The sequence below is a fragment of the Paraburkholderia aspalathi genome (assembly GCF_905220735.1).
GTDB lineage: Bacteria > Pseudomonadota > Gammaproteobacteria > Burkholderiales > Burkholderiaceae > Paraburkholderia > Paraburkholderia aspalathi.
Map to the genome: position 1 here is coordinate 1,093,453 of NZ_CAJNBA010000001.1, position 57,671 is coordinate 1,151,123.

Annotated in this window: 47 protein-coding genes and 2 pseudogenes (2 of these 49 only partly in view); 29 read left to right on the forward strand and 20 right to left on the reverse strand. The window is 60.0% G+C overall.

Annotated elements, in window-relative coordinates; all coding sequences use genetic code 11:
- From KHO30_RS04860 to KHO30_RS04900, 9 genes are all read left to right on the forward strand, one after another.
- Positions 1-442 carry the 3' portion of a helix-turn-helix transcriptional regulator gene (locus tag KHO30_RS04860; RefSeq protein WP_211700203.1) on the forward strand. It extends 362 nt beyond the left edge of the window, so the window shows 442 of its 804 coding nt (coding positions 363-804); the start codon falls outside the window, past its left edge; its stop codon occupies positions 440-442.
- A gap of 201 nt (positions 443-643) precedes the next feature.
- Positions 644-2,569 carry a potassium transporter Kup gene (locus KHO30_RS04865; RefSeq protein WP_425312877.1) on the forward strand — a complete coding sequence of 642 codons (1,926 nt, stop codon included), beginning with the start codon at positions 644-646 and terminating at the stop codon, positions 2,567-2,569.
- 30 nt (positions 2,570-2,599) lie between these two features.
- Positions 2,600-4,156: a DUF2235 domain-containing protein gene (locus KHO30_RS04870; RefSeq protein ID WP_211700204.1), complete on the forward strand. Its 1,557-nt coding sequence runs from the start codon at positions 2,600-2,602 to the stop codon at positions 4,154-4,156.
- A gap of 525 nt (positions 4,157-4,681) precedes the next feature.
- On the forward strand, positions 4,682-6,064 hold the full coding sequence (locus tag KHO30_RS04875) for an NAD-dependent succinate-semialdehyde dehydrogenase (RefSeq protein ID WP_154559352.1): 1,383 nt from the start codon (positions 4,682-4,684) through the stop codon (positions 6,062-6,064).
- A gap of 21 nt (positions 6,065-6,085) precedes the next feature.
- On the forward strand, positions 6,086-7,261 hold the full coding sequence (locus tag KHO30_RS04880) for an NAD(P) transhydrogenase subunit alpha (protein ID WP_244863946.1): 1,176 nt from the start codon (positions 6,086-6,088) through the stop codon (positions 7,259-7,261).
- Between the two features lie 61 nt (positions 7,262-7,322).
- The gene (locus KHO30_RS04885) at positions 7,323-7,694 is read left to right on the forward strand and encodes an NAD(P) transhydrogenase subunit alpha part 2 (protein ID WP_200620958.1); all 372 of its coding nucleotides are present in this window, start codon (positions 7,323-7,325) and stop codon (positions 7,692-7,694) included.
- Positions 7,695-7,704: 10 nt separating this feature from the next.
- Positions 7,705-9,156, forward strand: coding sequence for an NAD(P)(+) transhydrogenase (Re/Si-specific) subunit beta (locus tag KHO30_RS04890; RefSeq protein WP_211700205.1), 1,452 nt, complete (start codon positions 7,705-7,707; stop codon positions 9,154-9,156).
- A 33-nt stretch (positions 9,157-9,189) separates the two neighbouring features.
- Positions 9,190-10,224: a zinc-dependent alcohol dehydrogenase gene (locus tag KHO30_RS04895; protein ID WP_200620960.1), complete on the forward strand. Its 1,035-nt coding sequence runs from the start codon at positions 9,190-9,192 to the stop codon at positions 10,222-10,224.
- Between the two features lie 371 nt (positions 10,225-10,595).
- Entirely contained in the window at positions 10,596-12,365 is a 1,770-nt protein-coding gene (locus KHO30_RS04900; protein WP_211700206.1) for an ABC transporter ATP-binding protein/permease, read from the forward strand.
- Between the two features lie 9 nt (positions 12,366-12,374).
- Here the strand turns inward: KHO30_RS04900 and KHO30_RS04905 are convergent, their stop codons facing one another.
- Together KHO30_RS04905 and KHO30_RS04910 are read right to left on the reverse strand one after the other, a co-directional pair.
- Positions 12,375-13,334, reverse strand: coding sequence for a D-2-hydroxyacid dehydrogenase family protein (locus KHO30_RS04905; protein ID WP_211700207.1), 960 nt, complete (start codon positions 13,332-13,334; stop codon positions 12,375-12,377).
- Between the two features lie 119 nt (positions 13,335-13,453).
- Positions 13,454-14,380 (reverse strand): LysR family transcriptional regulator, encoded by a 927-nt coding sequence (locus KHO30_RS04910; protein ID WP_244179482.1) that lies wholly within the window; start codon positions 14,378-14,380, stop codon positions 13,454-13,456.
- 295 nt (positions 14,381-14,675) lie between these two features.
- Between KHO30_RS04910 and KHO30_RS04915 the strand changes: the two genes are divergently transcribed.
- The 4 genes from KHO30_RS04915 to KHO30_RS04930 all read left to right on the forward strand — a co-directional run bounded on the left by KHO30_RS04915 (position 14,676) and on the right by KHO30_RS04930 (position 20,061).
- Positions 14,676-16,028, forward strand: a complete 1,353-nt coding sequence (locus tag KHO30_RS04915; protein ID WP_211700208.1) for an MFS transporter — start codon at positions 14,676-14,678, stop codon at positions 16,026-16,028.
- Between the two features lie 45 nt (positions 16,029-16,073).
- Positions 16,074-16,823 (forward strand): maleate cis-trans isomerase family protein, encoded by a 750-nt coding sequence (locus tag KHO30_RS04920; RefSeq protein WP_280518893.1) that lies wholly within the window; start codon positions 16,074-16,076, stop codon positions 16,821-16,823.
- A gap of 398 nt (positions 16,824-17,221) precedes the next feature.
- Positions 17,222-19,654, forward strand: coding sequence for a DNA-binding protein (locus tag KHO30_RS04925; protein ID WP_211700209.1), 2,433 nt, complete (start codon positions 17,222-17,224; stop codon positions 19,652-19,654).
- 200 nt (positions 19,655-19,854) lie between these two features.
- A complete protein-coding gene (locus KHO30_RS04930) occupies positions 19,855-20,061 on the forward strand; it encodes a hypothetical protein (protein WP_211700210.1) in 207 nt (68 codons plus the stop codon).
- Between the two features lie 63 nt (positions 20,062-20,124).
- Here the strand turns inward: KHO30_RS04930 and KHO30_RS04935 are convergent, their stop codons facing one another.
- The 3 genes from KHO30_RS04935 to KHO30_RS04945 all read right to left on the reverse strand — a co-directional run bounded on the left by KHO30_RS04935 (position 20,125) and on the right by KHO30_RS04945 (position 25,451).
- A complete protein-coding gene (locus tag KHO30_RS04935; RefSeq protein WP_211700211.1) occupies positions 20,125-20,853 on the reverse strand; it encodes an OmpW/AlkL family protein in 729 nt (242 codons plus the stop codon).
- A gap of 429 nt (positions 20,854-21,282) precedes the next feature.
- Positions 21,283-22,548, reverse strand: coding sequence for a leucine-rich repeat domain-containing protein (locus KHO30_RS04940; protein WP_211700212.1), 1,266 nt, complete (start codon positions 22,546-22,548; stop codon positions 21,283-21,285).
- Positions 22,549-22,697: 149 nt separating this feature from the next.
- Positions 22,698-25,451 (reverse strand): MGH1-like glycoside hydrolase domain-containing protein, encoded by a 2,754-nt coding sequence (locus tag KHO30_RS04945; protein ID WP_211700213.1) that lies wholly within the window; start codon positions 25,449-25,451, stop codon positions 22,698-22,700.
- Positions 25,452-25,664: 213 nt separating this feature from the next.
- On the opposite strand from KHO30_RS04945, the gene KHO30_RS04950 reads away from it, so the two are divergent.
- Positions 25,665-26,627, forward strand: coding sequence for a pseudouridine-5'-phosphate glycosidase (locus KHO30_RS04950; RefSeq protein WP_211700982.1), 963 nt, complete (start codon positions 25,665-25,667; stop codon positions 26,625-26,627).
- A 35-nt stretch (positions 26,628-26,662) separates the two neighbouring features.
- On the opposite strand, the gene KHO30_RS04955 is transcribed toward KHO30_RS04950, so the two are convergent.
- A complete protein-coding gene (locus KHO30_RS04955) occupies positions 26,663-27,691 on the reverse strand; it encodes an NHL repeat-containing protein (protein ID WP_211700214.1) in 1,029 nt (342 codons plus the stop codon).
- A gap of 235 nt (positions 27,692-27,926) precedes the next feature.
- On the opposite strand from KHO30_RS04955, the gene KHO30_RS04960 reads away from it, so the two are divergent.
- From KHO30_RS04960 to KHO30_RS04980, 5 genes and pseudogenes are all read left to right on the forward strand, one after another.
- Positions 27,927-29,597, forward strand: a complete 1,671-nt coding sequence (locus KHO30_RS04960; protein WP_211700215.1) for an MASE1 domain-containing protein — start codon at positions 27,927-27,929, stop codon at positions 29,595-29,597.
- Positions 29,578-30,243 (forward strand): response regulator, encoded by a 666-nt coding sequence (locus tag KHO30_RS04965; protein ID WP_200650852.1) that lies wholly within the window; start codon positions 29,578-29,580, stop codon positions 30,241-30,243. Before KHO30_RS04960 ends, KHO30_RS04965 begins: the two co-directional genes overlap by 20 nt.
- A gap of 402 nt (positions 30,244-30,645) precedes the next feature.
- On the forward strand, positions 30,646-30,909 hold the full coding sequence (locus tag KHO30_RS04970) for a DUF4148 domain-containing protein (protein WP_211700216.1): 264 nt from the start codon (positions 30,646-30,648) through the stop codon (positions 30,907-30,909).
- Positions 30,910-31,058: 149 nt separating this feature from the next.
- Positions 31,059-31,382: pseudogene (locus KHO30_RS04975) on the forward strand (CidA/LrgA family protein); the annotation flags it as partial.
- 122 nt (positions 31,383-31,504) lie between these two features.
- The gene (locus KHO30_RS04980; RefSeq protein WP_093641843.1) at positions 31,505-32,239 is read left to right on the forward strand and encodes an LrgB family protein; all 735 of its coding nucleotides are present in this window, start codon (positions 31,505-31,507) and stop codon (positions 32,237-32,239) included.
- A gap of 163 nt (positions 32,240-32,402) precedes the next feature.
- Here the strand turns inward: KHO30_RS04980 and KHO30_RS04985 are convergent, their stop codons facing one another.
- The gene (locus KHO30_RS04985; protein WP_244863947.1) at positions 32,403-33,107 is read right to left on the reverse strand and encodes an SH3 domain-containing protein; all 705 of its coding nucleotides are present in this window, start codon (positions 33,105-33,107) and stop codon (positions 32,403-32,405) included.
- A gap of 526 nt (positions 33,108-33,633) precedes the next feature.
- On the opposite strand from KHO30_RS04985, the gene KHO30_RS04990 reads away from it, so the two are divergent.
- Positions 33,634-33,981 (forward strand): lysozyme inhibitor LprI family protein, encoded by a 348-nt coding sequence (locus tag KHO30_RS04990; protein ID WP_244863948.1) that lies wholly within the window; start codon positions 33,634-33,636, stop codon positions 33,979-33,981.
- Positions 33,982-34,027: 46 nt separating this feature from the next.
- On the opposite strand, the gene KHO30_RS04995 is transcribed toward KHO30_RS04990, so the two are convergent.
- Entirely contained in the window at positions 34,028-34,279 is a 252-nt protein-coding gene (locus KHO30_RS04995; RefSeq protein ID WP_211700218.1) for a hypothetical protein, read from the reverse strand.
- A gap of 734 nt (positions 34,280-35,013) precedes the next feature.
- Between KHO30_RS04995 and KHO30_RS05000 the strand changes: the two genes are divergently transcribed.
- Together KHO30_RS05000 and KHO30_RS05005 are read left to right on the forward strand one after the other, a co-directional pair.
- Complete coding sequence (locus tag KHO30_RS05000; protein WP_054033873.1) at positions 35,014-35,310, forward strand: TM2 domain-containing protein; 297 nt, start codon at positions 35,014-35,016, stop codon at positions 35,308-35,310.
- Positions 35,311-35,926: 616 nt separating this feature from the next.
- Positions 35,927-36,298 carry a YciI family protein gene (locus tag KHO30_RS05005; RefSeq protein WP_171929655.1) on the forward strand — a complete coding sequence of 124 codons (372 nt, stop codon included), beginning with the start codon at positions 35,927-35,929 and terminating at the stop codon, positions 36,296-36,298.
- A gap of 22 nt (positions 36,299-36,320) precedes the next feature.
- On the opposite strand, the gene KHO30_RS05010 is transcribed toward KHO30_RS05005, so the two are convergent.
- From KHO30_RS05010 to KHO30_RS05020, 3 genes are all read right to left on the reverse strand, one after another.
- Entirely contained in the window at positions 36,321-37,514 is a 1,194-nt protein-coding gene (locus KHO30_RS05010) for a GGDEF domain-containing protein (RefSeq protein ID WP_211700219.1), read from the reverse strand.
- A 273-nt stretch (positions 37,515-37,787) separates the two neighbouring features.
- Positions 37,788-38,498 (reverse strand): hypothetical protein, encoded by a 711-nt coding sequence (locus tag KHO30_RS05015; RefSeq protein ID WP_211700220.1) that lies wholly within the window; start codon positions 38,496-38,498, stop codon positions 37,788-37,790.
- Between the two features lie 343 nt (positions 38,499-38,841).
- Positions 38,842-39,417, reverse strand: coding sequence for a TetR/AcrR family transcriptional regulator (locus KHO30_RS05020; protein WP_211700221.1), 576 nt, complete (start codon positions 39,415-39,417; stop codon positions 38,842-38,844).
- 147 nt (positions 39,418-39,564) lie between these two features.
- Between KHO30_RS05020 and KHO30_RS05025 the strand changes: the two genes are divergently transcribed.
- Positions 39,565-40,254, forward strand: a complete 690-nt coding sequence (locus KHO30_RS05025) for a glutathione S-transferase (protein ID WP_211700222.1) — start codon at positions 39,565-39,567, stop codon at positions 40,252-40,254.
- Positions 40,255-40,320: 66 nt separating this feature from the next.
- Here KHO30_RS05025 and KHO30_RS05030 read toward each other — a convergent pair whose 3' ends face one another.
- Complete coding sequence (locus KHO30_RS05030; protein ID WP_093641877.1) at positions 40,321-40,905, reverse strand: TetR/AcrR family transcriptional regulator; 585 nt, start codon at positions 40,903-40,905, stop codon at positions 40,321-40,323.
- A gap of 232 nt (positions 40,906-41,137) precedes the next feature.
- Between KHO30_RS05030 and KHO30_RS05035 the strand changes: the two genes are divergently transcribed.
- The 3 genes from KHO30_RS05035 (at position 41,138) to KHO30_RS05045 (ending at position 45,665) form a co-directional block, all read left to right on the forward strand.
- Positions 41,138-41,710 (forward strand): hydrolase, encoded by a 573-nt coding sequence (locus KHO30_RS05035; RefSeq protein ID WP_211700223.1) that lies wholly within the window; start codon positions 41,138-41,140, stop codon positions 41,708-41,710.
- Between the two features lie 10 nt (positions 41,711-41,720).
- The gene (locus tag KHO30_RS05040; RefSeq protein ID WP_093641884.1) at positions 41,721-43,130 is read left to right on the forward strand and encodes an MFS transporter; all 1,410 of its coding nucleotides are present in this window, start codon (positions 41,721-41,723) and stop codon (positions 43,128-43,130) included.
- Positions 43,131-43,694: 564 nt separating this feature from the next.
- A complete protein-coding gene (locus KHO30_RS05045; protein ID WP_211700224.1) occupies positions 43,695-45,665 on the forward strand; it encodes an alkaline phosphatase family protein in 1,971 nt (656 codons plus the stop codon).
- A gap of 317 nt (positions 45,666-45,982) precedes the next feature.
- On the opposite strand, the gene KHO30_RS05050 is transcribed toward KHO30_RS05045, so the two are convergent.
- A complete protein-coding gene (locus KHO30_RS05050; protein ID WP_200620985.1) occupies positions 45,983-46,435 on the reverse strand; it encodes a DUF3828 domain-containing protein in 453 nt (150 codons plus the stop codon).
- Positions 46,436-46,462: 27 nt separating this feature from the next.
- Positions 46,463-46,657: pseudogene (locus KHO30_RS05055) on the reverse strand (hypothetical protein); the annotation flags it as partial.
- 357 nt (positions 46,658-47,014) lie between these two features.
- Here KHO30_RS05055 and KHO30_RS05060 point away from each other — a divergent pair.
- Entirely contained in the window at positions 47,015-47,281 is a 267-nt protein-coding gene (locus KHO30_RS05060; RefSeq protein ID WP_211700225.1) for a hypothetical protein, read from the forward strand.
- A gap of 145 nt (positions 47,282-47,426) precedes the next feature.
- Here the strand turns inward: KHO30_RS05060 and KHO30_RS05065 are convergent, their stop codons facing one another.
- Both KHO30_RS05065 and KHO30_RS05070 read right to left on the reverse strand, forming a co-directional pair.
- Entirely contained in the window at positions 47,427-48,854 is a 1,428-nt protein-coding gene (locus KHO30_RS05065; protein WP_211700226.1) for a cytochrome P450, read from the reverse strand.
- A 359-nt stretch (positions 48,855-49,213) separates the two neighbouring features.
- Positions 49,214-50,839, reverse strand: coding sequence for an EAL domain-containing protein (locus KHO30_RS05070; RefSeq protein ID WP_244863949.1), 1,626 nt, complete (start codon positions 50,837-50,839; stop codon positions 49,214-49,216).
- Between the two features lie 178 nt (positions 50,840-51,017).
- Between KHO30_RS05070 and KHO30_RS05075 the strand changes: the two genes are divergently transcribed.
- Positions 51,018-52,469: an aminotransferase-like domain-containing protein gene (locus tag KHO30_RS05075; RefSeq protein ID WP_211700986.1), complete on the forward strand. Its 1,452-nt coding sequence runs from the start codon at positions 51,018-51,020 to the stop codon at positions 52,467-52,469.
- A 133-nt stretch (positions 52,470-52,602) separates the two neighbouring features.
- Entirely contained in the window at positions 52,603-53,664 is a 1,062-nt protein-coding gene (locus tag KHO30_RS05080; RefSeq protein WP_211700227.1) for an MFS transporter, read from the forward strand.
- A gap of 87 nt (positions 53,665-53,751) precedes the next feature.
- On the opposite strand, the gene KHO30_RS05085 is transcribed toward KHO30_RS05080, so the two are convergent.
- From KHO30_RS05085 to KHO30_RS05100, 4 genes are all read right to left on the reverse strand, one after another.
- Positions 53,752-54,000, reverse strand: a complete 249-nt coding sequence (locus KHO30_RS05085; RefSeq protein WP_211700228.1) for a hypothetical protein — start codon at positions 53,998-54,000, stop codon at positions 53,752-53,754.
- A gap of 408 nt (positions 54,001-54,408) precedes the next feature.
- Positions 54,409-55,713 carry an MFS transporter gene (locus KHO30_RS05090; RefSeq protein ID WP_211700229.1) on the reverse strand — a complete coding sequence of 435 codons (1,305 nt, stop codon included), beginning with the start codon at positions 55,711-55,713 and terminating at the stop codon, positions 54,409-54,411.
- Positions 55,714-55,797: 84 nt separating this feature from the next.
- A complete protein-coding gene (locus tag KHO30_RS05095; protein ID WP_244863950.1) occupies positions 55,798-56,667 on the reverse strand; it encodes a class II aldolase/adducin family protein in 870 nt (289 codons plus the stop codon).
- Between the two features lie 115 nt (positions 56,668-56,782).
- Positions 56,783-57,671, reverse strand: partial view of a LysR family transcriptional regulator gene (locus tag KHO30_RS05100; protein ID WP_211700230.1) — the 3' portion only. It continues 20 nt past the right edge of the window; only the last 889 of its 909 coding nucleotides appear in the window; the start codon falls outside the window, past its right edge; it ends in the stop codon at positions 56,783-56,785.

The window sequence follows — 57,671 nt, forward strand, 5'->3', positions numbered from 1 at the left end:
GGAAGATGAGGTGCAGTTGCTGGCCCCGCTGCCTGCGGGCGGAACGCTGTCCGTATCGATGGGCAGTGAACGCCGCTTTAGCTCGACTGAAATCGGAACCCTCTGTCTTTACGGCGCATGGTTGCTTCCGTTGATGTGCCACGCCTTGGTAGCACAAACAGCCGTGCTCCCGCCGCCGGTAAGTTCACCCGCCGGAGGTGATCGACGCCTTCACTTCGAACAGGCGTTGCGCAAGCGCTCCAACACATCGTTGACCAACCGCGAAATTGAAATCGCGCTGATGATTCTTGCCGGTCATTCGACCAAGAATATGGCAAGGCTGCTCGGCGTGTCACCCGCTACCGCCAAAGTTCACCGACGCAATCTTTACAGGAAGCTGAACATCTCCTCTCAAGCGACACTCTTTCTGCTCATCATGGATGAAGACCTGGAGACCAACTGAGGCGAACCGGTTCTGCTGGGTGATCCTAAGGAGATGCCTGGCTTTGAACCGCGCCCTTTCTTCTGTAGGCTGTCACCGACAGGCCGTCCGCTGATCAGTCCATTGCAGCAAAATCAGCGTGACCAGACGGGCCGCCAGGCGCTTGAGCGCCGGCGCACCGTTCGTTGGCCGGGGGCCCCACCCACTGAGAAGGAGCCATTCATGGAATCGTCTTCAGGCCAACAACCGGGCGCCCCTGCCGGCCACGTCGAGGAAACCCACCACGGGTCGATGCCCAAGCTGGCGCTGGCCGCCATCGGCATCGTGTTCGGCGACATCGGCACCAGTCCGCTCTACACCATGAGCACGGTATTCGACTCGGGTCACGGGCTGGTGCTCGATCGCTTCAATGTGCTGGGCGTGGTGTCGCTCATCATCTGGTCGCTGATCATTGTGGTGACGCTGAAGTACGTGACGCTGATCATGCGCGCCCACAACCACGGTGAGGGCGGCATCATGGCGCTGCTGGCGCTGGCTTCCAGTTCTGTAATGGACCGGCCCCGCCTGCGCAACGGGCTGCTACTCGCCGGTGTGTTCGGCGCGGCGCTGTTCTATGGCGACGGCGTCATCACGCCGGCCATCTCAGTGCTCAGCGCGGTGGAAGGACTGGAAGTGGCGGAACCGCAGCTCAAGCCCTTCGTGGTGTCGATCGCACTCGTCGTGCTGATCGCCTTGTTCCTCGTGCAGCGGCGCGGCACGGCCGGCATCGGCGCGGTGTTCGGGCCGGTGATGGTGCTCTGGTTCGGCGTGATTGCGGTGTCAGGGCTGCTCAGTATCGGCCGCGCGCCGGCCATCCTGAACGCTTTCAACCCGTTCGTGGGCCTCGAATTCCTGATGCGCAACGGCTGGCGGGCTTTCGTCTCGCTCGGCGCGGTGGTGCTGGCGCTGACCGGCGCCGAGGCGCTGTATGCCGACATGGGCCACTTCGGCGCGCCGCCGATCCGCCTGTCGTGGTTCGCACTCGTGCTACCCGCGCTGGCGCTCAACTACCTGGGCCAGGGCGCGCTGCTATTGTCGGATCCCAAGGCCGTGGATAACCCCTTCTTCCACCTCTTCCCGTCGGTGGCGTTGTTCCCGATGGTGGTGCTGGCCACGGTGGCGACTGTGATCGCGTCGCAGGCAGTGATCAGTGGCGCGTTTTCCATGACCAAGCAGGCCATGCAACTCGGCTTCATGCCGCGCATGGGCATCGTCTACACCTCCGAACGCGAGGTCGGCCAGATCTATGTGCCTGCCATCAACTGGCTGCTGCTGATCGCGGTGGTGGGGGCGGTGCTGGGCTTCGGTTCCTCTACGGCGCTGGGTTCGGCCTACGGTATAGCGGTAACGGGCACGATGATGATCACCACCTTCCTCACGTTCTACGTGGTGCGCTACGCCTGGCACTACAACTGGTTGCTGTGCGTGCTGGCCACCGGGTTCTTCTTCGTCATCGATCTGGCGTTCTTCTCGGCGAACCTGCTCAAGTTCGTGGATGGCGGATGGTTCCCGCTGCTCTTGGGCGCCATCATGTTCACCGTGATGTCCACCTGGCACCGCGGCCGTGCGCTGATGATCGAAGAGGCCAGCATCCATGCCGGCGCGCTGCCGCTGGCCAGGTACCTCGACAGCCTGTTCGCGCAGGAAACGATCCGCGTGCCCGGCACGGCGGCGTTCCTGACCATCGACCCCAGCACCGTGCCGCACGCGCTGGTCAACAACCTGGCGCATAACCACGTGCTGCACGAGCGTGTGCTGTTCGTGCACGTGACCAACCTGGATGTGCCCTATGTACCGCGCGAGCAGCGCGTGGCGATCACGCCGCTGGGCCACAATTGCCACAGCATCCTGGTGACATACGGCTTCAAGGACGTGGCCAGCCTTCCGCAAGCGCTGCGCGACTGCGAGCCGAAGGGTTTGGTGGTCGATCCGGCGAAGGTCTCCTACTTCCTCAGTCATGCCACTGTGGTGGCGACCGGAGGCAAGGGCATGCCAGTGTGGCGCGAACGATTGTTCAGCGTGATGGCGCACAATATCGGCAACCCCGCCGCTTATTTCAAACTGAGCTCAAACCGGGTGATCGAGCTGGGCTCGCGCGTCGAAATATGAGGTAGAACCTATAAGGTAGAACCCGCAAACATGAAGAGACTTTTCGTTTGCTGCGACGGCACATGGAACTCGGATAGCGACGAGTTTCAGGGGGTGCCCGTTCCGACCAATGTCGTTCGCTTTTTCAACGCGTTGAGTGAACACGGTGAAGATGGCGTCGAGCAACTCCGCTACTACCACGTCGGCATTGGCGCTAACGAAGGCCGGGTTCGTCGCCTCGTAGACGGTGCGTTGGGATTGGGTCTCTCGCGAGACATTCGAACTGCGTACAAGTGGCTGTCCGACCACTACGAGGAGGGTTCTGAAATCTTCATCATTGGCTTTTCGCGTGGTGCGTTCACGGCGCGAAGTCTGGTGGGCATGCTTCATCGTTGTGGACTTCCTGGCGAGGCAAGCTGGGCGCTAGTCAAGCAGGCATGGAACCTGTACCGGCTCGATCCAGCAACACCGGAAAACATCAGCCTGCAGGAACGGTTCTGCATCGAGAATGGCAAACCGCCTCCCATTCGCTTCCTGGGCGTGTGGGAGACGGTGGGCGCTCTCGGTATTCCTGAAATTGCGAACTTATTCGGCTTAGGGAGACAGCGCCTCGAATTCCATGACACGAGGCTTTCGCCAGAAGTTGAACGCGCGGTACAAGCCCTTGCCATTGATGAGCAGCGGAACACTTTCTTTCCAACGTTGTGGACAGATGCCGATGGTTGCGACCCGGCACGCGTGACGCAAGTGTGGTTCCCTGGCGTGCACGCGGACGTTGGGGGCGGCTACAAGGAGACCGGGCTTTCTGATGCCACGCTCAAATGGATGATTGCCGAGGCCGCGCAATGCGGTGCGGTGTTTGAACCGAAAATGTTGGACCAAATAGCGGATGCGGGCCAGCTGTCTCCGTCCGCGATACATGGCGTCCTGCACAACTCGCTCACAGGCTTTTACAGGAGGATCGGATTTCGTCCCCGGTCCTTTCCCTATCTGGCGAAGGATTCACGCATATGCTCCGAATCGATATCGGACCTGGCATTGGCACGGCAGGCCAGTCCGCCAATCTTTCAGGCTCCCTATCGACCGAACATCGATCCAGGGAAGGGGGTCCAGGTGCGGGTCTTCGCCAGCACGTTGTGGAACTGGACCGGTATTTTCATGAAGGAGGGGGTGAGCTACCGGTTCAAGGTGCTTGAAGGTCAAACGTGGCTGGATGGGGACAGCGTATCGGGTGCGGAGGGCACGCCTGGTAACTGGATGCAGCGCCTGTTTGCATGGTCCAAGCGGGTCAGGGGAGCGAACTGGTTCGAGCTCTGCGGTGCGATCTCATACCCAGGGGAACCGAGCGAAGCAGGCGTGTCACCTCAACCCTTCTACTTCAGAATCGGCAGAGAGATGGAGATCAAGGCGCCTTACTCGGGTTACCTGTATTGCTTCGCCAACGACGCCACCTGGGCGTATTGGAACAATCAAGGCAGTCTGCGGGTTGAAATCGCCGAATCAAGCGGGCTGCCGGGCGGCAAGGGGACGGCATACCGGCACTCAGACGAAGACCTCACTGCGCCGGCAACAGCACCCGGAGGGTCTGGAGCAGGCGAACCGTCCTGAACGGTGCCGCGACGGACATCGAGACTTCTTTTCGTGCTCATTGGGGCCGGGTCCGCACTTGTACGGCACCGTACCGACCTCCACCGAGGTTAAGCGCACCGTGGTTACACGTGCCTTGTGTCTTTCATCCAAAGGCGCTCGAAACACCCTCGCGCAGTATGATTTTCTTCAATCGCTCGCCCGGGCCGCCCCCTCCAGCAAGGAGTGGCCATCATGCTCACAATCCGAAAACACTATTTCTTTCCGCCGCGCTCATGGCGGAGGCAGTCGCTGCTATGCAATGGCGCGGCAAGACAGATCATTTTGCGTGATTTTGGTCCAAGGACTGAGCAGGACGTGAAAGAGTCGAAGGCCGCGATGAAGAAGCAAGGCGCCTGAGGTCAGGCACGCAAGTGGCGTCCGAATTGGGATCATTCGAAAACTAATATTTAGGATGTCGAACACAAGACGTACTGGTGTTCGACACCTGCTTGACGTTCCGCTCCGGGGACTCAAGCCAACCTCCATTTAGAGAGAACACAAATCATGGCTTATCAAAGTGTCAACCCTAACACCGGCAAGGTCCTGAAGAGCTTCGAAAAACTGACCGACGAGCAACTCGAAAAGTCGATCGCTGCCGCCGAGACCTGTTTCCAGACGTGGAAGCACACGACCTACGCCCAACGTGCCGAAATCGTGGATAAGGCCGCAACACTGATGCGTAAGAACGTCGATGAATTTGCCAAACTGGCGACCCTTGAAATGGGCAAGCGCATCGACGAAGCGCGTGGCGAAGTCAGGTTCAGCGCCGACATTCTTGCTTATTACGCCGAGCACGCGAAAACTTTCCTGGCACCGACCAAACTGAATCCGAAAGTCGGTGAGGCGCATATGGAAAATAGTCCATTCGGTGTGCTCTTCTGCGTGGAGCCGTGGAATTTCCCGTACTACCAACTTGCACGCGTCGCGGGCCCGCAACTGATGGCGGGTAACGTACTGGTGGTCAAGCATGCAGGCTGCGTACCGCAATGCGCGATTGCCTTCGAGAAACTCCTGCTCGACGCCGGCGCACCTAAGGGCGCCTACACCAATCTGTTGATCTCGCACGAGCAGTCCGAGCGAATCATCGACGACCCGCGCATCAAGGGCGTGGCATTGACGGGCAGCGTCGAGGCAGGCAGAAGTATTGCGGCGCGAGCGGGGCAGAACCTCAAGAAGACTTCGATGGAGCTGGGTGGCAGCGATGCGTTCATCGTGCTCGACGACGCCGACCTGGAAAAGACCGTTCCGTGGGCAGTATGGGGGCGCATGTATAACGCCGGCCAGACCTGCTGCGCGGCGAAGCGATTCATCGTTCTCGATTCGATTGCCGACAAATTTCTTGCGAAGTTCAAGACCGCGCTCTCCGAATTGAAGGCAGGCGATCCGATGGACGAGAAGACCACGCACGGCCCCTTGTCCACCGAGGCGGCGCTGGTTCAACTGCTCAAGCAGGTCGACGATGCTGTAGCACATGGCGCCACGCTCGTGATGGGCGGAAAACGCATCGACCGACCCGGCTCGTTCATGGAAACGACGATCCTCACGGATATCAAACCGGACAATCCGGCTTTCCGCGACGAATTCTTCGGTCCGGTGGTGTCGTTCTTCCGCGTCAAGGACGAAGCCGCGGCCATCGCGCTAGCCAACGATTCGGACTTCGGCCTCGGTGGTTCGGTCTTCACGAAAGACGAAGCGCGCGGCAAGCGCGTGGCGAGCGGGGTCGAGACCGGGATGATGTTCATCAACAACATCGACTGGTCCGATGCGGAACTGCCGTTTGGCGGCATCAAGGATTCCGGCTACGGCCGTGAGCTCGGCAACATGGGCATCCAGGAGTTCGTCAATACGAAGCTGGTCCGTACCGCCCGCCTCGATGCACCGGCCTGATCTCCACAAGGAAAGCCCGCCATGTATGTCAACGTTGCCGTTCTGACGGAGACCCGGGCCCATGAACGCCGTGTGGCGCTCGTGCCGTCCGTGGTCCAGAAACTGGTCAAACTGGGTGCCCGGCTGCATATGCAGCCGGGGGCGGGCGCGGCGATTCATCTGGATGACGCCGCGTTCGAGAACGTCGCCTTTATAGCGGATCGCACGGCGCTGGTGAAAGACGCCGATGTCGTGCTTGCCGTTCAGCCTCCCGCGCTCGAGGTGGTCAACGCGATGAAGGAGGGCGCGATCCTCGTTTCGTTCATCTATGCGCACAACGAGCCCGCGCTGGTGAAGCGTCTGCTCGACAAGAAGATCACCTGCTTCGCAATGGAGCGGGTGCCACGCATTACGCGTGCCCAGTCCATGGACGCGTTATCGAGCCAGTCCGCGCTTGCAGGCTACTACGCGGTGCAACTCGGCTCTACCCATCTCGCTCGCGTGGTGCCCAAGATTACCAGTGCGGCAGGTTCGATCGGACCGGCTCACGTTCTGGTGATGGGGCTCGGTGTGGCAGGGCTGGAGGCGATCGCGACGGCGCACCGCCTTGGGGCCGTCGTCGAGGGCTATGACGTGCGGCCGGAAACACAGGAGCAGGCGCTCTCGCTGGGCGCCACCTTCGTCGATACCGGTATCGATGCGCGTGGTAAAGGCGGCTATGCCCGTGAGCTGAGTGCCGAGGAGAAGACCCGGGTCGCGGACGTGCTGACGAAGCACATTCAGAGCGCCGATCTGATCATCACAACCGCCGCGATTCCCGGTAAGGCCTCGCCCAAGCTCATCAGCCACGCACAGGTGGCCGGCATGAAAGCGGGCTCGGTGATCGTCGATCTGTCGGCGGAGGGCGGCGGCAACTGCGAAGACACGCGGCCTGGCGAGACCACGCGGATCGGCAACGTGACGATCGTCGCGCCGCTGAATGTGCCCTCGCTGCTCGGCGAGGACGCGAGCGAACTGTACGCGAAGAATCAGTACAACCTGCTCGCGTTGATCATGAAAAACAACGTCATCGAGATCGACTGGAGCGACGAAGTGCTCGCCAAAACGGTGCTCACCCACGCGGGCGAGAACAAGGCTGAGGCGAGCGACGCGGCGGCCAAGCCTGTTGCCGCCGCGAAGAAGCCCCCCGCGAAAGCCGAACCTGTTACGCCGGCATGAGCGCGGGTATCAGCGCCTGTATCAACACCGGCACAAACACGCTCTGACCAAGGACCAAGTGATGGACTTCCAGATCAGCATTTCCGGCTTCGTCGCGATTTACATCTTCATGCTGGCCGCTTTCGCTGGCTGGGTGATCATCGGACACGTGCCGGCCATTCTGCATACCCCGTTGATGTCGGGCTCGAATTTCGTACACGGCATTGTCGTGGTGGGCGGCATCTATGCGCTCCTGAACGCGAGTACGGTCCAGGAGCAAGTCATCGGCTTCGTGGCTGTGTTGCTCGGCGCGGGCAATGCCGCAGGGGGTTATGCCGTCACCGATCGCATGCTCGCCATGTTCAAGACCACCGTTCATCCCGCGGCGCACGGCACGCACGGTGCGCACAGCAAGTCCGGCACCGTGAAGTCCATCCACGCAAAGAAGCATTGAGGACGCCGCCATGTTGACCCTGATCCCCCAACTCGGCATCGGCGTGGTCGATCTCGCCGCTGCTTTTCTCTTTCTCTACGGCCTGCACCGAATGTCGTCGCCTGTTACGGCGCCTTCGGGCATTTTCGTCGCTGGTATCGGCATGGCCGTGGCCGTGCTCGCGAGCTTCCTGTACGCCTTCGACGTCGGCGCGGCGGCCCGGCCCAACCTGCCGGTCAACCTGGGGCTTGCCGTCGTTGCTTTGGCGCTGGGCGGCGGGTTGGCCTGGTGGGGCGGCCGCAAGGTGGCGATGACCGCCATGCCGCAGATGGTGGCGATTTACAACGGCATGGGTGGCGGAGCGGCCGGTGCGATTGCCGCGGTGGAACTGTTCGGCAACAAGGCGCAGGGCGCGACCGCGCTCATCATGACCTTGCTGGGCGCGCTGATCGGCGCGGTGTCGCTGTCGGGTTCGCTGATCGCCTGGGCCAAGCTCGATGGGGTCATCAATAGGCCCGTACGAGTGAAAGGGCAGCAGGTGTTCAATGGACTGGTGCTGCTGGCTACCTTCGTGGTTGGCGGCTACATCGTCGTCGCAAGCGCGGATAACGCTGCGCTGATATTGACGATACCGACCTGGATCTATCTGTTCTTCGGTTGTGCGCTGGCGCTCGGCATCCTGATGACGCTGCCGATCGGTGGCGCCGATATGCCGGTGGTGATTTCGATCTTTAATGCCTTTACCGGCCTCGCGGTCGGCATTGAAGGCTACGTGTTGCAGAACCCCGCACTGATGATCGCCGGCATGGTGGTCGGTGCAGCCGGCATGTTGCTGACGCTGCTGATGGCCAAGGCCATGAACCGTTCCGTGAGCAATGTGATCTTCACCAACTTTGGTGAGGTCGCCACGCGCAAGCAGGGGAAGATCAAGGGCAGCCTGAAGCCGACGCAGCCAGGCGACGCCGGCATCGCGATGCGCTATGCGGCCTCGGTGATTATCGTCCCGGGATACGGTCTCGCGGTCTCGCAGGGGCAAGGCAAGCTGTACGAATTCGTCAAGCTGCTTCAGGCGGGCGGCGTGTCGGTGAAGTTTGCGGTGCACCCGGTGGCTGGCCGCATGCCGGGCCAGATGGACGTGCTGCTGGCCGAGGCTGGCGTGCCCTACGACGTGATCTTCCAACTCGAGGACATCAACGACCAGTTCGCCACGACGGATGTTGCGCTGGTGATCGGCGCCAACGACGTGGTCAACCCGGCCGCGCGCACCGACAAATCGTCGGCCATTTACGGCATGCCGATTCTCAACGCCGATCACGCCAAGCAGGTGTTTGTGATCAAGCGCGGGGAAGGCAAGGGCTACGCCGGCATCGTCAATGAACTCTTTTACGCAGACAACTGCAACATGGTCTATGGCGACGCCCAGACCGTGCTCATCAAGATGAGTGAAGCGGTCAGAGGGCTTGGATTGCCCGCTGTTGCCTAGCGCGCTGAATTCATCGCAACCGAGGAACAAGCCATGACATCGAAAATGCAAGCTGCCGTCGTCGAACAGTTCGGCAAGCCACTGGTGCTAAAGGAACTGGATATTCCCGAGCCCGGTCCAGGCCAGATTCTGGTGAAGACCGAAGCGTGCGGCGTATGCCACACTGATTTGCATGCCGCGAGCGGGGACTGGCCGTTAAAGCCCACGTTGCCATTCATACCGGGCCATGAAGGCATCGGTATCGTCGCCGCCCTTGGTGCGGGTGTAACGGCCGTGAAGGAAGGCGACCGGGTCGGCGTACCGTGGCTCTACTCCGCTTGCGGACACTGCGAGTTTTGCCTCGCGGCGCGCGAGCCCGTATGTGCCGAAGCGCAGTTCGGCGGTTATACGAAGAACGGTGGGTTCGCCGAATACATCGTCGCCGATCCGAACTATGTGGCCCATATCCCAGCCCATCTGGCGGCCCGCGACGCGGCGCCCCTCATCTGTGCCGGGATCACCTCGTACAAAGGCATCAAGGAGACCCAGGCACGCCCGGGTGAATGGGTCGTGGTCTCTGGCGTCGGTGGCCTCGGACACCTTGGCATTCAGTATGCCAAGGCGATGGGCTTGCATGTGTGCGCGGTCGATATCGATGACGGCAAGCTCGCGCATGCCAAACGCCTTGGCGCCGATGCCATGGTCAACGCAAAGGACGGCGATGCGGTTGCTGCCGTCAGAAAGGCTACTGGGGGCGGTGCGCATGGCGTGCTGATTACAGCGCCGTCGTTGGGCGCATTCAAGCAAGGTGTGGGCATGACGCGCAAATGCGGTACCTGTGTGCTGGTTGGGCTGCCGCCGGGCGAGTTTCCGACCCCCCTGTTCGACGTCGTGGCTAACTGCATCACGATTCGCGGCTCGTTTGTCGGCAATCGCCGGGACATGGCCGAAGCGCTTGCCTTCGCCGCTGACGGCAAGGTCAAGGCCGATATCGAGTTGCAGCCGCTCTCGGCGATCAACAGCGTGTTCCATCGCCTCGCGCACGGCGATGTCCCATCGCGCGTGGTGCTCGAGTTCGCCAAGGGTTGAGAGGAGGGCGTTATCGTGGCTGCCGGACCCCGGTCCGGTTCCTATGGCCATATAACGCAACCGAACCAAACGGAGCTGACGCCGAACACTCCAGTCGCCAAATCATGCTCGAAAGCGGCGTGCCACGCCGTGCCTTGGCCAGCAGCATAAACACCGGACTTATCATTGCTCCGTCGAGTAATCATGACTTGTCGGCGAACCGGGCCCGCACTAGCGCCCGCCGGGTACTGGTCTTCGTCACGGATGTCGAAATCGATCATATCGAAGCCATGACTGGCGAAGATTAAAGTCGCATCGACGGCAGGATAGGTCACACCCTACAATCACCCCCGTGCACTCGGTCCGTATTCACTGCGCGTTAAGGGGTGTTCATGAGCGACCAATCTTCCGGCCCTGCGTCCGGGCAAGCGGACCGTGTCTCAGCCTGGAGCCTGATCAGACCGTACTGGGTCTCTGAGGAACGCAAGACCGCGTGGGGTTTGCTGATCACGATCATCGTCATGGACCTGGTTCTGGTCGGCATCAACGCTCGCTTGAATACGTGGAACCGTGATTTCTACAACGCACTGGAAGGCAGGAAGGTCCATGAATTCCCGCAGCTGATGCTGCTTTTCAGCGCGCTTGCGTTCGCGTTCGTCGGGATCTCCGTCTATAACCGCTATCTGCGCCAGATGCTTGGCTTCCGATGGCGCCAGTGGCTGACCACACGCTATCTGCAGGAATGGCTGGGCGACGGCACCTTCTATCGTATCGAGCGCGACCGCCTCGCCGACAACCCTGACCAGCGGGTCGCCGTCGATCTTGCATCATTCGCCAACACCACACTTTCGCTCACGCTCGATCTGCTCTCGACACTCGAAACACTCGTGTGGTTCTCGACCGTTCTATGGAGCACGGCGGGCGTGCTGGCAATCGAGATTGGCGGCACGCCCATCCAGATTCCGGGCTACATGCTGTGGGCGGCCATTGTCTATGCGATTGTCGGCTCACTCCTGACCAACAAGGTCGGTCATCCGCTGGTGTCGATCAACTACCAGATGCAGCGCGTCGAAGCGGATTTTCGGTTTGGCCTGATCCGTCTGCGCGAAAACGCCGAGCAGATTGCGTTCTATGATGGGATGCGTGTCGAGGAGTCGACGGCCCAAGACCTGTTCGGCCGGATTCGCGAAAACTGGTGGCGCGTGATGAAGTACACGCGGCGCTATAGCTTCGTGCTCAATTTCTACGCTCAGATTGCCGAGATATTCCCGATCGTCGTAGCGTCGCCGCGTTACTTCGCAGGGTTGATGAGCTTCGGGACACTGATGCAAATCGGCGACGCATTCAGTTCGGTTAGCGATTCGCTTTCGTGGTTCATCAACAATTACGACACGCTCGTCCAATGGCGCGCAACCGTTAACCGTCTGCGCGAGTTCAAACGCGTCATGCATCTACCTCATCTGAAGGAGTCGGTGTCGCCCGCCACCGAGCATGGCGGCATCAATCTGCACTACGTCGACGAGAACCAGCTCACCACGCACAAGCTCACGCTTGCGCTGCCCAACGGCGAGACGCTCGCGAGTGTGCGCGACATTGCCGTCAAGCCAGGTTCGCGCTGGCTCGTGCGTGGACCTTCCGGCTCGGGAAAAAGCACGCTGTTGCGCGCGCTGGCGGGTCTCTGGCCGTTCGGAAACGGCTCGATCGATGCACCTGTGAATGCGCGCATGATGTTTGTCCCGCAGCAGAGCTACCTGCCGGTTGGCACCTTGAAGACTGGGCTCGCTTATCCCACGGCTGCCACCAATTTCAGCGACGAGGAATGTTGCGAGGCGCTACGTCTGTGCCGGCTTGAGGGCTACGTCGACCGATTGCACGAATCTCAGCACTGGTGGAGCATTCTTTCTCCCGGCGAGCAACAGCGGCTGGCAGTCGCGCGTGTGCTGATGCACGAGCCTGACTATGTGTTTCTCGACGAAGCAACGAGTGCGGTCGATACCGAGAACGAAGCGTATCTGTATGGCCTGTTGATCGAGCGATTGCCGAAAGCGGCGATTGTCAGTGTCACGCACCGCGGGTCGCTTGCGGCGTTCCACCAGGAGACGCTCGATATTGCACGTGCGGACGAGCACGAGCACACCGTGGCAGACACACGTCCGTCGTGACCGCTACCCTTACGCAGAACGTCCGGTTTCCTCAAGCCACTTAACGATGTTCTGCACCGTATCGCCATAGAAGGTGCGATACAACTCCTTCGACACATAGCCGATATGAGGCGTCGCGAGCACGTTAGGCAATTCGCGCAGCGGGTGCGGATTCTCGAGCGGTTCGACCTCGTACACGTCCAGTGCCGCGCCGGCAATCTGACCGGCCGTGAGTGCCCGAAGCAGGGCGGCATTGTCGACGATCGCTCCACGCGACGTATTGATCAGCCGGCTCGTGGATTTCATCTGCGCGAGTTCTGTCGCTCCGACCAAACCTCGGGTTCGCTCGCTAAACCGCAAGTGAATCGACAGGAAATCGGAAGTGGAGAACAGCACATCCTTGCTGACTCGCTGCACGCCTTTCTCCGCAGCGCGTTCCTCGGTAAGGTTCTCACTCCACGCGATGACGTTCATTCTGAATGCCCGCCCGATGACGCCGACAGCCGAACCGATATGGCCAAGACCAAGCACGCCGAGCGTCTTGCCCGCGAGTTGCTCGCCTAGCGAAAGCTGCCAGCCTCCCTCACGCACTGACTGAGTCTCGAGCGGAATATTGCGGGCCATCGCGAGAATCAGCGCCCACGTCATCTCGATCGTCGGCGTGGACGAATAGCCCGTATGACGAATTTCGATGCCGCGTTCCGCAGCCGCCTCCTGATCGATCGACACATTCCCCGGGCCGGTCGAAGCAATCAGCTTCAGGTTCGGCAGGCTCTCGATAACCACGCGGGACAGCGGTGTGCGTTCCCGCATCACGCATACGACGTCGAATGGTTGCAGGCGTTGAATCAGGCTCCCGATATCAGCGACGTGATCGTTGAACACCGTCACGTCTGCCAGGTCCTTAAGGGGCGACCAGTCCGCCACGCTCAGCGCGACGTTCTGATAGTCGTCGAGGACGGCGACCTTGATCGGGAGTTTGGGGTTCATGTTGCGCGCTCCATGTGTTGTAGACGGTTGCTGCTAACCGAATGCTAAGAATCCCGGCTCGTCACGTAAATCAATATGTAACGACGCCACCCATCGCGAGCCGCGATGGCTCACCATCCTCATGACTCGTTGTCCCGGTGCTTGTTGAGGTGGTCGACCAGCATGCGCGCAGGCAGCGGCAGCGTCTCAAAGTTGCGGGCAATGATCACCAGCGGCCGCTGCGACCACGGTTCATCAAGCTCAACGACGCGAAATGGCACCGACTGCATATAAGGCGTCACGCTTCCCTTGGGGAGCACGCCAATGCCGAGACCCGCGCTGACCATGTTGCGCACGCCCTCGAAGCTGGTCACCTCGATACGCACGCGAAGCCGCATACCGGCACGCTCAGCGGCGGCGCGACACAACTTCGAAATGGACGTGCCATACGGCATGCTGACGAAGTCGTCCTCGAGAACTTCCGCGAAGGTCACGCTTGCGCGCTCGGCGAGCCGATGATCCGACGGCACAATCACGACCAGCTTATCGACGCTGTATGGACGCCACTGCAGATCGCCGAGGGTGTCCCGGGTAGCCGCGCAGATGCCGAGATCGGCGACACCGCTTGCGATTGCCTGCACGACTTCATCGCTCGACTTCTCGGCCATATCGATCCGCACCTTCGGGTTGGTGCGCAGGAAGGTGCGCAGCACACCCGGCAGATACTGGACCATGGCCGTAAAGTTCACATAAATCCGGGTATGGCCCCTCAACCCCGCCGAATACTCAGACAATTCGTCCGAAATTTGCTGCAGGTGCTCACTCAGCCGCTTCGCGTGGTGATAGAGCGCTTCGCCGGCCGGCGTGGGTTGCACGCCGCGACTGTGCCGATATAGCAGCGGCGTGCCGGCGTCCTCTTCGAGATCCGATACGCGCTTACTGACGGCCGACGCCACGATATGCGTGCGGGCCGCCGCCGCGGCAATGCTGCCCTCCTCGATGACGGCCACAAAAATGCGCAGGGACTCCATGTCGAGGCGCAACGGCCGATCTGCTGAAACACGCATCCTTACTCCTTCGGGTTGGCTATCCGGGCGCCTCGCACCCATCGCGGTTGGCGATGCCTCTATTGAACATTGAGAAGTTTTCAATCCGCCTCGTGACCGGCATCCTATGTTCCATAGGGCTCAATCCTCGCAGGACGATCGGTCGAGGCGCGAGACCGGGCACTGTGCCTCGCGATTCTATGTCGCGGCGGCGCGGTTGTCCTGGACGCCGGCCCATCAGCCTTTTCAGAAGCACAAGCCGGCGGACGGCCGGCACGCAGGAAAAATCGGTTGAAAACATGAAGGAGACGAAAAGATGGAACACAAACACCTTGCCCTGAGCGCGCGAACGCGCTGGTACGAGGGGCTCACGGCCATGCACTGGCGTGTCCTGAAGGCCAGCTTTCTCGGCTGGATTTTCGACGGTTATGAGGCACTGGCGCTCGTCGTCGTGCTTGGGCCGATGCTGCATTCGGTGCTCTCGCCGGCACAAGCCGCGTCGCCCACGACATACGCGGGGCTGGTCATCGGCATTACGTTGCTTGGCTGGGGGGCGGGCGGTCTGATCGGCGGGATTCTCGCCGACTATGTCGGACGCAAGCGGATGATGCTCTGGTCCGTGTTCCTCTATGCGGTGTTTTCGGGGTTGACCGCGTTCTCGCAAACCTTCTGGGTATTGTGCGGGCTGCGTTTTCTGACGGGCCTCGCCATGGGCAGCGAATGGAGCACGGGCGTCGCGCTGCTGTCGGAAACCTGGCCTGAGCGGGCGCGTGCGAAAGGAGCGGGTTTTCTGCAATCGGGCTTCGGTTGGGGCACGTTGATCGCGGCAGTTGTGTGGTACGCGCTGTCGACGGCGCATCCACTCGGCGCCGAAACCTGGCGGTTGATGTTCGTGCTTGGCGCAGTGCCCGCGCTTTTTGTGCTGTACATCCGCCGCGGGGTCAACGAGTCGGAGAAATGGCAACGCGCGGTGCGCGAAAAACGCTGGAGCGCGACGAGTACGCAGCCGGTTGCGGGAGACGCGCCTGCCTCCGACAAGCGTCCTTTCACGCTCACGCAACTGTTCAGCGAACCTGAAGCGCTACGCCGCACGCTGCTTCTGCTCGTGCTGTCGATCGTTACGACCGTTGGCTGGTGGGCCATTTCCAGTTGGCTGCCGACCTTTACCGTAGCGCTCGCTAAAGCCGAAGGCATCCCCGATGCCTTGTCGTGGGGCTCGAAGGTATCGATCGTGTACACCATCGGCGCGATTGTGGCTTACATGGTCGCGGGCTTCGTGGTGGATGCAATTGGCCGGCGAGCGTTCCTGTCACTTACTTTCGTCGGTGCGCTGCTCACGACGATCGTCACGTACAAGCTGACGACAAGCGTCGAAGCGATGATGGTCGTGGCGCCGATTAATGGTTTCTTCACGCTGGGCTGTGCCTATGTCTGGATGGCGATCTATCCATGCGAACTCTTTGGTTCCAGCGTGCGTTCCACCGCGATTAGCTTCGTGTTCAATGCAGCGCGTCTGATCGCGTGGGTGTTCCCGATCATTGCGGGCAGCATGATCAAATCATTCGGTGGTGTGTCTCAAGCTGCGTTGGCACTCGGTTCTGTGTATCTGCTCGGTATCGTGGTTCCGTGGTTTTTGCCGGAGACACGCGGCACGGGTATGCCGGACTGAGTCAGTTGATAACTTTGGATGCCTAATTCTATTTCGGAGAGAAAGATGCCTCAAAATTTTCGTATTGGACAGATCGTTCCAAGCTCGAATACAACCATGGAAACTGAAATTCCCGCCATGCTGCGTGCCCGCGAAGCGATCCGCCCGGAAAGGTTCACATTCCATTCGAGCCGGATGAGAATGCACAAGGTCACGAAGGAAGAACTGGTCGCAATGAACAAGGAAGGCCTGCGCTGTGCGGCGGAACTCGCCGACGCGCGTGTCGATGTCATGAGCACGGCGTGCCTGGTCGCGATCATGGCGATGGGGCCCGGATATCATCGGCAAACCGAACGCGAACTGCTGGAAGTTGCGCGCGCCAATCATTGCCTTGCGCCTGTCATGACTTCCGCGGGCGCGTTGGTAGAAGGCCTGAAGATCATGGGCGCTCGCCGGATTTCGCTGATGGCGCCGTACATGCGGCCTTTGACTGATCTTGTTGTCGCCTATATCGAGAACGAAGGCATTGAGGTCATCGATTCCCTCTGCTTCGAGATTCCCGACAACCTTGAAGTTGGTCTGCGTGACCCGATGCAACTTGTGAGCGACGTGCGCGACCTGAACACGGAAGGCGCGGACGTTGTGGTGGCGTCCGCTTGCGTCCAGATGCCTTCGTTGCCGGCGATTCAGCGCATTGAAGACATGCTGGGAATCCGCACCGTTTCGACTGCGGTATGCACTGTTCGGCGCATGCTGGATCATCTTGGGCTCGAGCCGATCGTGCCTGGTGCGGGGGCGTTGCTGTCCGGCGTGTGATCGCCTACGGCTGACACTCAGCCGATTTTTTCGAATGCGGCGTTGTACATCATCTAGGTCTCGTCGAGCCGAACATTCGGGCAACCGGAAGCTGGAATACGCCGCGCTGCATCTCGGCGAATAAGAAATAGGAAAAACGTCGAACAGATCGCCTTAAACATTGGCCAGTTTGACCCCACGCGTCAGCTCGTCCGAAGCTGCCAGGATATCGCCCATAATATCGATCTCGCGCTTTACCGCGCGGATGACGTCGGTCACCGCGTCGCCGCTTTTTCAGTGAACGGCGAATCGCGCGGTATGAGCCAACCGGCAATCCTTTCATCGGGATTATTGCCGGGTTGGAGTAACGTATTGGGGACTCAATTTTTCGTCAGGCCAAAATGAGCTTTGAGGCGCTTATGTCTACGGACGCAGACACAATCACGGACGAACTCGTCGCCGGAATCGCGGATCGCATGGTCGAAGAGGGCCGGAAGGTGTCCCCGGTGACCATTTGGCCGGAGATTCCCGGCGGTTCGATCGTTGCCATTGCGGCAGCTTTGCAGCGCTGGCGCGAAGCGCGACAGCCTTTCACCCCGCATGTGCAGGTCCAGGCCGGGTTGCCGGAGCACATTGCCGAGACCATGACGAGTGCCGCTGAGCGGCTCTGGATGGCCGCCCAAGGCGAAGCTGACCGGGCGGTCAGTCAGCACCTGAGTGCCGTGCACCAGCACCTCGACGCTGCCCGCTCGGAACGGGACGAGGCGCTTGCCGAGTATCAGAGGACGACGGCGGAAGTCGAAGCCGGGCGTGAGCGGCATAGTGCGCTGACGAGCGCGCTGAGCATCGCCGAAGATACGTCCACGCGTCTCGCGGCGGAACTCGCAGCCGCGACGGGGCGCGCTGAGGCCGCCGAGGCTCGGGCCGAAGAGCTGGCGCAGCGTGTGTCGGTGGAAGAGGCCGCGCTGGAACACACGAGGGCAGAACTCGACCAGGAGCGTCACGCGCGTGGGGAGTTGGCCGCTGCTGCTGCCAGCCACAACGATCAGATCGCACAGATGAAGCAGGAGGTCGACGAGGCGAGGCAGGAGGTGACCGCGATGGGCTACGACTGTCAGGCGAAGTCGGCCGAAGCGGATCGAGCGTTGGAGGAGGCCAGCGATGCTTCGGCGCGCGCAGAAGCTGCCACGGCGCAGATGAACGAGGGTCTCGCGCGGGTCGCTGGACTGGAGGCTGAGCGGGATGAGGCGCGCTTTGCGCTCGAAGCAGAGCGCCAGACAAGCGCGGCGCGGAGCGAAGAAGCATTGATTCAGTTCGATGAATTGCAGCGCGTCGGACGGGAACTGGAGGCGGCGCGGGAGCAGGTCAGCGCGATGAGTGCGGCGCAGGCGGCTGTGAGCGCTGAGCTGGCTCAGGTTTCGCACGATGCGTCTGTCACGCGGGATGAACTGGCTCGGGTCTCGCAGGACGCGTCTGCCGCGAAGGAGCGGGCAGAGTTCGCCGAGCAGCAAGCGGCGACGTTGCAGCAGCGCCTCGCGGAAGTCGAGCAAGCGAAGTCGTCCGAAGCTGAGCGATGGGCGCAGGAATCTAACGCGCATTCGTCGCGTGCAGAAGCCTCTACGGCGCAGGCGAACGAGAGCCTCGCGCGGGTCGCCGCGCTGGAGGCTGAGCGGGATGAGGCGCACGCCGCGCTTGCTGCGGAGCGTCAGGCGAGCGCAGCGCGGAGCGAGGAAGCGTCGGGGCAGTTCAACGAACTGCAGCGCGTCATCCAGGAACTCGAGGAGGCGCGACAGCAGATCAGCGCCATGACTGAGGCGAACTCGGCCGCAACCGCTGAACTGGTCCAGGTCTCGCACGACGCGTCTGCTGCGAAGGAGCGGGCAGAGTTCGCGGAGCAGCATGCGGTGACGTTGCAGCAACGCCTCGCAGAAGTCGAGCACGCGAAGTCCGCCGAAGCAGAACGATGGTCGCAGGAATCCAGTGCGGCTTCATCGCGTGCAGAAGCTGCTACGACGCAGGTGACTGAGAGCCTTGCACGGATCGCTGCGATCGAGGCTGAACTCAATGAGGCGCACACTGCGCTTGCTGCTGAGCGCCAGACAAGCGCAGCCCGTGGCGAGGAAGCATCGGGCCAGCTCAACGAACTACAACGCGTCACCCGAGAACTTGAAGACGCTCGGATCGCACTCGAAGCAGAGCGGCAGACAAACGCAGAGCGGAGCGGGGCAGCGTCGATTCAGCACGAGCAACTGGAAAGCGTCACCCGAGAACTCGAGGCGGCGCGGGAGCAGGTCACCGCCATGACTGAGGCGAAAGCGGCCGCGATCGCTGAACTGGCTCAGGTTTCGCAGGATGCGTCGTCCGCGAAGGAGCGGGCAGAGGCCGCCGAACAGCATGCGGCGACATTGGCGCAGCGCCTTGGGGAAGCCGAGAAGGCTCGCGCGGAAGAAGCGCGACGCAGCCATCAACTTGCCCTTCAAGCGGGCGACTCTGCGAAGGCGGAAGAAATCGCTGAGTTACAGCGGCAGATATCGGCTCAGGCCAGAGCGCATGAGAAGGCCTTTAACGAGCTTCGCACGATTGCTGAACAATGGGTGGAGCATGCCAAGGACCTGAAGGAACGTCTCGCTTCTGCAAACGAGAAGCTTCTGTTCGTCGACTCACGCAGCACAGGAGAAGTGGCGCTCATCCGCAAGCTCTCGTCTGAACTTGAGCGGCTTAAGCCTGATAGTGAGTTGGTCTCCCGGGACACGCAGCAAAAGCTGATCGGGGCGACGATGGCTGAGCGGCTTTCGCAGAAGGGCTATCGGTATGACCCGACGACGGCGGTTATGTCGAAGGTAGAGCGCTGATTTACGCGCGTTTCACGTCAAGAGACAACGGCGTCACTACGCCGAGCGGAGGCGGTGCGGAGGCCGCCTCCGCTCAAGCATCGACTTTCTTTCACGTTCTTTGCGGCCCCGCAGTCGGCGATACCCGCGTGCTATGGTCTGTCCGGAATTGAGAAACGGACATTCAAGACTCACGGACGCGGGGAATGGAACGGTTCTTTATGCGGCGCGGCAGCGCCGTGATTATGTTGCTATATCACCGCCGTGGCTGGCAGGGAAAGATTGCGACCGCCGCGGACGACAACGTCGAAAGGGAAATGCTCGAAATCGAATCGATAGACCGGCTGGTACTCGACGTCCGCGCCGGCCGGATTCGTACATTCGAACTGACCGATCCAAAAGCCGTTGAAGTGAACGTCATTGACTAACGGCTGGTTGAAGGCACTTATCACGCTGGGTTCCGCATTGCATCGGCGCAATGCGGAGCTCGGTTAGAAACGATACCCGATAGAAACATAAGAAATGATCGGGTTCAGCTTGAGCTTTGTGCTACTGGTCACCGTTCCTACCTGGGACTTGGTAGTCAGCGTGGCACGCGTCGACAACTGCATATACGACAGCGAGACATCGACCGACCAGTGCTTGTCGATGTTATAGGCAAAGCCGGCATTGATGACCGGTGCAAACGAGTTGCTCAACTTCGCGGTTGTCGCCCCTTCTAGCGCGGTGCCATAGGTTTGCGAATACAAGAAACTGCCGCTCGATACTGCCGAACTCAATTTAACTCCGCTATACCACACGTACGATGCGCCCGCGCCAACGTAAGGACGGAAGTTACTCTTTGCATCGTTGAAGTAGTACTTCAGGAGCAGCGTCGGGCTCCATTCGTAAGCGGAGCCGATCTGGCCAAGCGCGGAGAGCGACCCGGTGCCGGTTAGATGGAACTTCGGCGGTATGCCGAGCACGGCGGTCGTGGCAATGTGATCGGTGATGAAATAGGTGGCCGTGAGACCAAAGGTGTCCGAATCATCGACTGTCGCGCCCGTGCCGGTCTCCGTTACGCTCGTGCCAAGCGCGTTTACCGTCAGCGGTTTGCTCGAGTCCTGCGGCGCGAGATGAAACCAGCCGAAGCCTGCAACGATATCGCCGGCGCTCTGCGCGTGGACGGCCGTACTCACTAACAATGCGGCAGCCACGCCGAATGCCTTTATCTGCTTCATCTTATCTCCTCTGTCTTTACTGTTTTTGCTGCCTTTGCTGAATAGGCAGTGCTGATTCTATGCGTACGTCCGTGCTATTTGCGATCTGTTCTGTCGAATGTGACCTCTGAAATTTGGTAAGGATTTAGCACCCAGCCGATTCAGATATCGAATCCGTGTGACTACTTTTAGCGGGCGTAAGAAAGCCAAAAGCCCGCTGGTTAGAGCGGGCCTCCGGTTGCCTTTTTGGAAGAAATGCACTGTGCCTCAGCGCATTGAAATCAACGCGCTAAGGTGGGTTTATTTAACCGTAGAAGAAACGCTATACGCAAGGAAGATGGCGAAGATATCGATGTCGATTTGCTTCCCTTGCCTTACTGGTTTGATGCGACACGGGAGCCACGATGGCTGACGCCAGCCTCGCTTACCTGTTGAAAAACTGTCGAATGATCACCACACGATTCGCGTTTTTGGAAGCGCCGCTTTGAGATCGTCGACGTTCCTGGCCTGGGTGCCATACAGAACGAGCTCTCGCAGGCCAGTGAGCCCTTTCAGCGCGTCGACGTCTTCGACAGGGGTGTTCGCAAGATAGAGTTCCTGCAAACCGGTCAAACCTCGCAGTGGATCGATGTTTCGAACCCTGGTGCGAAAGAGATTGAGCATTCGCAGGCTTTTCAGGTCTGTCAGCGCCTCGATGTTCTCGACCCGGGTGTCGGCGAGATTGAGCCTTTGCAGGCCGGTGAGCCCCTTCAATGCATCGATGTTCGTCACTTGCGTGCGAGCGAGCACCAGCGTGTTCAGCTGAAGCATGCCTTGCGCCGCGTCGATATCATCGACCTTCGCGCCGTCCAGCACGAGCGTCCTGAGCGAGGACATTCCTTTTAGTGCGTCGATGTCTCGCAGCGGCGTGTTCGCTAGATAGAGCGCTTGGAGACCGGAGAGCTTTTTCAACTCACTGATGCTGTCGACCTGGGTTTCGTTGAGGTCGAGCGTCTGCAAGGAGGCGAGCTGGCTGAGCGCGTCGACGTTCCGGACGTTCCTCGCACCCCCGAGTTTGAGCGTTTCCAGATGCGGCAAATCTTCGAGCGGATTGAGATCGCGAACCTGTGTATCCCGCAGGTCGAGTTCTCGCAGATCGCGCAGGTTCTTGAGCGCGTCGAGATTCGAGACGCGGGTATCCCAGAGGTTCAGCGATTGCAGACCGGTCAGCCCTTTTAGCGCGGCGATGTTTTCGACTTCGGTGCGATGGAGCACGAGCCTTTTCAGCGAATGCACGTCCTTCAGGGCTTCGATGTTCCAGACGGGCGTGTCTGTCAGGTCAAGCGATTCCAGATCGTCCAGTTCCTTCAGCGAATCGAGGTTATCGATCTGGGTGCCTGCCAGATTCAGTTCAATCTTGCGGTCGGAATTCTTTAGATGTGGCAAAGCGGCCGCGAGCTGAGATGCCGTCATTGTCGGTTTCGCCCGCAACGCCAGGCATTCCGAGTCGGGTGTGGCTGTCGACGCGTTGCTGTCGTTGCAGGTTCCTTTGAGGAATCCCAGTTCGCTCAGCGCCCGTTCGTCCGGGCTCTTGTGGAACGGGTTGAAGATCAGCAGCAAAATGCCGAGCAACAGCACAATTGCGCCGCCGATGGCCCATGGCTTGATGATTCGCGGCAAGGACGTGTTCGGACCTTCAGCGCTTGAGTTCGTGGTTGACGGCGGGATTTCGGGCACGGCGGGCTCTCGTAGTACAGGCTTCCTCCTTTATACACGAAGAGCGGGGCGCATTCCGCCCAGGCCACGTCGCGCTTCGCGCTACGCTTGACGGCCGGCGACATGTTCTGCCAGCCTTGTGCGTCATTAGCCTTTCGGCAGCCGAAACGCTACCGGGCCATGGCTGGTGCGGTGTCCTCGGCCACCGACGCAACATCAGGCGCTGCCTCGGGCGCTACATGGGCCAGCTTCATCATGCGTGGCTGGAGCAGCAGCGCGACGAGCCCGCTCCAGCCGGTCTGATGCGAAGCGCCGACCCCGCGTCCATTGTCGCCGTGAAAGTACTCATGGAAGAGTACGAGATCCTGCGAGCGCGGGTCGGCTTGCAGCATCGGATAAGCGGCCATCACGGGCCGCACGCCTTGTGCATCTTTGAGAAAGAGCGTGGTGAGCCGCCGTGCGAGGTCGTCGGCAATCCCGCTCAGCGAAGCGCGGTTGCCCGATCCCGTCGGATATTCGATGTGAAACTCATCACCGTAGTAGCGATAGAACTCATACAGCGATTCGATCAGCAAGTAGTTGACCGGTATCCAGATCGGCCCGCGCCAGTTCGAATTGCCGCCAAAAACACGCGAGTCCGATTCGGCTGGCTGGTATTGAACGCGGAGGCTCACGCCATCATGGTCGAAGACGTACGGTGCATCCCGATGCACACGGGAAAGCGCCCGCACGCCGTGCTCGGAGAGAAATTCGTTTTCATCGAGCGCGCGGCGCAACAGCGCTGTCATCCGCTGTCCGCGCAACAACGACAGCAGCGTGGTGTTACCCGTGCCGGGTTCGGTCCAGCGCGACACCAGCTTTGCCAGATTGGGCCGATGATCGAGAAACCACGCCAGCCGTTCGCGCAATCCCGGCAGATGACCGTACACCCGATCCTCGAGCACGTGAACGGCGAACAGCGGAATCAGTCCGACGATTGAACGAATGCGCATTGGCACACGGGTTCCGTCCGGAAGGTGCAGTACGTCGTAGAAGAATTCGTCTTGTCCGTCCCATAACCCTGTTCTGCAGCCTTCGCTGCAACTGACCGCTTCCGCGATATACAGAAAGTGCTCGAAGAACTTCACGGCGATTTCGACATACGCGTTGTTCGTCATCGCCAGTTCGAGGCCGATCTGCATCAAGTCAAGCGCGTACGAGGCCATCCATGCAGTGCCATCGGCCTGATCGATGCGGCCGCCGGTCGGCAGCGGCGAAGACCGGTCGAAGATGCCGACATTGTCGAGCCCAAGAAAGCCGCCCTGAAAGATGTTGCGGTCATCGGCGTCCTTGCGGTTGACCCACCACGAGAAATTGAGCAGCAGCTTGTGGAACATGACTTCAAGAAACTCATGATCGCCTATGCCCGTCACCTCGCGGTCGAGTTCATACACACGCCATGTTGCCCACGCATGAACGGGCGGATTCGCATCGCCGAACGCCCACTCATAGGCAGGCAATTGCCCGTTCGGATGCATATAGCGCTCCTTCACGAGCAGCAGCAATTGCTTCTTCGCGAAGTCGGGATCGATCATGGCGAACGCGACCGCATGAAACGCGAGGTCCCACGATGCGTACCATGGATACTCCCACTTGTCGGGCATCGACACGACGTCGCCATTGCACATGTGCCGCCAGTCCGCGTTGCGGCCGCGCTTCCGTGCTCTCGGTGGCGTCGGTTGGCCGGGGTCGCCGTCGTGCCAGCGCGTCACGTCGAACTGATAGTACTGCTTCGACCACAGCATGCCGGCGAGCGCCTGACGCTGCACGAGCCGTGCATCGGCGTCAGGGATGTCGTGCTGAAGCGCCGCATAGAATTCGTCGGCCTCCGCTTGCCGACGCGTGAAGAGTTCTTCCATGTCGAGCGCCACGGCATCCGAAGCTGCAGCCGGGGACGATTCTGGACGCCAGCGCAGATACAGCACCGAGCGCTCATGAGGCGCGAACTCTAGATACACATGCGCGGCGGCGCGGGTGCCCTTGTCGCGCCGAATTGCCTGCTCGTCGCCGTCAACGAGGTAGTCATTGAAGCCGTCTTTGAACGGTCCCGTTCCTTCGAAGCCGAAAATGCGGCGCACATTCGTTTCGTTTTCACAGAAGAGCCACTCGATCGGCTGTTGCGCCGACGCCGTCACGATCATCGTGCCGAGCGCGGGATTGTGCGCGACGACGCGGGCGCCTTCCTCAGTATCCGGCTCGAGCGTGAGCGACGGCTTGCCGGGCTTGCCCGACCACGCCCACCGGTTGCGCGCCCAGAATTGCGGCAACAGGTGAAGCGCCGCGCGCTGATCAGCGCGGTTTTCGACACTGACGCGCATCACGATATCGTCCGGCGTGTGCTTCGCATACTCGACACAGACGTCGAAGTAGCGGTTATCGTCGAACACGCCCGTATCGAGAATTTCATATTCGGGCTGATCGGCGCCGCGCCGCAGATTTTCATCGATCAGTTCCTGGTACGGGTACGCGTCGTGAGGATACTTGTACAGCATCTTCATGTACGAATGCGTCGGCGTGCCGTCGAGATAGAAGTAAAGCTCTTTCACGTCCTCGCCGTGATTGCCTTGCTCGTTCGTCAACCCGAAGAGCCGTTCCTTGATGATCGGATCGTGCCCGTTCCAGAGCGCGAGCGATACGCACCAGTCGAGCGGGTCGTTGCCGAATCCGGCAATGCCGTCCTCACCCCAGCGGTACATGCGGCTGCGCGCATGGTCGTGCGGAAAGTAGTCCCATGCGGTGCCATATTCGCTGTAGTCTTCGCGAACGGTGCCCCATTGCCGGTCGCTTAGATAAGGCCCCCAGCGGCGCCAGCGGTCGAGTTCCGGACCATGGAGACGGGCACCTTCCTTCGACTGGAGCAGATTGATTGCGCGTAGCGGTGGCATGAAGCCTCCCAACCTGAAATCGACCATCCAACGCGCTCAGTGCGCGAATGTCGTTCCCTTTTCATCACGAGCGCCGTGTGTGCGATGCACATCAGGCGCTCAACATCCTCTCTGCGGTGTGTTAATGATAGGCGTCATCGCGCTGCAGCAGGCGACCCGTGGAGTAGTCTTGTGTTGCATACTTAAGTGAATGACATCACCGGATACATCGACATGGTTGCGGACCTTGCACACTCGTGGTTGACCTGCAGCGCACCCGTGGCCGCTGCACAGGCCGCCGGCCGCCCGCTTGTGGCGCTGGAATCGACCATCATCGCTCACGGCATGCCCTATCCAGAGAACGTTCGCACCGCGCGTGAAGTGGAGGCCTTGATCCGTGACCTGGGCGCCGAACCCGCGACTATTGCACTGATCGGCGGGCGAATCCGCATCGGCCTTTCGGACGACGAACTGGAACTGCTCGGCCGCTCGGACCAGGTACACAAGGTCAGCCGCCGCGACTTGCCGGCAGTGCTGGCCGACGGCGGGCTTGGCGCCACGACAGTGGCTGGCACGATGATATGTGCCGCTCTCGCCGGCATCGAGGTCTTCGTTACCGGAGGCATTGGCGGTGTGCACCGGGGCGCGCCGGAAACCTTCGACATTTCGGCCGACCTGCAGGAACTGGCAAAGACCTCGGTGGCGGTGGTCTGTGCCGGTGCGAAGTCCATCCTGGACATCGGGCTCACGCTGGAATACCTGGAAACACACGGCGTGCCGGTGCTCAGTTGCGAGCAAGACAACTTCGCTGCGTTTTACACGCGCGACAGCGGCTTTCGTGCGGACTTCAGGCTGGACGACGCGGCACAGCAGGCACGCTTCATCCGCACCAAGTGGGACTTGGGCCTCGTGGGCGGCGTGGTGTTGAGCACGCCGGTGCCGGAAGCGGCAGCGATGAGCGCCGAAGAGATCGACGCGCTGACTCAGCAGGCGCTCGCCGAGGCCACTGCGAAGGGAATCACCGGCAAGGCCGTGACCCCCTTCCTGCTAGCTCGCATCAAGGCACTGACGAGCGGACGCAGCCTGGCAACAAACATCGCGCTCGTGAAACACAATGCCGAGGTGGGGGCAAGGCTGGCGCTGGCGTTGGCACCTGCAGCGAACGACGATAGCCGACATCCCCGACCGTCCCGTTAGTTAGCTGATTAACGGATTTTCCAATGTCGTCCGTTTCATTGGGCATCGTCATTTCCATCATGTTGCCGGCCTCCTCTCGACCGGACCGCGATCCCGCCCAGGGTGACCGGACCGGGGGTGGAGTCCTCGATGATCTGAGACGGCGCCACATTGCCCCTTGCCCCCGGCGCGAACGCGAGAATGCGCAGGTTCGGCTCGGCATCAAAGAGCCGCCCGTCCGAGGAGATGGCGATCTTGTTTCCCGGCAAGCCGGAGCCGGTGATTCCCGTGGCTGGACCGCTGATTGTCCGTAGCGGCGGCACGTCGCCGTTCGCCTTGGCGGCGAAAACGCTCACCTGGATCTGCATCACGTCCGCGGTTTGGTTGTAGACGAATAGCTCGTCCGTACGCGGATCGACAGCGATCGTCATGTTGTTCCTTGCAAAAAGTCCGGCCCCCGGCAGCAGGCCGGTTTTGCTACCCGTGAGGCTGCGCAGGAGCGGCGGCGAGGTCATGCTCCGACGCGTGCCAAACGTGTCGATGATCGCTGCCCCCCGTACGTCATAACCCGCAATCAGCAGATTGTCGTCGCTGTCAATCGCAATGCTCACGTACTGGACGATATTCGGATCGGTGATGTGAATCGGATTGGTTACAGGCCCAGAGCTGTTTGCGGGAGCGATCAGCACCCCCGCCTCCGCGGGGCGAACGGTCAGGACGAAGTCGTTGAGGTGGGAATCCACCGCGATGCTGAGCAGGTCATTTGTCATCGTCAACATGAACGACCGGCTGGGTGCCTCATTGCCTTCGGCCTTCCGCTGAAAGATGTCGACCGTGCTGTTGGTAAGAAACTGCGCGACGTGAAAGGAGTCCTTCTTGTCGATCACCGTCGCTCCAGCGGTCATGAGGGTGGTGAGCGACCCTTGCAGCACCTGGCAGGGCTCGGTCGCTCCGTTGGCGCGCAAGGAGTAACCGCGAATCTGATCACTGAGAATGAGGAAGACGGCGTCGTTGGGGCAGGCGGCGTGCGCCAGTTCGACCCCGAACAGCATACTGACGACGGCGACACATAGCGCGGGTTTCATGACACGCCTCCTTGGTCATATAGTGCGAATGCGCCATTCAAGCATAGACCCCGGCCGGAGGCCGAACGGAGTTCCGCCAGTTGGAACCTGTGTTTTGGCGGGCGATGCGAGCGCGCACCCATCAATATCGAACGGTAGTCCTGTGTGCTAACGTGTTACGGCCCCATGTCGCATGCTGCTTGCGGGCTGAGCCGGGACGTGTGGGGCATCGCTCGCATGAGGGGTGAAGCGAACCATGGCCATTATTCGGTGCGATTCCAGGTTCAGGCTCTTCCTGCTCACCGGGCTTGTGGCGTTGGCCTACTACGCAGGCGCAAAAGTAGGACTTGCTTATGCGATAGTGGGCGGCGCAGTGTCTCTGGTGTGGCCCTCCAGTGGCATCGCCCTTGTTGCACTGCTCGCTCTAGGCTTCGAAGTTGCCCCCGGAATCGTCATTGGCTCTTTCCTCGCCAACGTGTCGGTGGGCGTGCCCTTGCCAGTGGCCGCTGTGATTAGTGTTGGCGCGATAGTTGCAGCATTGACGGCGGCAATACTGTTGAACCGCGTAGCCCGATTCCAGATCACCCTCGACCGCATCAAGGACGTGTTAGCCCTCATTGCTCTCGCTGCGGTGCTCAGCACGGCAGTGAGTGCGCTGATTGGTGTGACCGCCGTATTCGGAGGGGGCTTGATGCCGGCCGCCGAGTACGGCGCAGCCTTTCTGAAATGGTGGCTCGGCGACATGATGGGCGTGCTCGTGGTGGCTCCGCCCCTGCTCAGCCTGCTCGTGTATCCGAATCCCATCCGCTCGGTGGAGCAGGCCGTGGAGGCGTGCGGACTGACCATTGCGACCGTCTGGGTGAGCTACCTCATCTTCGGCGCTCCGCAACTTGCCGGACACGGTTACTATCCTGCAGCCTTGGCGATCTTTCCGTTCATCATCTGGGCGGCTCTGCGCTTCGATCACCTTGGCACCAGTCTCGCGACCTTGATGGTCTCAGTCGTGGCCATCTGGGGTACCACCCACGGCACGGGTCCATTCGCCGCCAAATCTCCGGTAGATAGCCTCGTGCGGTGGTGCACCTTCGCGAACGTCGTGGCGGTAACCGGACTGCTGCTGGTGGCGGCACGTGCTCAGGAGCAGCGCGTCCATCGCCTGCTGCAGGCCTCCTACATCGAATTGGAACGGCGCGTAGAGGAGCGAACCGAAGATCTGGAGAAGACAAACAGCGAACTAACGGAGGAGATCGCGCAACGCCGTCTGTTGGAAGAAGAACTGATCCAGATCGGCGATCAGCAGCAAAGACTCTTCGGCCGGGAACTGCATGATGGACTTGGGCAACACCTGACCAGCCTGGGTCTGTACTGCGCCGCCTTGAATCAGAAACTGCAGACGCAGGGCCACCCGGCCGCCGCCGACGCCGCTACGATCGTCGGATTGGTGAAGCAGTCGTCCTTGATGACCCGCAGGATTGCCCATGGCCTGGATCCGGTCGCCATTGAATATGGAGGCCTTGCAGCCGCACTACATGCGCTGGCGGAAACGGCTCGTACGCTTGATGGCATAGACTGTATGCTCCGGATCCAGCCAGACGTAGACTTACTGGATCAGCCTACTCAGATCAACCTGTATCGTGCGGCACAGGAAGCAGTCAACAACGCGCTGAAATATAGCGAAGGCCGCCACATCTGGATCGACCTGGACCGCGTAGGCGGTTTCCAGACGCTCTCAATCAGTGACGACGGGGTGGGCGTCGGCCCGGAACAAATGGAGCGTGCCTCAGGACTGGGACTCCAAAACCTGCGTCACCGGGCGAGTCTTCTGGGCGGCGCTTGCACCGTGACCCGCAATGCTTTGGGTGGCACTACGGTCGCCATCAGCTATCCGATACCGGAGCGCCCAGACCATGCACGGGAAGCCGTCTAGCCCAGGCCGCGCGACTCAAATCCTGATCGTGGATGACCACCCCATCATCCGGGAGGGGATGACACACTTGCTGAATCTGCAAGAGGATCTGCACGTCTGCTGTGCGGCCGGCAGCGCCGAAGAAGCCCTGGCGGAAATGGCCTGCCAGCCCGACATGGCCATTGTGGACATCAGTCTGCAATCGGACTCTGGCCTGGATCTTGTCAAGACTCTCCGCCATCGCTACCCAAATCTGGCAATCCTCGTCCTCAGCATGCATGACGAAGGCCTGTTTGCCGAACGCGCACTACGGGCCGGGGCAAACGGATATCTGATGAAACTCGAGGCCACAGAGCATGTCGTGAGCGCCATCCGCGAAGTGCTGGCAGGCAATATTTATTTGAGTGCCGCCATGCATGAAAACCTGGCGCGAGCCCTTGCGGGTCCCAGAAAAACGCCGGCAGGCCCAATTGCGAGCCTTTCGGTACGGGAATTCGAGGTCCTGCATCTGATCGGACTCGGCTTCGGTACCCGCGAAATCGCCACGAAACTGAATCGGAGCGTCAAGACCATCGAGGCACACCGGGCCAACATCAAAGAAAAGTTGAATATCCGGAGCGGCAACGAACTGATGCGCTTTGCAATTCAGTGGATCGAGAGCCAATAGAGCGACGCCCAGTCACTGAATAAGGCAATCCCCTAGCTTCGTTTAGGAAAAGTGCCTTATTCATGCGCATGGGGTCAGCGCATACAGTGCAGTGATACCTGCCGGCATGCCGCAACCCGTGGACGGGGTGGGCAGTTCAAACCCAGCAACTCCACGAGGATCGCCGCCAAGTGGCAGGTGATGAAAATAGATCCAGGCTGGGCGCCCGGTCCTATCCTGGAGCGGTCGCGATACAAATAAGGAAGATGACGCGGGAATAAAGGAAATTCTTCCCGGGTATTGCAAGAGCGTGCCGAGTCCTTGCGAGAACCTTTGATGCTTTTCGAAGCGGCACGAAATCCCGGCGCAAACCGCGTGATTCGATTGGCGTCGGGCATGTCATGCACCATGCTGGAGACTATGATGAAAGCTCTGACTTTGATCCCTATTGCCGCATTGACGTTGTGCACCACGCTCGCCTATGCGGCTGACAACACCGACACATCCAGGACGGCCACCGACAGCAACGCAGCGATGACGTCGGACGCTGTCGGCGGTATGTCCATGGGCGGTAGCGATAGCGGCGCCCTCCATGGCAAGACTCGCGCGGAGGTCAAACAGGAATTGCAGCGCGCCCAGCAGGACGGCACGATGGATCGCTTGAACGCGCTCTACGGCGGGCAGTGAGCAGATGCACGGGATGCGCGACGCTTTTTGCTCACCGCAATGATGACTGTTGCGAACGGGTGAACAAGTTCTGGCATGACGGCTTTAACCCACTTTGTCGTGCTCTGCTGGTGGCTCAACGTGTGCGCGTCCGAATCGAAGGTGACCCGATGATCAAGACGTTCACTGTCCTTCTGGCCTACCAGTGCCTTGGCGAATTAATAGCCTACGCCGGGAACCTGCCGATTCCCGGCGCGGTTATAGGGATGATCCTGTTGTTAGCCTCACTGAGTCTCCGCCCCGGACTTGCATCCGCCATTGAGAGCGACGCTCTTGCCCTGCTTAGGTTTCTGCCTCTTTTGTTCGTTCCAGCAGGAGTCGGCATCATGGCCTTTGCCGGCCGCGTGGCTCATGACCTGCTCCCGATAGCTGTGTCCGTTGTTGTGTGTACGGCGCTGACAATCGTCGTTACCGCGCTTGTTGGCCAAGGCTTGTGCGCTTTATGGCCCGCGCGCGCTGCACCGCTCGCAGCCCCGACAACACCGTTTGCATCGCCGCTCCATGCCGACGGAAACACCGCGCCCGCGGCTGCCAACATTGAGAAGGTTGATACACGGTGAACGTTCATCAGAACATCGCGTCCGCGTGGGCATTTCTCGGAACAACACCGCTTCTTTGGCTGACCCTCACGTTCCTCGCCTACGCAATCGCGCAGGTCGTTCACGGTTCGCTAGGAAAAAGTGCGCTCGCGAATCCCGTGTTAATTGCAGTGGCGCTTTTGATATTTGCCTTGCGTGAATCGAACACGTCGTATGTCACCTACATGCAAAGCGCCCAGCCCATTCATTTTTTGCTTGGACCTGCTATCGTCGCGCTCGCTATACCAATGCACCGACAATTGCCTAAATTGCGCCGGCTAGCCCCGCAGTTGGCTGGCGCACTTGTGGCGGGCTGTGCGACAGGCATCTCATCAGCCATTTTGATCCCAAGGCTCCTGGGGGCCACGGGTCAAATACTTGCCACGATTGCTCCGAAGAGCGTGACGGCAGGAATTGCTATCCGTATCTCCGAGAAAATCGGCGGGTTGCCGTCGCTGACGGCCGTCATTGTGATCATGACCGGCATCACTGGCGCGGTGATTGGCAGTGGACTTTTGAAGTTGATTCACGTGTCGAGGCATGACCTGGGTGGCTTCGCACTGGGTGTGGCGTCCCATGGAATCGGCACTGCTCGTGCGTTGCAGATGAGTGAAGAAGCCGGTGCATTTGCAGGCCTCGGGATGGGCCTGAACGGCATTCTGACGTCCTTTGTACTGCCGATTATTTATCCAATCCTGAGCGTTTTTTCCTGACGCGACAAGTCCACTTACTTCTATTTCGACGACGCAGGCGTGTTGTGCTCGACGCAAAAGAGCCCGGACCCGCTTCACGATCATCCGTCGAATTGAGCGGCATGGGCGCGAGGCGCGTTGCCATGCGATCGCGAAGCGGTGGCGGGGGAAAAGCGTTCAATCGCTAATGGTTATCCTGCGGATGATTGCGGTCTTCATTGCCGCCGCGCGCCTCGCCGCCGTGTTCACCGGACTGACCACCCGGGTGCACGGCAGGCTGTCCCTGATGACCGCCCGTCATTTGCCCGGGCGGCTGCGCAGGCCCGCGCGGATATCCCGGCTGCGGCTGCATCGGCCCATGAGCGTACCCCTGCTGGGGCTGAGGCTGCGGGCCGCCGTGCATGACCGGCCTCGGGTTCATAGCTGGACCGCCCGCCGCCGGCTGGCCACCATGCGGCGGCGGACCGCCTCGCATCGGCGGCGGACGATTCGCCCACCGGTCCCGGTCGTGATACCAAGGCTGGCCGCGATAGTAGTGATCCCAGTAAGTTCCGAATGAGAACGCCACGACCGGCAGTCCGATCTGCAAGCCGTAAGTCATGATCGGCACCTCGGTACCCTGGTACGGATAGTCGAGATATTCGCCGTAGACCCAGCCGCGCAGTCCGGGCGCTTCGACGTCGCACCAGCTGTAATCGGAAACGCAGCCGTACACCGTAAGCTGCGCGCTCGGCGGCACTTGTGCGACCACCGGATAATCCCCGGACGGACCCGCATAAACGTCCACGGGCTGATTCGTATACGCCGGCGATTGAGCGAACGCAGCGCCGGACAGCGCCATCAGGCAGACGCCTCCCGCGATGGCTCGAATGACGATTTTCTTTTGCACGATTCCTCCCTCGGAAAGAGCGGCCCATGCATGAACTGCGCTATTCGTTTCGTCCCGGCCATGCCGGCGCCTCGATAGCAGGGCCACATTGCTTGGACAAGCCTGGGGGCGTTCGAATTGCACCCGACTGTCTGCGCAATTACGGTTTGTCAGCGTTCTTACCGTTCAGCAACTTTCATGCTTTGCCGGTCATGCGTCGAGCTGAGCAAAGAGTCAGTTTTGGGAGCTACGCAGTTTGGGGCAGATCCGCGCACGATTTGGGGGGCTTTTGCCCGATGGTTAGCGGGGAACGGGTGCTGCCGACCCGTTAAGAGTCTTACAAGGCAGCGATCGATGCGGCTGCGCTCAGCTTGCGCTGAGGAGGCGCATGTGCCCGGGCCAAAGCCCATCTCCATGCGGAGCATGAGACGGCCATCTATCAGCTGAGCGGCATCTCGGGGTGCTGGTATGGCGAACGATTGGAGCGCCATGCGGTGGTTCGGGCCGGAGATTTCTTCTAGATCCCTTGATCCTGATGGTCCTTGCTGTGCCCATCGCATCGGCACAAAAGAAAGTCGATCCGATCGAGGCCCAGGTCGAGGCATGTCTCGGCACGCCGGCGGGCATGACCGACTGTTCACACAAGGCCTACCTTGCGTATGACAGACGCATGAACGACGTGTATCAACGGACCATGCGCAACGCCGATCCGCAATCGCGCATGCTGATCCGCAACGCTCAACGTCAGTGGCTGGCCTATCGCGACGCGCAGCGTCAAGCCGATAACGGTCCATGGCGAGCCGACCGGGGGGCGATGGCGAGCGCCGACATCGAGGCACTCAATGTGGACGCGATCCGTGCGCGGATCGATGAATTGAACTACTACGCTCCTTGATGCGCGCAGATTGGGCTCGGCCCGATTGATGGCCCGAAGCTGACATTTACCGAGAAGCAAACGACTTCTTCGCGAACAGATTGTCTTTGTAGGGTTCAGGAGGGTTCAGGCTTTCGCCGCCGCTGCCGTTATCGACGTAGTAAGCGACGGTGATTCCCGTTACTTGCGGCTTGTGAATGCCGCTGCATGTCACGTGCGGCGGCATCTTTTTCGCCGCCTGTTTGCAGGATTGCACGAGCAGGTAATTCGCGCCTAAGGCGTGGGCGACCGAACCGACGAGGCGAGGCGAAGCTCCCACTCGATATGGCAGCTCATATGGTGTTGACGGCGTAGTACATCAAACGAGCCAGCAGACCGGCGCGTCCTGACTTCGCGTATGGGCGCACCGCAGCTTCCCGCCGTGGGGAGATGGTATTCAGTTTTGTGACAAACCGGACCGATAAGAAAGCCTGTGTAGGCTGAATTGGCGCAAGTACTCGTCCGACGACACCCCACAAATCCTTCGACGCGCAGCGGGGACTTCCACATAAGCGGCGCCACAGCGCTGTTACGTTCTGCAAGAACGGGACAACAAGAAAAGACTGCGCGGGCGGGACGAACGAGGAAATCGTTTCGTTATCAAGGATCGCCGTTCAAACCTGAATCACTTCGGCACGGCATCTGCACTCCCCAAAACCTATCCAGCCTGTCGGCCAATGGCGACAGCGACTTGAAGGTGATGGCATGTTTAGTGCATGTGTGCTCCGCACGGCAACTCAGCGAAGACGGAATCAAAGGCCAACCAATAGCAGCGTAACAAATCGCTCCTTGACAGCGAAGGGGCGGCCTATCCAAGGCAAGCACAACAAAAACGGGGAAATCTATGAAATCGACATGGGTGGTGCAGGGACTGCTGTCCCCTGGCGGTTGCGCTTCGATCGTTGACGGCTCAACGCAGTTGGTCCTCGTCTGGCCGGCTGTAGAACACGGCCCGCGTCGCACTCCGAGGTCATTGCCCTCTCGCCTCCCCAAAACCTTTCGGAAATCCTGAAAATGAACGACTCGACACGCAGCATGATGATGTACGAAGCTCAGAAAAAGAGTGGCGTGGTGGCCTTTCTGCTTTGGCTCTTTCTCGGTAGCCTTGGCGCGCACCGGTTTTATCTCGGCTTCACCGGTACTGCCGTCCTTCAATTGCTGCTGTTCATCTTCGGTTGGACCACGGCGTTCGCCTACATCGGCGTGTTCCTGTTGTTGGCGCTATACGGGTGGCTCTTTATCGATGTGTTCTGCATCTCCGGAGGCGTGCGAGAACATAACACGATGCTGGCGCAACGGCTTTCAGAGTGAAGCGGTGTGGAATAACTAATCAGGTAAGCCATGGTGCTTTGGCTTGGATACTAAAGATGGACAGCTAGGGCGCTGGGGGCAGAAGGTCCCACGCTAGCTCGAGCGAAGAATTCAAAGTTCTCCGGCTCGAAGCAGTAGTACGACATGGCATTGCTTACGCGCGACAACTCGCGGCGCATCGCAGCGCACCGTTTCTGTAAAGCGCATCGCACGAGTCTCTGATCGCGCCCGCCGCCATGCGACTCTGGCTGTTTCTCAGCGAGAGCAGAATGCATTGATCGTAATCTGGATTGTCGTTACCGAGCGCCAGCGCTGAAAGCGGCGAGGCAAGCGTGATCGAGAGAAGCAGATAGGCGACGTTGCGCATGGTTCTGGACGAGACGCAAGGATAAGGGCAGGTACCAATTGTCGACGATCTCCGCATCGATGTCGAATGCCTCTTCCTGGCCGACCTCTGCCTCGCGCGATCCGCATGTGCAGCACGAGCCCGGCGGTCGGCACCGCGCGCCCCCAAAAGCGGACAGTCTGGCGAGACCTGCTACAAACTTTTTCAGAAGATTGTCGATTTTCGATCATCAGCTTCGTCGTCAGGTTATTCACACCCAAAGGATCTCCCATGAAATACCTCGGCTTGGCCTACTTCACCCCCGATAAATTCGCCGCGATGGCGCCAGACGACGTCAAGAAATTGGTGAGCCAATGCCCCGCATTGGACGACAAGATGCGGGCTACCGACAAGGTACTGATTTCCGCATCGCTTGGCGATCTGGACAACTGGAGGACGCTCCGCCCGCGCAGTGGCAAGACGCACGTCACCGATGGGCCCTATACCGAGTCGAAGGAAGTCGTGGGCGGCCTGTTCATCATCGAGGCGGATACCCATGACGAGGCGTTGCGCATCGCCTCCATGCACCCGGCGGCCACGCTGGGCGAAGAAGGTGGATGGGTCGTCGAGCTTATCCCCGTGGATTTCTACTGGTCCCGATGAGGGCTTGCCGGCCTTCGGGTGATCACACGATATCAAGCTCGGGGGCACTCCACGTCTGACCTAATGGCTCCGTGACCACCCGGTTCCTCCCCGCGCGCTTCGCCGCATAGAGCAGGTGATCGGCGCGCGCCAGCAACGCCCCGACCGCCTCGCCAGGCCGATACCGGGCAATGCCGGCACTCGTCGTAACGCACAGCGTAGCCTCGATTTCATTGAAGCGTGAAGACTCCAGCACGGTGCGCAAGCGCTCGGCGATCTGATACGCGAATTTGTCGTCGGCGCCCGGCAGCAGAAGCACGAACTCCTCGCCGCCGATGCGCGCCACCACGTCTTTCTCGCGCACCGCGGCGCGCAGGATTGCGGCGAACCGGCGCAGCACCGCGTCGCCGGCCGCATGCCCATAACGGTCGTTGATGGATTTGAAGTTGTCGATGTCGAAAGCGATCAGCGCGAGCGGATAGCTTCGCTTGTCCGCGACGCGGCGGCCCGCCATGCGTTCAAACGCGCGCCGGTTCAACGTTTCGGTGAGCGAGTCGAGATCGCGTTCGAGAGTCAGCCGGTCGATCACGTCCGACATCGCGGCGGCCAGCAGCACGAGCCCCAACACAGCGCCCATCAGGGCGAGCGACAACTGCAGCAAGACCCAGAAAATGGTTCTCGCGAACGGCGCAGTGCTATGGGGCAAGGGTTGGATCGTAGTGAGCGGCGTCCTGATGAAAAAACTGGCGCCGAAGATCAGCAGCACCCAGAGAAGAACGTGGTTGACGATGCGGCCATTGCAGCGTTTCCTGAAACGGACCGCGGTAAACACCATCAGCAGCCCGGCGCTGAGATTCAGAATGTAGACGCGCACGAGCAGGTTTGACGTCACGAAGGAGAAGTAATACATGCCGCCCAGCACCAGCGCGAACATCGACGCATGCGTGGCTAGCCGCAAGTGAAGCCCTGCTCTGCGCAAAACACCTTCCGCCAACAGTTGAATGCTTAACACGTAAAACGTTGCCGATATAAGCGCGTTCAATCGCCATTCATCCGGCAGGTGACAGATCTGCACTGCCGAGCCGAGTGCGAAAGCGACAAATGAAGCGGAGAGAAAGCGCAGATAGCGCAGTCGTCTATCGTAGAGCCATGCACAGGCAAAACCGAGCGAAAAGACGGTCGTGATACCTGGGATGATCAATTGAACGAGTTGATTGGGCGTTATCTGAGCGGGCATGTGGCTCGTTCTCCGCTGCCGGCCACGAAATCGCCGGGCCTATGGGTTGGCGGTTCTCAGGGCGTGCATCGTCAGTCGCCATTGACGACTCTCCCAAAAATGGACGTGGCACCCGATATGGTCAGAGGATTGTACGCCTGGTGAGTGGGAGCCCTCGGGCAAGGCGATAGTGTCGCATCCGGTCTCGAGATCGGAATTTGATGCGTGCAGGATTGAAAATCATCTAGCGGATCTCCTGCCGCCGCGGGCGTTTCCTGTTCCGCCAGTGCCTGATCAAGGTGTGGACGTCGTTGTGAGCGGATGGGCGAGACCCGCCGCGGACAGCAGCGAGACGGCAGCCGGATTGGGCATGCCATTGACGTCGATGGCGCCTGCTGTCGCCAGCGCGCCGAGATCGCTGTCCACCCCTGCTTGCCCGACGACAAACGACGTCGTCAGAAACGCCGGTGCCGTCAGCGTGACCGCATATTGCTGCTGCAGATTCGCGACAACTGCCGTTTGCGCAGCCAGTACATCGGTCTGATTTTCCAGCACCCGCTGGAACTGTGAATTGTTCTGGAAGTTCGCAATCAGATTGGTTTCGTTTGTGCCAAGTTGCGAAGCGAGATAGACGAGCATCAGTTCGGTCTCAGGCGTCGTATTGAAAGTGCCACCGGCAAATGCCAGCGAATGCAGGGTCGTGCCGCCGGCGGTCACGGTGAGGATGCAGGGAAGCGTGGCGTTGAGGGTCGTGCTGTAGTGTCCACCGCCGTCTGACAAGGTGGAGCCCGAACCCGACGCACAACTGAGGTTAACCGTCGCGCTGGCGAGCGCCTTGCCGGTGGCTGCCGTGCCGGATACGGCGACGTTCGGTGTCCCGTTTCCGCCGCTACAGCCGTCGAAGCTGAAGCAGGCGCTTCCGCCGCACGCGGCGAGTGTGGCGAGCGAAGCCGCGCAAAGAGCAGCCAGCACCGGGCGAACAAAATGCGCATTGTGAGTGTTCATCGCCGCCTGCCGTGGACAGAAGAGAATAGGGCGAGCCGCCCCACACAAAGGGACTGGCGCTATTTTTAATTTTAGGCCCTATACGCCGAAGTCGTTTATCGCATCAGTCTCATTCACGGCGTTATCATCCATTGCAGTCATCTGAGATCCGTCGTTTCAGCATTCAGCGAATGTCAACTTCCGAGCGAGACGTGGGACCGGAGTCGACCCGGAGTGGGCGGTCGTCGTTACGCGCAGCGAACGACTGGTTACCGGGATCAAACGGTCGTCTCACCTGATTTGTCGTGCGGGTCGCGCGCCTAGTGCATCCCTTCCAATGCGCGTTTCACTGACCGTTGCACTGCTATGCGGGCAAAAGGCCCGCTTTACGGTAATTTTCGATTAGTGCGTCATAGAGGGAGAGATCGGAACGGCTCCGCGCGATGAGCTGAGCGCCGGCGATGGCGGCGAAGATTGCGCGAGCCCGGTGTTTGCTTTCACGAGAGCCGACCACTGCGGCTGCGGACAGAACCTTGCTCAGCCACGCCACATTCACATCAGCGAAGGTCCGGACTTCTTTCATCACGACTTCCGGCAGGTCGTCGGTTTCGGCGGCCATGAAGCTGCAAAGGCATATGCGATTGCCGGTCTCAAGCGCCTTGCGGAAGGTATCCGGATAGTGACGCAGGCAGTACAGCGGATCGTGCGATCGGGCCAGCATGTCATCCAGAGCCGCCGCTGAATCTTCCCAATAACGCCTCGCTACCGCTGCACCGAGATCGGCTTTGCTTTCGAAGTGGTGGTAGATGCTCGCGGCCTTGATACCAACCTCGTCCGCGAGATCACGATAATTCAACCCGCCGTAGCCGTGCGTCTGCGCGAGCCTCGTGGCGGCTATCAAAATTCTCTCTCTCGAATTTGAGCTCGCGTCATTCCTCACCGCTTCAGTCTCCGCAAAAAGGAAATGGGTGTTGACACCTCGGATTGTACCTTATATGGTTAATCTAACAAACGTTAGGTAGATTACGTGGGCGACGTGTTTTCACGTCGCCCGATCCAATGCAACCGACTACGGAGCGTCCCCGCAATGACTTCCAATACCGTCAATTTCGACGTAGCGCAACTGCCTGTGATGAAGGTCTACGACTTCCCGACAGGGCCCTATCCGACACGCGTCCGCATCGCTCTGGCTGAAAAAGGGCTGGAATCGCACGTCCAGTTCGTGATGGTCGATCTTTACAAAGGCGAGCATAAAAAGCCCGAGTTCATCGCTGGCAAGAATTATTCGGGTACGCTGCCGGTGCTGGAACTCAATGATGGAACCTGTATTGCCGAGTGCACCGCCATTACCGAATACCTCGACGCGCTCGATGGCGTACCCACGCTCACGGGTAGTACACCGCGCGAAAAAGGCATCATCCACATGATGAGCAAGCGCGCCGAGTTGGAACTGCTCGACGCCATCAGCGTCTACTTCCATCACGGCACACCGGGACTTGGCCCCGACGTCGAGACGTATCAAAACCCGGAGTGGGGGTTCCGTCAACGCGACAAAGCGATGAGGGGTATGCGCTACTTTGATGCAGTTCTGCAAAGGCAACCGTATGTCGCGGGCGAAACTTTCTCGATGGCCGACATCACTGTCATCGGTGGTTTGATCTTTGCGATGCTTGTGAAGCTGCCGGTGCCTGAGGACTGTAAGGCGCTTCAAGCCTGGTACGCGAGAATGTTGGAGCGTCAGAGCGTCCGGAACCAGCCGGTGTTCGCCAACCCCTGAGCCCAGCCGCAACTGACCGACGCGAACCAGTGCTGCGACGAAGGCGGTGACTTGTTGGAACGGCCGCTACCGGATTGATGGTGGCGCCCCGGCCTGAGCCGCGGGCAGTTCGTGGCCAGCGAGCTTGCTGGCGAGATACAGCCGGTTCATTAGACGCAACTCGGCAGGGCCGCCCGGGCTGGTTGGAGCCGACTTGTCGAGCGTCATCGCCACCATCGTTTTCATGTTGTTGAGCAATACCACCGCCATGTCTTCGGCGGTCTCTCCCGGCAATGTCGGCGCCCTGAGCCGCAGCGTCCCAACAATCCGCTTGAGCGCCTTCTCGCGATACTCGAGTCGCTTGCCGGACCATTCCGAACGGGCATCCAGCAAAGCGACGAGCGCCTTGCTCTCGTCGTGGATCTCCGCAATGGAGTCGACCAGCAAATCGGCCAACTCGTCTATCGACACCACTCGGGCACGGGCATCGATTTCGTCCCATTGGGCATCACGCAACTCGCTGTAGCGCTGCATCAGTGCATCGGCCAGCACTTCCTTGTTCGGAAAGAAACGATAGAGCGAACCGATTTTTGTGTCCGCGCGCGCCGCGATCTCGGCCATGGTTGCGGCATCAAAACCACGCTCCTGAATGACCTTCGACGCAGCGGCCATCAACGTGGCGACGCGCTCACGGCCGACACCACGCTGCGGCGCAAGCGCTGACCGTTGACGATTGGGCCGCGGAGCAGCAGATTGAGTTTTAGTTTTGGCGGGAGTCGAAGACATGCCGTCAGTTTGCCAGTTACGGTGGCCCTCGGCCACATAACTCTATTTGAGCAAATACTCAAATAGAGTTATGCTTGGGTGTCAGTTACCTCCTCGAATCCACCGTAAGGCTCCCATCATGCTCGCTCTTCCCGCGACTACAACCGCACTCATTCTCGTCGATCTCCAGCAAGGCATCGTGTCGATCCCCGCTCTGGCACCCCGCCCCGGCGTTCAGGTGGCAGTAACCGGTGGCTGGCTAGCAGCGCGTTTCCGGACTGCCGGGGCACCGGTCGTACTGGTCAACGTCGCCTTCGCGGCGGACTTCGGTGATGTGCTGAAACAGCCCGTGGACCGTCCTTTTCCGCGTCCGGAAGGGGGCTTTCCGGCGAACTTCAGCCAGCTCGTCGAAGAACTCGCTCACGCGTCCGACATTCTCGTGACGAAACATCAATGGGGCGCGTTCTACGGCACCGATCTCGATGTGCAGTTGCGGCGCCGGAACGTCAAAACGGTGGTGCTCGCCGGCATCGCCACCAACATGGGCGTCGAATCCACCGCGCGCCAGGCCTACGAGCATGGCTACGACGTCGTGATCGCCGAAGATGCGACGACGGGGCTGTCTCATGACATGCACGCGTTTGCAGTCGACAACATCTTTCCGCTACTTGCACGCGTGGTGAAGTCCGATGACATCGATCTGAAGAACTGAGCCACGCAAAATGCAAAGCAATCCGCTGACAACCGGCGCCGATCCCGCTCGCCCGAACGAACAACAGGCGGGTTTCGGCTTCCGTTTCATTGCACCGCTAGCGCTGGGCGCCGTACTGAATCCGATCAATTCGACCATGATCTCTACCGCGCTGGTGCCAATTGCGACCGACTTCCATGCAAGCGTCGCGGAGGCTGGATGGCTTATTGCCGGGCTCTACCTGGCAAGCGCCGTGGCCCAGCCGACCATGGGGCGACTGGCGGATCTATTCGGCCCACGCCGGATTTACCTGATCTCCCTCTTCATCGTCGCGATATCCGCGCTGGTCGGCCGGTTTGCTCCGACGCTCGGCGTCTTGATCGCGGTGCGGGTGGCACTAGGAATCGGCACCGCCGGCGCCTATCCGTCGGCCATGCGCATCTTCCGCGTCCAGGCAGATCGGCTCGGTGCGGCGCCGCCACGCGTCGCCATGAGCATTCTCTCGCTGGCGGGGGTCTCCACCCTGGCCATCGGCCCCTTGCTGGGTGGCGTGCTGACAGGCGCTTTCGGCTGGCACTCGATCTTTGCCGTGAACACGCCGCTCGCGCTGCTCGCTGCGCTGCTGGTCTTTTTGTGGGTGCCAAAGGATCAGCCGCGCGATGGCAGCTTTGCGCGTCTGATGGCAGAGCTCGACGTGGTGGGCATCCTGCTGTTCACCGGCTTCTTGCTCGGCCTGATGATTTTCCTGATGAATCTCGACCGCCCAGTCTGGAGCATGCTGCCTATCGCCGCCGTTCTCGGTGTTGCGCTCGTGCTCCACTCGGCGCGCCGCAAGCAGCCGTTTATCGATGTGCGGATGTTGGCCCGTAACCGACCGTTGACGGTAACCTATCTACGCGCAGGGGCGGTCCTGATGATCGTGTATTGCATCCTCTACGGATTCGCTCAGTGGCTCGAAAGTGGCGCCGGCTTCTCCACTAGTCAAGCGGGCCTCATCACCATGCCGATGTCGCTGCTCGCCGCCGTCTCCTCTGTGACAGGCGGCCGCACAAAAGGCATTCGAGGGCCGTTTATCGTCAGCATTGGCGCAGCGCTGGCCGGATGCATCTGCCTGTTTTTTATCGACAGCAGCAAGTCCGCATGGATCATCGCCGCCGCGGTTATGTGCTTCGGTGTGCCTCAAGGCATGTTTTCCACAGCCACTCAGACTGCCGTCTATCTGCAGGCGCCGGCCGACGAGATCGGCACTGCTGCGGGACTCCAGCGCACCGCTGGATATCTGGGTGCAATCGCGGCGACCAGCCTCCTTGGCGCCTTATATGGCAAAACTGCGAGCGATCACGGCCTGCACAGCCTGGCCATCGTTATGGGTGTGTTGAGCGCCTGCCTGTTTGTCGCCACGATATTCGATCGCACGATTCCGCGAATCGCCGCGGTGTGAACGGCAGCGGCCGGAGCGCCTACCCGCCGATGCGGACATTGGGGTGTCGCGTGCGATATCGAGCCCGCAGCTAATTGATGGGCTTAGTCATTGCCCCATCGCCAGCGAGGCGGTTCTCCCTTCAACCAGCATACGGCCACAAGGGCAAGGCTCAACAACGCGACCAGCAAGCCGAACGCGAAAGAATGAAGACCAGGTTGAAAACGTAGAGTGACCAAGCCAAGTAACAGGAAGTATGCGATCAACACGGCCCATCCCTGCCAGCGAATGTACGCGGCAGTACTCATTGCGTCGATGTTCGGCAGCACCCCGGCGCGGCCTTTGCTGTGAGCGCATCATCGTTGTCCAGTCTGGATCTGCGAGCGAATTATGCAAAGTGAATCGCGATGAAAGTGATTCGTTAGAAGATTCACACACTATCGACTTTTTTTCGTCCCCGTATCGTCATTCCCTCCCGATAATTTCTTTCCTTCGTAACGCTTTGTAATAGAGGCAGCATCCCCACGTAGGGGCTGCCCGTCGTTTCCACACGCCACATTACCGCTTGCTCGTCCGAGTAACGTCATGGAGGCGTTCGTGAAAAAAATTGCCAATGTAATTAGTACCCCAATATTTAGAAGCGGCTTGCTTTGCGGCGCCGTTTCCGTCGCGCTTGCCGCGGCTATCTGGCCGACCGTCGCACAAAGCCAGCAGCAGGCCGCGATAGCGGTCGCGACAGTGAACACCGCGTCGCCGATCAAGCATGTCATCGTAGTGGTCGGCGAGAACCGCACGTTCGATCACGTATTCGGCGCGTACACGCCACGCCAGGGGCAGACGGTGGCGAACCTGCTGTCGAAGGGCATCATCACGGCCGACGGCCACCCGGGTCCGAACTTCGCGCTGGCCGCGCAATACACGGCCAGTGCGACGGACCCAAACCGCTTCGAAATGGCGCCTGGCGGCAAGCAGCCATATACAGTGCTGCCGGCGCCAAATACCGGCTCTACGGCAAGCACACCGAGCGATACCAGTCCACCGCCATTCGCTACGCTCGCAGCGGCGCAGGCCACCGAGGGCGCGATGATGGAGCCTTGGGACGTCGTGCATTTGACCACCGGTGCGAGCGGCTTGCCGACGCATAGCGTTGATACGCGCTTCGGCTCGAACACGTATAACCTGCCGAACGGACCGTATCAGATTTCGCGTGTTGGTCCCGACTATGACCAATACATCAATAGTCCGGTGCACCGCTTCTACCAGAACTGGCAAGAGGCCGATTGCAGTCTCGATCACGCCACGCTCGATAATCCGAGCGGTTGTCAGATGGATCTGTTCGCATGGGTGGAGACGTCGGTGGGCGCCGGTTCGAACGGCCAGCCGCGGCCCGCGAATTTCAACGACGAGACAACCGGCGAAGGAGCGACCGCGCTCGGCTATTACAACGTGAATACCGGCGACATGCCGTATTTCACACATCTCGCGCGTGAATTCACGATCAGCGACAACTATCACCAGCCGGTGATGGGCGGCACGGGCGCAAACAGCATCATGATAGGCACCGCCGATGCGCTCTACTACACAGACGGCAACGGCAATGCCGCGAAGCCGCCGGCTGATCAGATCGAAAATCCGCTGCCGCTGGCGAACACCAACAACTGGTACACGCAGGACGGCTATTCAGGCGGTTCGTACAGCAACTGCTCGGATGGTCATCAGCCCGGGCCCGGCGCACTGCGGCAGTATCTGAACCGCCTGCCGTACAAGCCGGACGCGAAGTGCGCGCCGAACACGTACTACCTGCTGAACAACTACAACCCGGGCTACAACGGGGACGGCACGGTCAATACGAGTACGTTCACGATCCCGCCGTCGCCGGTGCGGACGATCGCCGATACGCTGATCGAGAAGAACATCTCGTGGAAGTATTACGGCGAAGGCTGGAATACCTTTGTGACTACGCCGGCCACGAGTGTCTACTGCAATATCTGCAACCCGTTCCTGTATGAAACCGCGATCATGACGAACCCCGCGCTCGTCAAAGCGCACCTGCAGGACACGACCGATCTGTACGCGGACATTGCGAACGGCACGCTGCCTGCGGTTTCGTTCGTGAAGCCGGGCGGACTGCTCGACGGGCATCCGGAGTCATCTAAGTTCGGGCTCTTTGAATCGTTCGTGCACAAGCTGGTGGATACGGTACAGCGTGACCCGAGTTTGTGGGCCTCGACAGCGATTCTTGTCACGACTGACGAAGGTGGCGGCTACTACGACTCAGGCTACATCCAGCCGCTCGATTATTTCGGCGACGGCCCGCGCATTCCGATGATCGTCGTGTCGCCGTACTCCCGCGGTGGACGTGTCGTGCATCAGTACGGGGATCATGCTTCGATCGTGAAGTTCATCGATCGCAACTGGCGTCTGAAGCCGATCACGCATAGAAGCCGCGACAATCTGCCGAATCCGATCCAGTTGCAGACGCATCCGTATGTGCCGGTTAATGCGCCCGCAATCGACGATCTGTTCGAAGCGTTCGAGTTTCCGCGCACGCCGTAATAGTCTGAGACAGAGCGCAGGGCCGGCTCTGCCATAACAGCTGGCTTCGATGCAGCAACGCCCGTCTTGTGCGGGCGTTGCTAATCGGAATCCGCTGCGATACTCAACAAATCAGCATCACTTGGCCGCGGTGGCTTGAGCCGTCGGCGCAACTGTCAACTTCGATTCCTTCACGCCATCCTGACCGGTTTTATCGTCGACCAATTGCAGCTTGTTGCGTGCATAGAGGATGCGCATGGTTATTCTGATCTCTGGCGCGGCTAGGGCTTGAACCTGCGTCAGCAGTTCGACAACGTAACCGCCGACATTAGACTCGACTATTGATAATCGAGCGTGTCATCAACTTTGGTGATCTTCCAGCTGTCGCCCTGCTTGCGCAGAAACACCAACACGCTGATTTTGTCTTTCGAGCCGAAAGTAACTGGGACAACCGCAACGTCGTCGAGCATGATCGCGTGGAGTGTTGCGATGTTGTTCGACCAGTCGTGTTCGTCGTAGTCCTGGACCTTCGTGAAATAGTCGGCGTCTCCAGGCAGCCTGTTATGGCGGTAAGCGCTTCGGAGTTTGTCGACCGTGGTTTTGGTCACGTAGGCATAGATGCCCTTGTCCAGCAGAGGATAGGTCTCTTTGGATTCCAGCTTGATATACCAGGCGTAAAACGCTTTCGTGCTTGCGTCAGGAGTGGCGCTATCCGCGAGCGCCCCTTGCTGGAAAAGCAACCCGCCAACCAGCAGTAAGACCGATACGGCCAGGGTCAATAGCTTCTTCATCTTTCGTCTCAGTTGTAGCGATAAATCCGTGTCGAGAATTTCGTATTCGGGCTGATCGGCGCGGCGCCGCAGATTTTCATCGATCAGATCCTGGTACGGGTACGCGTCGTGAGGATACTTTTACAGCATCTTCATGTACCAATGCGTCGGTGTGCCGTCGAGATAGAAGTAAAGCTCCTTCACATCCTCGCCATGATTGCCTTGCTCGTTCGTCAACCCGAAATCGACCATCCAACGCGCCTAAACTTCGTACAATTGAGCATTGAAATGTCCATTTTCCGCACAGCCCTCTTGTGCAGCCGCGGTATGTTTTTTTGCGGAGCAGGCGTGTGCCAGAGACCGGAACGCCACCGAACATTCAGCCAGACTATCCTTGGCGATTGTGCTGTCAATCGCCGACCGGGAGACCTATAACATAGCTGTAGCACGATCCTGGATAACAGACCTACCGTCCTTGTCGCCGGCGCATCTATTGCGCACCGTCCTGCATTGCCCGGTACTCACTCCCGCGCTATTTTTCTTCTGGTGGCCTCAATGTAACAACGGAGGCTATGGCGGTGTACGTGGAGTGGAGGTGATATGCAACTCGTCATTGCGTTGCCGATAGTGGCCGCGGCATTCATGTTTAGCACGCTTGCGAACGCCTACTCGCAAGAAGAGGTCAATGTCTTTGCGCCGACAGACAGCGAAGTCGCAGCCCAGAAACTGGTCGTCAGCCCCATGAACGCCAAGAATGTCGAGAACCGGGCGGACAACCATGCGGGTGGAGCAACGCCAAGCCAGCACGCCACCGGCCTTGAAACCACGGGGTCAAAGCAGCTACCTGCGCCTGAGACTGCGAAGTAAAGAGTACTACGCTCTAACGCCGCGCGACATCGACGCGTGCATCATCGTTCACGACGGCATGCCAATATGGTCGAGATACCTGGAGTAGATCTTCAGCATCACGCTCGGAGTTCGCCATGAGTGCGGCAGCTGGCAAGCCGGCAAATCATGCTCGTGGCGTAAGTCGTATAGGCATTTGGTTCGGCACCATCGTGAATGCTGAAACTTCTTCGATTTCAGAAGGGTCGATTGTCAGTTCAATCTTGAAGCTTCTCATCAACATCGATATAACCAGCCTCATCTCGACTGCTGCGAGGTAACGACCCGGGCACACTCTCGGCCCCGCGCCGAATGTCAGGTATGCCTTCTGGTCATGCGCACCTTCCGATGGGTCCCGCGGATGCCTCCAACGGTCAGGGTCAAATGTCTCCGGGCGCACAAAATTCCGCGGGTCCAGCATGCCTGGACGCGTGAGAAACAACATGCGTGTTCCTGCAGGTATGGCTACCCCTCCAAGGCACACGTCGGTCAAGGGCTCGAACGTCTGTATTGCAGCAACGGGCCGCAGTCGCAGTGCCTCACTGCATACCGCCTCGCATAGGTCGAGGTGCTTCAATGCGTCGTAGTCTGGGCACACCCTCGAATCGCCGAGCGCCACACGCGACTGTTCGAATACCCGGTTTTGCAGATGCGAATCCATAGCGACGTACATCAACCCCCAGGCAATTGCGTTGGCCGTCGTGTCTTCACCTGCGACAAGAAGCGTCAGGACGTTCGCCGAGATCTGTTCGTCGGTAACCATCGAGTCAGGTTCGTTGCGCGCCGCGAGCATCGCTTCCAGCAAGTTGTGCGGAGGTGCATCAGGCGACTGGCTCATGCGCTCGCGTGCCCGTTCAATCATTTTCTGAATGTAGCTATGGACCTCCGTCATTGCCTGCGCGAGTCGTCGGTCCTGAGGAAGCGTGACGTAATGCCAATAGGGAAAGAGGGCGGTGACGCGCCTCATCAGTGCCGGCGGTATCAGGCCAAGCTGTTCCTGAATTACCCCCCGTTCGTGCTCGAGCGTATGCGGGTCCTCGCCGAAGGCCAGCGTACTGGTCACGTCAACCGTGTAGCGTTTAAGCTCTTCTGTCATTTCGAGCGTTCTATGTTCCCTCGCCGCCTCTTGCAGGCGAGCGAGAAAACGCCCAGTAATGGCCGCAAGCGTCGGATAAAACGCTTTAACGTTGGAAAAAGACAGTGCCCGCATGACGAGCCGACGCTGCGGCTCCCAAGCCAAGCCTTCCGCAGCGAATAGACCGTTTCCGCCAAGCTCCGCCATAACGGATTCAATTGGCGCAAAACGTCGATAGAGGTGCGGACGTTCGCGCATGACAGTCTGGAACAGTTCCGCCTGCGTCCACACTGTGACAGGAATCGTGCCGAGCTGAACCCTGAATGGCGAACCAAATCGCTTCGCCCACTGCTCCAAAACCAGGTGAAGTTTCGCCGGTGGCATCTGGAACAGATTTCCCAAGAAGGGCAGACCTTGCGGGCATGGTAGATCTGCGACAGTACGAAGAATCTCGTTCGCGCCGAGTCGAAGCTCCGACATATTTTCCTCCGCTTCGCATGCCACCGCGCGAAGACAATGGGCGTGAAGAACGCTCTTGTAGAGGATAGGTCATAGCTCGCAAATGAAGTCCTAGCCGTATATGCAAGCATCGAAAATATTCGGCTTTGGCCGCGTGGGGCTACGTTTCGGCGCTTAAATATGGGAAAGGTCTGCACACATCGAGACGATGGCAGCTACATGTGCTTATGAGGCCACAAGGCGTACTGCTGCGTAGCCTTCGTCTGGCGAAACCTCCGCCGCCAGTTGGAGATAGCGATTCATTATTATGTTTTGCTAATTAAATGGAGCTGTCGGGCCCTGATGCGGGTGCAGGTGCGGTTGCGGGTGGAACGCTTCATTCAGAAATTTCGAACCCGCCAGCTGAGCACGGTTGCGGCTCCTGCCCGCTTTGAGGACGGGGCGTCGACGGTCTCGAGAAACTCTTTCAGCCGTTGGGCGCCGAGCGCACGGCTATAGAAAAAACCTTGACCAAACTCGGCACGACTCGCCCGCACGACGTTGTGATGCGCCGAGTTCTCAATACCTTCGACCACGACCACGGCGCCCATCTCATGGCCCATGCGCGTCAATGCACTGATCTGTCTGGATCGCTCATCGGGATCCTTTGCCAGCACGTTCCTGTCAATTTTCATCATCTCAAAGCTCATCTCTGCCGGCAGTTCAAGTCCGACGTCAGTGGGACGCACGGCCGACAGGGCAAACCGAATTCCTTTATCACGCGCCTGCGCCATCATGGGGATGAGACGTTTCTTGAACTTCCTCGCGCTGGCCGCCCCGATCTTTAGTATTAGCGGTGGAAGGCCGAGGGAGCCAACGTCGCCAAGGTGCGCGATGAACGCGGAACTTACCAGGTAAGAAGCGGGAGCGGTAACGCCCAGGTAGAGCGATTTCGGAGCGCCGATTTCGCGCAACTCCTGAGCTGCACGCGACATGACGAATCGCGTCATCGGACCGATCAAACTACTGTTCTCAATGAACTCCATATAGTGCGCCGGGCCCAGTGCGCCGTACTTCTGGTTGTCCCATCGCAACAACGCTTCGACGCCGACGCATCTGGCCCGCCTCACGCCAACGACGGGTTGGTACTCAAGATGGAATTCGCCGCGGCGCAGCCCTGCACGCGCAGCACGCAGGAGTGACTTGTCGTAGCGAAACCATCTTTTGAGCGCCCAGCCGGCAACGACGACCAGGACCGCCACCTGGATCGGCCAGAATACAAAGCCCAATATGTCCCATGCCGAGGTGCGCTGCGTAGCAGTGGCCGCCGGAGCCTGCGCCGGAGCGAGTGTGTCGGCACCGATCGAAGGCGAGATCGCTTGCGTTTCACAACTGCCATCCGCTGAGCAGTCGGGGGCCGACATCGCGGGTTGTTCCGGGGACTGCTCCGCCCGGTCGGCCCGTGACGTGATATCAGCCACTGGGTCAGAAGCTGGAAGGCCGTTTCGTTCTGCAGCCTCCTGGTCGCTGATTTGCCACCGCACATCCCCCAGCAGCGTCACAACGTTCGGCCCCGAAGGGGCCCTTGCAGCAGCAGTTCCGATGGCAACGTCACGCATGTCCTTCAGCGAATCGCAGGTATTCGTTCTTACAGGCATCGGGCCAGCAACCGGTCCGGCAAGGGCGGCTGGAACAACGGGCAACTCCGCAATGGACGCGCAGGCTGAGCCGAAGCGAATCGGGGGCACTGGTGGACCGGCAAGCCAGTCCGTCAACTGTTGCCAGACGTTGCGCTCAATCGTAAGAATTGGACCAGAACTGGTGTCGGCCGGACCAGCAAGAGCAAGTGAGGTGCATGTGCAGATGACCAGGACGACTGCCACCCCTCTTTCCGAGGCTCGACGAAGGGCGATGAAGGCGCCGCCCCTGAATGTTGATACCGGAAACGCAAATGCCATTGATTTATCGCTAAAGGAATTCAGCTTGAGAAGCGTTATCGGTCGAACCGCTATGCGTAGACGAAACATCGACAGAAGTGGAACCGGTCTGCGCCGCACTTTGCCAGCGTGTGGGCGTCCGCAATAGCAGCAGATGGCAAAAGAAACGCCGTATCAGATTGAAAAGTGGCTATCTTCTAAAGATGAGTGCGTATGCTGGCGGGGCTGACCCGACGCCTGCAATGGTGTGTTCTGCGAGGAGTACACGTTGAAACGGTACGAGCGCTTAGCCGACCAACTCAGCGAGCTCATCAAGCGCGGTGATCTGCCGCCCGGCGCGCGTATTCCTTCGGTTCGCGCGGCGTGCAAGGCGTGGGGCGTGAGCCCCGCGACGGTGTTTCGCGCCTACTACCTGTTAGAAAATCGGGGTGTGATCAGGGCACGTCCGCGTTCCGGCTATTTCGTGTCTCCGGGCGCCATAGAATTACCGCGAGCGAGCCCCAAGACCCCGCTAGCTATCGACCCGAAGACCGTCAATGTCAGCGACTTTGTCTTTGAGGTCCTCAAGACGGTCAGGCAGACCGAGACCGTTCCATTTGGGTCAGCGTTTTTGAGTCCTGCACTGTTTCCGATGGCGCGCGTCGGAAAGTCATGCGCGACGGTCAATCGCTCAACGCACCTGGCCGGGATGACTGACGGATTGCCGCCGGGGCACGAAGGATTGCGTCAGCAGATTTCGTTGCGTTACCTGATGGCGGGGATGACGGTGCCCGTCGACGAGATAATCATTACGAGCGGTGCACTCGAAGCCCTGACGCTAAGCGCCCAGTTGCTCGCCGCACCAGGCGATGTGATCGTGATCGAAAAGCCGACGTTCTATGCAGCGCTGCAGGCAATCGAGCGTCTGAGGCTGAACGTAGTGGAGATTCCGGTTGACCCGGTGGAGGGGCATGATCTGGATGCGCTCGCGCAGGCGCTGCAGCAACATCCGGTTCGCGCGTGCTGGTTCATGACCTCGTTCCACAATCCGACCGGGGTGACGCTGGACGATTCCAGGAAGCAGGCACTCGTTGATCTGCTCGCCAGACACGACGTGCCGCTCATCGAGGATGACGTCTACAACGAGCTGCATTTTGGCCCGGACCCGGTGCGTCCTGCCAAATTCTTCGACCGGAAAGGTCTTGTCATCCATTGTGGATCGTTCTCGAAGTGCCTTGCGCCCGGATATCGGATCGGCTGGGCCGCGGCCGGAAGGTTCGCGGGTCGGCTGGAACGTGCGAAGTGGATGACCACGCTATCGGCCAGCATGCCGGCACAGCGCGCAATCGCCGACTATCTGGAGCACGGCGGCTATGAACGTTTCCTGCACAAATTACGTCGCGAGTTGGCCCTTCAGCAATCGCAAATGCTCGACGCGATTAGCCGGCATTTCCCGGCCACTACAACGGCGACGAAGTCTGACGGCGGCTATTTCACGTGGGTGGCGCTACCGGATCACGTAGACTCGATACACCTCTTCCAGGCTGCGCTCAACAGTGGCATCAGTATCGCGCCCGGACCTATCTTCTCTGCGGACGGCGCCTTTCGACACTGTGTGCGTCTGAACTATGGATACCCGTGGTCGGCCCCGCTCGATAAAGCGGTCGCGACATTAGGCGCCCTGTGCGCCGATGAATCGCGCTGCGGCGCCAGGCTGGCCGGCCCGGTTCAGCCGGCATGACACGGGCGTCGATCTCAACCCGGCACGCCGGCCGGTAAATCGTGAAGCTCGTGCACGACAATACGCGCCTTGCCTGCGACTTTCGCACGATACATTGCGGCATCCGCCGCGCGTAACAGGGCTTCCCCACCCAATGACGCTGCCCGCTCGCGCAGTAGCATGCCGATACGGCATTGCCATTTCGGGTGCTTTTGCCGTTCTGACCAGCCTTTCGATTTCATCGCTGGCTGGTGCTTTGAACCGCAAAACCCTGTTGCTGATGCTCACCGGGTTGATGTGTGTCTCAGGTCTGGTCATCGGGCTGGCGCCCAACTATTCGATCTACATGATTGGCCGCGCGCTGATCGGGGTAGTGATCGGAGGATTCTGGTCTATGTCGGCAGCTGTTGCCATGCGACTGGTGCCGGCCCATAGCGTGCTTAGGGCGCTGGCAATTTTCAACGGTGGCAACGCGTTGGCGACCGTAGTGGCTGCGCCGCTAGGAAGCTATCTTGGTGGTGTCATCGGCTGGCGTGGTGCATTCTTCTGTTTGGTGCCCGTCGCACTGATTGCGCTGGCCTGGCAATGGATCAGCTTGCCGTCCATGAAAGCCGAGCAGCAGGTGACCCGCTCCGCGAATGTCTTTCGGCTGTTCAAGAATCCCCTCGTCACGTACGGCATGCTGGGGGTAGGTGCGTTTTTCATGGGACAGTTCGTCCTGTTCACCTATGCGCGCCCCTTCCTGGAAACTGTGACCCATGTGGATGTGGCTACGCTGTCAATGATCTTGTTCGTGATCGGCATCGCGGGATTCATCGGCACCATGCTGATCGGCACCTTCCTGAAGACAGGCATGTACCGCACTCTGGTTTTGATTCCGTTGCTGATGGCGGCGATCGCCCTTGCCTTGACTATCTTTGGCAGCAGCGTGGCGGTGACCCTTGTACTGTTGGGAGTGTGGGGTCTGGTGGCAACAGCGGCGCCTGTGGGCTGGTGGTCGTGGCTGGCGAAGTCGCTCCCGGGCGATGCTGAAGCCGGAGGTGGTTTGATGGTGGCGGTGATCCAGCTCTCCGTAGCGCTGGGCTCGACCATTGGCGGCATTCTGTTTGACGGGAGTGGTTATCGAACAACTTTCATCACATGCGCATGCGTGCTGCTAATCGCGGCCGTGCTGGCCTTCCTGACATCGCGCGCAGGGCACAAGCGCACAGCGTGAGACCTGCGAATTCCGCGATGCGCGGATAACAGCATTAAATGTGCAGTCAATTTGTCCTTCGCCGCTTGTTCGCGCTTGTGATGCAGCTCAAGTGGCACGCTGAAGACCGGTCATGAAGGGGCGCGCGATCCGGGGCGGAAATACGCACCAGCAGCCGTCGTCGTGCCGAAAGAAAAAGATTGCGCGCGAGCCGCTCGGAGCTGATGCCTCGACGTGCACGTAGCGCCTCCTATCTTCGCGCATATGCCCAAACTGAATTACGCGAATTTGAGTAAGGGGGGCCGGCGCAAGCCACTTTTCCACCAGGTAATGCAAGGACTTCTCGGCGGTGTTCATGGTCATCTCCTTCGATCCCCCACCCTCAGCTGGCCAGAGACTCAAGTGCTGCGACCCGAGCATATGCGATGAGGATGATTACAGCGTAGACTCGGAGTACCCTTATTCTGTACAGCGAAGTTTGATGCACGCTGACGCTCAAATTACCTTGATGTTATGTTCGCTTCGGCTTCAGGACTGACAGGGTGCAGTTGAGCGTGCCGGTCATCGCGACGCTCGGCGCAGTCGCATTTCTTGGAGAGAGCGTGACCATCCGAATCGTGTTGGCCTCGGCAGCAGTCCTCGGAGGTATTGCCCTAGCTGTGGTGCGTCGGTGAACCCAGCACGACAGGCGGCCGTAAGAGGACAGTGGACGACGCGGATGTATCGAGGACTGACGATCGCGCTTACTGCCGCGGAATCTTATCCTTAACGGTTGACCACGCTCCTGGGCATCGTCAGCACAACGACCGCCGCCACGAGCAACGAGGCTGCCACGCAATATAGGCCTATGTCGGTGCTGTGCGTCATATCCTTGATCCAGCCAACCAGATAGGGACTAACAAAGCCCGCCAGGTTGCCGACCGAATTGATCAGTGCAATGCCTGCGGCCGCTGCCACGCCCCCCAGGAATGCGGGCGGGATCGACCAGAACTGGCACAGTGCGCCAAGAATGCCGATCGTCGCAAACGTGAGGGACACGACAGCCAACGCGACGTTGTGGGGCACCAGCGTGCTCGCCACCAGGCCGACCGCGCCGATCACCGCCGGCAACGCCACGTGCCAGCGCCGCTCCTTGCTGCGGTCCGAACTGCGTCCCAGCAGCACCATCGCGATGGCTGCGGCGCCGTAGGGGATCATCGTCAGCAGGCCGACATGGAATGCGTCGTTCACGCCCGAGGCCTTGATGAGGGTGGGAAGCCAGAAGCTGATGCCGTACAGGCCCATGATGATGCCGAAGTAGCAGAGGCATAGCACCCACACGCGCCTGTTGGTGAACGCGCCGCTTGCACTATGCACCTCGATGTGCCCTGACTCGTTCGCCAGCCCATTCTCGAGCAGCGACTTTTCTCCAGCGGTCAGCCACTTCGCCGCGCTGATTCTGTCGTCGAGGTAGAGCAGCACCGCAATGCCGCCGACGATGGAAGGCAACGCTTCGAGCAGGAACAGCCACCGCCAGCCCGCCATGCCGTGCACGCCGCTGAAGCTGTTCAGAATCCAGCCCGACAGCGGACCGCCAATGACGCCGGCGATCGGGATCCCGGTCATGAACATCGCGGTGATCTTGCCGCGGCGCGAGGACGGAAACCAGTAGGTCAAATAGAGGATGATGCCCGGAAAGAAACCGGCTTCCGCGACGCCGAGCAGGAAGCGCAGCACGTAGAAGGCGGTGGGCGTCTTCACGAAAATCATCGCACCGGAAAGCACGCCCCAACTGAGCATGATGCGGGCGATCCATTTCCGCGCGCCGAAACGATGCAGGGCGATGTTGCTCGGCACTTCAAAGATGAAATAGCCGATAAAGAAAATACCCGCGCCCAGGCCGTAGATGGTTTCGCTGAACTTGAGGTCGGTCAGCATCTGCAGCTTGGCAAAGCCTACGTTGACCCGGTCCAGGTAAGCGAAGACGTAGCAGAGAAAGAGGAAGGGAACCAGCCGCCATGTCACCTTGGCGTAAGTCCGGTCCTCGGCGTTGGCTGGCGTGACGACATCGCCGTAAGCGGATTTCAACATTGTTGTCTCCTTGAATCGCCGCCGGCGTGCTTGACTGTCGCGCCAGCGCGGCTTGTTGTGTATACGACGGCCTATGCTGGCCGTTCAGTCGAACATATCCGGGCTGGTCTGCACGAGCTGGTCATAGATGGGCTGGAAATGCAGCCAGCCGATGTATTCGCTGCCGACGTGTTCGCGGCTGTAGCGCGAGCTGTGCTCTGGCACCATGACGGGCTTGATGCCGGTCGCCTCGACCAGCAACTGCTGCTGGCAGCAGCGCTCCAGCGCGATGAACCAGAACGCGGCGGCTTCTATGCTGTGGCGGCTCACCGTCAGCAGGCCGTGATTCTGGTGGATTGCCGCCTTGACGTTTTTGAAGCAATCGGCAACCGAAAGCCCGGCCTCTTCCTCCACCGCGACTGCACCGGCCTCGTCCTTGATCACGATATGGTCTTCATAGAAAGCCGCGGCATCCTGGGTAATCGGGTCAAGCGGACGTCCGAGCGCCGCGAACGCGGTGCCGTAGACCGTGTGCGCATGGCACATCGCCACGATGTCGGGATTGGCTTCATGCACCGCGGCATGCAGCACGAAGCCGGCGCGGTTGAGCGCGTACTTGCCTTCGACGACTTTGCCGGTATGGTTGGCCAGGATGAGGTTGGAGAGCTTCACCTGGGAGAAATGCACGGCCATCGGATTGGTCCAGTACAGGTCCGGAAACTCGGGATCACGCACGGTGAGGTGGCCGGCGAAACCGTAATCGAGATTGTGCAGCGCAAAAGCGCGGCATGCGGCGACAAGACGTTCCTTGCGGTGCTGCCGCTCCTGTGCGAAGGACGAATAGTCGGGCAGCTCGGGGAACTTCAGCCCTGCCTGCTTCGGCCGGTAGATGGAATTGTTCGAAGGATGCGAAATCGTGCGGCGCAGTTCGGCCTGCTGCGCGCTGCTATCGATTTTTCCAGTGCCGGTGCTCATGGTGTCTCCTGTGTTAACGGTGATCGCATGCCGCTAACGATAAGGAAACACGCGTTGCCGATCTAGCCGCGCCGGACAATAGGATTTATTACGCCGAGATATAAATCCGCCGTGCCTAGGGCTTTTGCCAGGGCGGCTCGCGAAAGACTTCGACGAAGTAGTCGATGAAGGCGCGGATACGCGGCACCAGTTGGCGCTCGGGCAGATAGACGACATGGATCGCGGTGTCGTCCTTGGCCTGGTACTCCGAGAGGAGCGGCACCAGATCGCCTCTGCGAATCGCGGGCAAGGCAAGGTGAGCGGCGAGTCGCATGATGCCCACGCCGGCCACGCACAACTGGAACAGGGTCGTGCCGTCGGTGCTGCGAAAACTACCCTGCACCACGACGTGTTCGAGCTTGCCGTTGATCATGAACGGCCACTGATTCAGATGCTCGCGCGGCGACTCCCAGGTCAGGCAGGCGTGCCCGGACAGGCCGAGCGGCGTCACGGGTGTGCCGTGGGCAGCAAGATAGCCCGGAGAAGCGACGACGATTCTTTGCAGGTCGCAGAGCTTTCGACTGCGCAAAGAGGAATCCTGCAATCGGCCCATGCGGACTGCGACATCGAAGTTGTCCTCGATCAGATTGACGTTGGAATCTGACAGGGAAAAATGCACGCACAACTTCGGGTAGGACGACAGGAAACCGGGCAACGCGGGCACCAGTTGATCCATGCCAAACGCTTGGGGCACGCTGATGCGCAAGTTGCCGGTCGGCTCGCTGGAGCGCACCTGCGCTTCCGCTTCCTCCAGGCTATCGAGAATGTCGTTGCAGGACGAAAGAAAACGCTCGCCTTCATTGGTCAGCCGCTGCGTGCGCGTTGAACGATGTAGCAGTTGCACGCCGAGCCTGCGCTCGAGACTGTTGACGCTTTGGCTGACAAAGGGCTGGCTGACCCCCAAAAGATTCGCCGCCGCGGTGAAGCCGCCGGCCTCCACGACCGCCTTGAAGACGCGCATCTCG

Coding starts and splice junctions, on each gene's coding strand:
- KHO30_RS04865 (WP_425312877.1), top strand. CDS start 644: ATGGAATCGTCTTCAGGCCAACAACCGGGCGCCCCTGCCGGCCACGTC.
- KHO30_RS04870 (WP_211700204.1), top strand. CDS start 2,600: ATGAAGAGACTTTTCGTTTGCTGCGACGGCACATGGAACTCGGATAGC.
- KHO30_RS04875 (WP_154559352.1), top strand. CDS start 4,682: ATGGCTTATCAAAGTGTCAACCCTAACACCGGCAAGGTCCTGAAGAGC.
- KHO30_RS04880 (WP_244863946.1), top strand. CDS start 6,086: ATGTATGTCAACGTTGCCGTTCTGACGGAGACCCGGGCCCATGAACGC.
- KHO30_RS04885 (WP_200620958.1), top strand. CDS start 7,323: ATGGACTTCCAGATCAGCATTTCCGGCTTCGTCGCGATTTACATCTTC.
- KHO30_RS04890 (WP_211700205.1), top strand. CDS start 7,705: ATGTTGACCCTGATCCCCCAACTCGGCATCGGCGTGGTCGATCTCGCC.
- KHO30_RS04895 (WP_200620960.1), top strand. CDS start 9,190: ATGACATCGAAAATGCAAGCTGCCGTCGTCGAACAGTTCGGCAAGCCA.
- KHO30_RS04900 (WP_211700206.1), top strand. CDS start 10,596: ATGAGCGACCAATCTTCCGGCCCTGCGTCCGGGCAAGCGGACCGTGTC.
- KHO30_RS04905 (WP_211700207.1), bottom strand. CDS start 13,334: ATGAACCCCAAACTCCCGATCAAGGTCGCCGTCCTCGACGACTATCAG.
- KHO30_RS04910 (WP_244179482.1), bottom strand. CDS start 14,380: ATGCGTGTTTCAGCAGATCGGCCGTTGCGCCTCGACATGGAGTCCCTG.
- KHO30_RS04915 (WP_211700208.1), top strand. CDS start 14,676: ATGGAACACAAACACCTTGCCCTGAGCGCGCGAACGCGCTGGTACGAG.
- KHO30_RS04920 (WP_280518893.1), top strand. CDS start 16,074: ATGCCTCAAAATTTTCGTATTGGACAGATCGTTCCAAGCTCGAATACA.
- KHO30_RS04925 (WP_211700209.1), top strand. CDS start 17,222: ATGTCTACGGACGCAGACACAATCACGGACGAACTCGTCGCCGGAATC.
- KHO30_RS04930 (WP_211700210.1), top strand. CDS start 19,855: ATGCGGCGCGGCAGCGCCGTGATTATGTTGCTATATCACCGCCGTGGC.
- KHO30_RS04935 (WP_211700211.1), bottom strand. CDS start 20,853: ATGAAGCAGATAAAGGCATTCGGCGTGGCTGCCGCATTGTTAGTGAGT.
- KHO30_RS04945 (WP_211700213.1), bottom strand. CDS start 25,451: ATGCCACCGCTACGCGCAATCAATCTGCTCCAGTCGAAGGAAGGTGCC.
- KHO30_RS04950 (WP_211700982.1), top strand. CDS start 25,665: ATGGTTGCGGACCTTGCACACTCGTGGTTGACCTGCAGCGCACCCGTG.
- KHO30_RS04955 (WP_211700214.1), bottom strand. CDS start 27,691: ATGAAACCCGCGCTATGTGTCGCCGTCGTCAGTATGCTGTTCGGGGTC.
- KHO30_RS04960 (WP_211700215.1), top strand. CDS start 27,927: ATGGCCATTATTCGGTGCGATTCCAGGTTCAGGCTCTTCCTGCTCACC.
- KHO30_RS04965 (WP_200650852.1), top strand. CDS start 29,578: ATGCACGGGAAGCCGTCTAGCCCAGGCCGCGCGACTCAAATCCTGATC.
- KHO30_RS04970 (WP_211700216.1), top strand. CDS start 30,646: ATGAAAGCTCTGACTTTGATCCCTATTGCCGCATTGACGTTGTGCACC.
- KHO30_RS05000 (WP_054033873.1), top strand. CDS start 35,014: ATGAACGACTCGACACGCAGCATGATGATGTACGAAGCTCAGAAAAAG.
- KHO30_RS05005 (WP_171929655.1), top strand. CDS start 35,927: ATGAAATACCTCGGCTTGGCCTACTTCACCCCCGATAAATTCGCCGCG.
- KHO30_RS05010 (WP_211700219.1), bottom strand. CDS start 37,514: ATGCCCGCTCAGATAACGCCCAATCAACTCGTTCAATTGATCATCCCA.
- KHO30_RS05015 (WP_211700220.1), bottom strand. CDS start 38,498: ATGAACACTCACAATGCGCATTTTGTTCGCCCGGTGCTGGCTGCTCTT.
- KHO30_RS05025 (WP_211700222.1), top strand. CDS start 39,565: ATGACTTCCAATACCGTCAATTTCGACGTAGCGCAACTGCCTGTGATG.
- KHO30_RS05030 (WP_093641877.1), bottom strand. CDS start 40,905: ATGGCCGCTGCGTCGAAGGTCATTCAGGAGCGTGGTTTTGATGCCGCA.
- KHO30_RS05035 (WP_211700223.1), top strand. CDS start 41,138: ATGCTCGCTCTTCCCGCGACTACAACCGCACTCATTCTCGTCGATCTC.
- KHO30_RS05040 (WP_093641884.1), top strand. CDS start 41,721: ATGCAAAGCAATCCGCTGACAACCGGCGCCGATCCCGCTCGCCCGAAC.
- KHO30_RS05045 (WP_211700224.1), top strand. CDS start 43,695: ATGGAGGCGTTCGTGAAAAAAATTGCCAATGTAATTAGTACCCCAATA.
- KHO30_RS05050 (WP_200620985.1), bottom strand. CDS start 46,435: ATGAAGAAGCTATTGACCCTGGCCGTATCGGTCTTACTGCTGGTTGGC.
- KHO30_RS05060 (WP_211700225.1), top strand. CDS start 47,015: ATGCAACTCGTCATTGCGTTGCCGATAGTGGCCGCGGCATTCATGTTT.
- KHO30_RS05065 (WP_211700226.1), bottom strand. CDS start 48,854: ATGTCGGAGCTTCGACTCGGCGCGAACGAGATTCTTCGTACTGTCGCA.
- KHO30_RS05070 (WP_244863949.1), bottom strand. CDS start 50,839: ATGTTTCGTCTACGCATAGCGGTTCGACCGATAACGCTTCTCAAGCTG.
- KHO30_RS05080 (WP_211700227.1), top strand. CDS start 52,603: ATGACGCTGCCCGCTCGCGCAGTAGCATGCCGATACGGCATTGCCATT.
- KHO30_RS05085 (WP_211700228.1), bottom strand. CDS start 54,000: ATGAACACCGCCGAGAAGTCCTTGCATTACCTGGTGGAAAAGTGGCTT.
- KHO30_RS05090 (WP_211700229.1), bottom strand. CDS start 55,713: ATGTTGAAATCCGCTTACGGCGATGTCGTCACGCCAGCCAACGCCGAG.
- KHO30_RS05095 (WP_244863950.1), bottom strand. CDS start 56,667: ATGAGCACCGGCACTGGAAAAATCGATAGCAGCGCGCAGCAGGCCGAA.